49 protein-coding genes, 1 rRNA gene and 2 riboswitches (1 of these 52 cut by a window edge) are annotated in these 57,553 nt (G+C 65.8%); of the genes, 20 read left to right on the top strand and 30 right to left on the bottom strand.

The window, feature by feature from the left end:
* The 8 genes from KIH77_RS00250 to KIH77_RS00215 form a co-directional block, all read right to left on the bottom strand.
* On the bottom strand, window positions 1-983 hold the 5' portion of the coding sequence (locus tag KIH77_RS00250) for an MFS transporter (RefSeq protein WP_219099019.1). Its footprint begins 229 nt before the window's first position; 983 of the gene's 1,212 nt are visible here — the first part of the coding sequence; it begins with the start codon at window positions 981-983; the stop codon falls past the left edge of the window.
* Window positions 984-1,060: 77 nt separating this feature from the next.
* Complete coding sequence (gene tpiA / locus KIH77_RS00245) at window positions 1,061-2,512, bottom strand: triose-phosphate isomerase (RefSeq protein WP_219099017.1); 1,452 nt, start codon at window positions 2,510-2,512, stop codon at window positions 1,061-1,063.
* Window positions 2,513-2,550: 38 nt separating this feature from the next.
* Complete coding sequence (locus KIH77_RS00240) at window positions 2,551-3,207, bottom strand: histidine phosphatase family protein (protein ID WP_219099015.1); 657 nt, start codon at window positions 3,205-3,207, stop codon at window positions 2,551-2,553.
* A gap of 185 nt (window positions 3,208-3,392) precedes the next feature.
* Window positions 3,393-4,433: a class II fructose-bisphosphate aldolase gene (locus KIH77_RS00235; RefSeq protein WP_219099013.1), complete on the bottom strand. Its 1,041-nt coding sequence runs from the start codon at window positions 4,431-4,433 to the stop codon at window positions 3,393-3,395.
* 335 nt (window positions 4,434-4,768) lie between these two features.
* Entirely contained in the window at window positions 4,769-6,256 is a 1,488-nt protein-coding gene (locus KIH77_RS00230; protein WP_236024346.1) for an MDR family MFS transporter, read from the bottom strand.
* Window positions 6,257-6,382: 126 nt separating this feature from the next.
* Window positions 6,383-6,829, bottom strand: coding sequence for a MarR family winged helix-turn-helix transcriptional regulator (locus KIH77_RS00225; protein ID WP_219099011.1), 447 nt, complete (start codon window positions 6,827-6,829; stop codon window positions 6,383-6,385).
* Window positions 6,830-6,931: 102 nt separating this feature from the next.
* A complete protein-coding gene (locus KIH77_RS00220; protein WP_219099009.1) occupies window positions 6,932-8,122 on the bottom strand; it encodes a pyridoxal phosphate-dependent aminotransferase in 1,191 nt (396 codons plus the stop codon).
* 19 nt (window positions 8,123-8,141) lie between these two features.
* Entirely contained in the window at window positions 8,142-9,155 is a 1,014-nt protein-coding gene (locus tag KIH77_RS00215) for a glycosyltransferase family 2 protein (protein ID WP_219099007.1), read from the bottom strand.
* 167 nt (window positions 9,156-9,322) lie between these two features.
* Window positions 9,323-9,467, top strand: a riboswitch (FMN riboswitch).
* Window positions 9,468-9,473: 6 nt separating this feature from the next.
* On the opposite strand from KIH77_RS00215, the gene KIH77_RS00210 reads away from it, so the two are divergent.
* Window positions 9,474-10,049, top strand: a complete 576-nt coding sequence (locus KIH77_RS00210; RefSeq protein ID WP_219099005.1) for an ECF transporter S component — start codon at window positions 9,474-9,476, stop codon at window positions 10,047-10,049.
* A gap of 135 nt (window positions 10,050-10,184) precedes the next feature.
* Window positions 10,185-12,566, top strand: a complete 2,382-nt coding sequence (locus tag KIH77_RS10585) for an energy-coupling factor transporter ATPase (RefSeq protein WP_219099003.1) — start codon at window positions 10,185-10,187, stop codon at window positions 12,564-12,566.
* Window positions 12,567-12,711: 145 nt separating this feature from the next.
* Here the strand turns inward: KIH77_RS10585 and KIH77_RS00200 are convergent, their stop codons facing one another.
* Window positions 12,712-15,300, bottom strand: a complete 2,589-nt coding sequence (locus tag KIH77_RS00200; RefSeq protein ID WP_219099001.1) for an ATP-dependent Clp protease ATP-binding subunit — start codon at window positions 15,298-15,300, stop codon at window positions 12,712-12,714.
* Window positions 15,301-15,472: 172 nt separating this feature from the next.
* On the opposite strand from KIH77_RS00200, the gene KIH77_RS00195 reads away from it, so the two are divergent.
* On the top strand, window positions 15,473-16,468 hold the full coding sequence (locus KIH77_RS00195) for a universal stress protein (RefSeq protein WP_219098999.1): 996 nt from the start codon (window positions 15,473-15,475) through the stop codon (window positions 16,466-16,468).
* Window positions 16,469-16,550: 82 nt separating this feature from the next.
* On the opposite strand, the gene KIH77_RS00190 is transcribed toward KIH77_RS00195, so the two are convergent.
* The 5 genes from KIH77_RS00190 to KIH77_RS00170 all read right to left on the bottom strand — a co-directional run bounded on the left by KIH77_RS00190 (window position 16,551) and on the right by KIH77_RS00170 (window position 21,652).
* Window positions 16,551-17,597 carry a DUF3027 domain-containing protein gene (locus tag KIH77_RS00190; protein ID WP_219098997.1) on the bottom strand — a complete coding sequence of 349 codons (1,047 nt, stop codon included), beginning with the start codon at window positions 17,595-17,597 and terminating at the stop codon, window positions 16,551-16,553.
* A 40-nt stretch (window positions 17,598-17,637) separates the two neighbouring features.
* Window positions 17,638-18,027, bottom strand: coding sequence for a cold-shock protein (locus tag KIH77_RS00185; RefSeq protein WP_219098995.1), 390 nt, complete (start codon window positions 18,025-18,027; stop codon window positions 17,638-17,640).
* A gap of 114 nt (window positions 18,028-18,141) precedes the next feature.
* Complete coding sequence (locus KIH77_RS10580) at window positions 18,142-19,953, bottom strand: HAMP domain-containing sensor histidine kinase (protein ID WP_219098994.1); 1,812 nt, start codon at window positions 19,951-19,953, stop codon at window positions 18,142-18,144.
* A gap of 3 nt (window positions 19,954-19,956) precedes the next feature.
* Window positions 19,957-20,700 carry a response regulator transcription factor gene (locus tag KIH77_RS00175; RefSeq protein ID WP_219098992.1) on the bottom strand — a complete coding sequence of 248 codons (744 nt, stop codon included), beginning with the start codon at window positions 20,698-20,700 and terminating at the stop codon, window positions 19,957-19,959.
* Window positions 20,701-20,704: 4 nt separating this feature from the next.
* Window positions 20,705-21,652, bottom strand: coding sequence for a TPM domain-containing protein (locus KIH77_RS00170; protein ID WP_219098991.1), 948 nt, complete (start codon window positions 21,650-21,652; stop codon window positions 20,705-20,707).
* Window positions 21,653-21,730: 78 nt separating this feature from the next.
* Between KIH77_RS00170 and KIH77_RS00165 the strand changes: the two genes are divergently transcribed.
* The gene (locus KIH77_RS00165) at window positions 21,731-22,021 is read left to right on the top strand and encodes a WXG100 family type VII secretion target (protein ID WP_219098989.1); all 291 of its coding nucleotides are present in this window, start codon (window positions 21,731-21,733) and stop codon (window positions 22,019-22,021) included.
* 211 nt (window positions 22,022-22,232) lie between these two features.
* Here the strand turns inward: KIH77_RS00165 and groL are convergent, their stop codons facing one another.
* The 3 genes from groL to KIH77_RS00150 all read right to left on the bottom strand — a co-directional run bounded on the left by groL (window position 22,233) and on the right by KIH77_RS00150 (window position 25,199).
* Window positions 22,233-23,849, bottom strand: a complete 1,617-nt coding sequence (gene groL, locus KIH77_RS00160; protein ID WP_219098987.1) for a chaperonin GroEL — start codon at window positions 23,847-23,849, stop codon at window positions 22,233-22,235.
* Window positions 23,850-24,110: 261 nt separating this feature from the next.
* Entirely contained in the window at window positions 24,111-24,314 is a 204-nt protein-coding gene (locus KIH77_RS00155; RefSeq protein WP_219098985.1) for a cold-shock protein, read from the bottom strand.
* Between the two features lie 222 nt (window positions 24,315-24,536).
* Window positions 24,537-25,199, bottom strand: a complete 663-nt coding sequence (locus KIH77_RS00150; protein WP_219098983.1) for a LytR C-terminal domain-containing protein — start codon at window positions 25,197-25,199, stop codon at window positions 24,537-24,539.
* Between the two features lie 109 nt (window positions 25,200-25,308).
* On the opposite strand from KIH77_RS00150, the gene KIH77_RS00145 reads away from it, so the two are divergent.
* The 12 genes from KIH77_RS00145 (at window position 25,309) to KIH77_RS00090 (ending at window position 37,698) form a co-directional block, all read left to right on the top strand.
* Window positions 25,309-26,010, top strand: coding sequence for a uracil-DNA glycosylase (locus KIH77_RS00145; RefSeq protein ID WP_219098981.1), 702 nt, complete (start codon window positions 25,309-25,311; stop codon window positions 26,008-26,010).
* A gap of 65 nt (window positions 26,011-26,075) precedes the next feature.
* Window positions 26,076-27,140, top strand: coding sequence for an AAA family ATPase (locus tag KIH77_RS00140; RefSeq protein ID WP_219098979.1), 1,065 nt, complete (start codon window positions 26,076-26,078; stop codon window positions 27,138-27,140).
* A complete protein-coding gene (locus tag KIH77_RS00135) occupies window positions 27,137-28,084 on the top strand; it encodes a DUF58 domain-containing protein (RefSeq protein ID WP_219098978.1) in 948 nt (315 codons plus the stop codon). The genes KIH77_RS00140 and KIH77_RS00135 overlap by 4 nt, the downstream gene beginning before the upstream one ends.
* Before the next feature lie 8 nt (window positions 28,085-28,092).
* Complete coding sequence (locus KIH77_RS00130) at window positions 28,093-28,602, top strand: hypothetical protein (protein ID WP_219098976.1); 510 nt, start codon at window positions 28,093-28,095, stop codon at window positions 28,600-28,602.
* Entirely contained in the window at window positions 28,599-29,702 is a 1,104-nt protein-coding gene (locus KIH77_RS00125; protein ID WP_219098974.1) for a vWA domain-containing protein, read from the top strand. Before KIH77_RS00130 ends, KIH77_RS00125 begins: the two co-directional genes overlap by 4 nt.
* Window positions 29,699-30,715, top strand: coding sequence for a vWA domain-containing protein (locus KIH77_RS00120; RefSeq protein ID WP_219098972.1), 1,017 nt, complete (start codon window positions 29,699-29,701; stop codon window positions 30,713-30,715). Before KIH77_RS00125 ends, KIH77_RS00120 begins: the two co-directional genes overlap by 4 nt.
* Window positions 30,712-31,278: a DUF6466 family protein gene (locus tag KIH77_RS00115; RefSeq protein ID WP_219098970.1), complete on the top strand. Its 567-nt coding sequence runs from the start codon at window positions 30,712-30,714 to the stop codon at window positions 31,276-31,278. The genes KIH77_RS00120 and KIH77_RS00115 overlap by 4 nt, the downstream gene beginning before the upstream one ends.
* A gap of 121 nt (window positions 31,279-31,399) precedes the next feature.
* The gene (locus tag KIH77_RS00110) at window positions 31,400-31,765 is read left to right on the top strand and encodes a hypothetical protein (protein WP_219098967.1); all 366 of its coding nucleotides are present in this window, start codon (window positions 31,400-31,402) and stop codon (window positions 31,763-31,765) included.
* Window positions 31,762-33,261 (top strand): esterase/lipase family protein, encoded by a 1,500-nt coding sequence (locus KIH77_RS00105; protein WP_219098965.1) that lies wholly within the window; start codon window positions 31,762-31,764, stop codon window positions 33,259-33,261. The genes KIH77_RS00110 and KIH77_RS00105 overlap by 4 nt, the downstream gene beginning before the upstream one ends.
* Before the next feature lie 35 nt (window positions 33,262-33,296).
* Window positions 33,297-34,727, top strand: coding sequence for an adenylosuccinate lyase (gene purB, locus KIH77_RS00100; RefSeq protein ID WP_219098963.1), 1,431 nt, complete (start codon window positions 33,297-33,299; stop codon window positions 34,725-34,727).
* A complete protein-coding gene (locus tag KIH77_RS00095; RefSeq protein ID WP_219098961.1) occupies window positions 34,727-37,234 on the top strand; it encodes a lysylphosphatidylglycerol synthase transmembrane domain-containing protein in 2,508 nt (835 codons plus the stop codon). The genes purB and KIH77_RS00095 overlap by 1 nt, the downstream gene beginning before the upstream one ends.
* 182 nt (window positions 37,235-37,416) lie before the next feature.
* A complete protein-coding gene (locus KIH77_RS00090) occupies window positions 37,417-37,698 on the top strand; it encodes an HU family DNA-binding protein (protein ID WP_093959424.1) in 282 nt (93 codons plus the stop codon).
* 102 nt (window positions 37,699-37,800) lie between these two features.
* On the opposite strand, the gene pafA is transcribed toward KIH77_RS00090, so the two are convergent.
* The 6 genes from pafA to KIH77_RS00060 all read right to left on the bottom strand — a co-directional run bounded on the left by pafA (window position 37,801) and on the right by KIH77_RS00060 (window position 44,306).
* Complete coding sequence (pafA, locus tag KIH77_RS00085; RefSeq protein ID WP_372445332.1) at window positions 37,801-39,264, bottom strand: Pup--protein ligase; 1,464 nt, start codon at window positions 39,262-39,264, stop codon at window positions 37,801-37,803.
* The gene (locus KIH77_RS00080; protein ID WP_219098960.1) at window positions 39,265-39,456 is read right to left on the bottom strand and encodes a ubiquitin-like protein Pup; all 192 of its coding nucleotides are present in this window, start codon (window positions 39,454-39,456) and stop codon (window positions 39,265-39,267) included.
* 90 nt (window positions 39,457-39,546) lie between these two features.
* A complete protein-coding gene (locus tag KIH77_RS00075) occupies window positions 39,547-40,377 on the bottom strand; it encodes an inositol monophosphatase family protein (RefSeq protein WP_219098959.1) in 831 nt (276 codons plus the stop codon).
* Window positions 40,378-40,412: 35 nt separating this feature from the next.
* The gene (dop, locus tag KIH77_RS00070) at window positions 40,413-42,017 is read right to left on the bottom strand and encodes a depupylase/deamidase Dop (RefSeq protein ID WP_219098958.1); all 1,605 of its coding nucleotides are present in this window, start codon (window positions 42,015-42,017) and stop codon (window positions 40,413-40,415) included.
* Entirely contained in the window at window positions 42,014-43,615 is a 1,602-nt protein-coding gene (arc, locus tag KIH77_RS00065; RefSeq protein ID WP_219098956.1) for a proteasome ATPase, read from the bottom strand. Before arc ends, dop begins: the two co-directional genes overlap by 4 nt.
* Window positions 43,608-44,306: a DedA family protein gene (locus KIH77_RS00060; RefSeq protein ID WP_219098954.1), complete on the bottom strand. Its 699-nt coding sequence runs from the start codon at window positions 44,304-44,306 to the stop codon at window positions 43,608-43,610. Before KIH77_RS00060 ends, arc begins: the two co-directional genes overlap by 8 nt.
* A gap of 202 nt (window positions 44,307-44,508) precedes the next feature.
* Between KIH77_RS00060 and serB the strand changes: the two genes are divergently transcribed.
* From serB to KIH77_RS00045, 3 genes are all read left to right on the top strand, one after another.
* A complete protein-coding gene (serB, locus tag KIH77_RS00055; protein WP_236024368.1) occupies window positions 44,509-45,132 on the top strand; it encodes a phosphoserine phosphatase SerB in 624 nt (207 codons plus the stop codon).
* Between the two features lie 89 nt (window positions 45,133-45,221).
* Window positions 45,222-46,604 (top strand): potassium transporter TrkG, encoded by a 1,383-nt coding sequence (locus KIH77_RS00050; RefSeq protein ID WP_443623249.1) that lies wholly within the window; start codon window positions 45,222-45,224, stop codon window positions 46,602-46,604.
* 78 nt (window positions 46,605-46,682) lie between these two features.
* Entirely contained in the window at window positions 46,683-47,369 is a 687-nt protein-coding gene (locus KIH77_RS00045; RefSeq protein WP_372445339.1) for a potassium channel family protein, read from the top strand.
* A gap of 162 nt (window positions 47,370-47,531) precedes the next feature.
* On the opposite strand, the gene KIH77_RS00040 is transcribed toward KIH77_RS00045, so the two are convergent.
* The 6 genes from KIH77_RS00040 to rpoZ form a co-directional block, all read right to left on the bottom strand.
* Window positions 47,532-49,061 (bottom strand): RsmB/NOP family class I SAM-dependent RNA methyltransferase, encoded by a 1,530-nt coding sequence (locus KIH77_RS00040; protein WP_219098948.1) that lies wholly within the window; start codon window positions 49,059-49,061, stop codon window positions 47,532-47,534.
* Complete coding sequence (gene fmt / locus KIH77_RS00035; protein ID WP_219098946.1) at window positions 49,054-50,013, bottom strand: methionyl-tRNA formyltransferase; 960 nt, start codon at window positions 50,011-50,013, stop codon at window positions 49,054-49,056. Before fmt ends, KIH77_RS00040 begins: the two co-directional genes overlap by 8 nt.
* A 79-nt stretch (window positions 50,014-50,092) precedes the next feature.
* On the bottom strand, window positions 50,093-50,797 hold the full coding sequence (locus tag KIH77_RS00030) for an HAD family hydrolase (protein ID WP_219098944.1): 705 nt from the start codon (window positions 50,795-50,797) through the stop codon (window positions 50,093-50,095).
* Between the two features lie 73 nt (window positions 50,798-50,870).
* Window positions 50,871-53,081 (bottom strand): primosomal protein N', encoded by a 2,211-nt coding sequence (locus KIH77_RS00025; RefSeq protein ID WP_219098942.1) that lies wholly within the window; start codon window positions 53,079-53,081, stop codon window positions 50,871-50,873.
* Window positions 53,082-53,373: 292 nt separating this feature from the next.
* Window positions 53,374-54,597 carry a methionine adenosyltransferase gene (metK, locus tag KIH77_RS00020; protein ID WP_219098940.1) on the bottom strand — a complete coding sequence of 408 codons (1,224 nt, stop codon included), beginning with the start codon at window positions 54,595-54,597 and terminating at the stop codon, window positions 53,374-53,376.
* Window positions 54,593-54,652, bottom strand: a riboswitch (SAM riboswitch). (Overlaps the previous gene by 5 nt.)
* A gap of 254 nt (window positions 54,653-54,906) precedes the next feature.
* Complete coding sequence (gene rpoZ / locus KIH77_RS00015; protein ID WP_219098939.1) at window positions 54,907-55,191, bottom strand: DNA-directed RNA polymerase subunit omega; 285 nt, start codon at window positions 55,189-55,191, stop codon at window positions 54,907-54,909.
* Window positions 55,192-55,343: 152 nt separating this feature from the next.
* Between rpoZ and ilvD the strand changes: the two genes are divergently transcribed.
* Window positions 55,344-57,209, top strand: a complete 1,866-nt coding sequence (gene ilvD / locus KIH77_RS00010) for a dihydroxy-acid dehydratase (protein ID WP_219098937.1) — start codon at window positions 55,344-55,346, stop codon at window positions 57,207-57,209.
* A 217-nt stretch (window positions 57,210-57,426) separates the two neighbouring features.
* Here ilvD and rrf read toward each other — a convergent pair.
* Window positions 57,427-57,543: ribosomal RNA gene (gene rrf, locus KIH77_RS00005) — 5S ribosomal RNA — on the bottom strand.
* Window positions 57,544-57,553: the final 10 nt, after the last annotated feature.

Here is a 57,553-nt window from a genome sequence, read left to right as displayed (position 1 = left end):
ATCATGCACGGATAGGTGGGCGCGCAGCCAAGACCGATGACGATGAGACCGATGAGCGGCGTCATGGTGCCGCCGACCGGAAGCGCCGACACGACGATGCCGGCGGCGATGAGCGCCTGCCCGATGCGGATCATGGTCGGGTCGTCGAACCGCATGGTCAGGAAGCCGCTGACGGCACGGCCGGCGGTGATGCCCAGATAGAACAGGCTCGCCCAGGCCGCGGCCCGGTCGGCGTCCACGCCGCGGTCGAGCACCATGTAGCTCGCCGCCCACAGCCCCGCGGTCAGTTCGAGGCCGCAGTAGCAGAAGAACATGATGAGGATGGATTTGGCACCGGGGATGGCGAGCACGCCGAGGATTCCGAGAGGCTTGCGGTCCGGGGTCCGCCCGGCCTCGGATTCGACGTCCCCGCCCTCGTCGTCGGACCTCCCGCCGACACGGCTCCTCCACAGGGGGAGGCTGAGCACGATCAGCGCGGTCAGCGCGATCTGCAGGACGGCGATCCACCGGTAGCCATTGTTCCAGCCGAAGCCGCCGGTCAGCGCGAATCCCATGATGTACGGGCCGGCGGTGGCGCCGACGCCCCACATGCAGTGCAGCCAGCTCATGTGGCGGCTGGCGTAGTGCAGGGCCACGTAGTTGTTGAGCGCCGCGTCCACGCCTCCGGCGCCGAGGCCGTAGGGAATCGCCCACAGGCACAGCATCCAGAACTGCGACGAGAACGAGAAGCCTCCGAGCGAGACGGCCGTCATGGCCACGCTGATCGCGGTGATCCTGCCGGCGCCCAGCTTCAGGGTGAGCCGGTCGCTCATCAACGACGACACGATGGTGCCGGCGCTGATGATCATGGAGACGATGCCCGCATACGAGACCGGCACGTCGAACTGGCGGTACATGACCGGCCATGCCGATCCGAGCACGGCGTCGGGCAGGCCAAGACTGACGAACGCCACGTAGATGACGGCAAGCAGCAGATTACCCATGAAAAAACGTTCCTTCCTCCGTCGAATCATCATATGTACGTCTGTACATATGATGATGACACGAGGATTAGACCGTTCTACAACCCTCCCCGTCCGTTCTTCCACGGACTGTGGAGCTTGCGGTCGATGCCGCGCGCACGCCACAGACGGTTCTTGGTGTCGACGTCGCTGAGCAGGTATCCGGCCACGAACGGCTTGCGGAACTGGTCGAACTCCAGCCCCGTGTCCATCTCGTAATAGGCACGCATGCAGGCCACGTTGGCGAACTCCTCCGCGAGCAGCTCGCCGCGTCTGTCGGCGCTGAGCGAATCGTCGCATTCGATGAGCCATTGCCGAATGGAGAACATGCCGCGAATACGCCGCTCGTCGATGAGCTTCATCATCGATTCGATGATGCGCAGGCGATTCGCCCAGATCATGTCACGCAGCACGTCGGCGTCGAATCCGACGACGCCGCTGCCGGACGCGTCCGCCGCGTCCTCAAGCTCGATGGCGGCCTGCTCCTCCAACCACTGGAATCCCACCGTGCGGTAGGCGGCCAGCGCCAGCGCGGCGCGCCATCCGATGGTGTCGGCGTGGCCCTGCGCCACCTTGGTGGCCGTCATCCGGTGCGGCGCCTCCAGCGTGGAGTCGGCGAACTCCTCCACGGTACGTCTGCCCGGACGGTAGATGGTGTGCGCGCTGCGGCGCAGCCGTACCACGCTCGCCTCCGCGGCACGATGGCAGATATCGGCGAACTTGGCCGGATCAAGGCTCGCGCCACCCACCAGGAAACCATCGACGCCGTAGCGACGGATGATTTCGGCCGCGTTGCCGGGATTGACCGACCCGCCGTAGAGGATGCGCACCCTGGACGCGACGTCGGAGCCGAACGTGGCGTTGATGAAGTCACGGATGTCGGCGAGCGCGGATTCGATGACGGTCGGGTCCGGCGCCTTGCCGGTGCCGATGCTCCATACGGGTTCGTAGGCCACGATGACGCGGCTTACGTCGTCGCAGGAAAGCAGGCGCAGGGCGGAGACGAGCTGGTTGAGGGCGTAGTCGATGCCGATGCCGTCCTCGCGTCCGAGCTTGGTCTCGCCGATGCAGACGATGGGGGTCATGCCGCTGTCGAGGACGACGCGCATCTTCTGGTCGATCTTCTCGTCGTCTTCTGGGTGGTAGCGCCGCTGCTCGGAATGGCCGAGCAGCACATACCGGCAGTCTAGCGCTGCGAGCATCTGGGCGCTGATGTCGCCGGTGTAGGCGCCGGCGTCGAGCTCGCTCACGTTCTGAGCGCCGAAGAACAGCTGCGGTTCGAGAGTGGTGGCACGGGCCATGTCCCGGATGGCCAGCAGGCTGGTGAACGAGGGCAGCACCCCGATCTCGACGCGGTTGACCATGACGTCGGAATCCTCCATGCGGTGCTGCCATTCGGTGTTGGATGCGGCGTACTCGAGCAGCCACTGCCGCGCCTGCACATGGTCGAGGTTCATCTTCCAGTTGCCGATGACGAGGGGACGGCGTGGTACGGTTTCGTTGTACTTCATGACGGTTCCTTACTTGCGTCGCACCGCTGCCCGGCGGCTCACGCGCCCCAGTGTTCGATGACGGGCTGCCCCTTGTGGTCGCCGAGCACGACGTAGCGGGCCGTGCCGAGTTCGAACTTGCGGCCTTCGGCCGGGGGCAGGCCCACCCAGGCCATGGCCACGAGCCGCAGGATGTGGGAGTGGGCCACGAGCAGCACATCCTCGCCGGCGTAGACGTCGTCGCGAATGCCCTCGACCACGCGGGTGGCGCGGGCGAAGGCCTCGTCCAGGGTCTCGCCGTCGGTCAGGTGCACCTTCACCTTCTCGCCGTCGGGCAGCGTCTCCACGCGTTCCTCGCCGAGTGACGCCGGCACGACCTGAGGGCCGTCGAGCCAGAGGTTCCAGGCATGGCCGAGCGCTTCGCCGATCTGGCCGCGGGTGCGTCCCTCGGCGCGGCCGTAGTCCCATTCCATGAGGTCGTCGCAGGGCGTGGCGTCGAAGCCGGCGAGGCGCGCGGTCTCGCTGGCGCGCTTGAGCGGCGAGCATAGGATTCTGGAGAAGGCCCCGGGGTGGGCGGCGCGCACACGCGCGCCGGCTTCCTTGGCCTGCTGTTCGCCGATTTCGGTCAAGGGCACGTCCGTTCGTCCGGTGTGCTGGCCGGATACGGCCCAGTAGGTCTGGCCGTGACGAAGAAGATAGACGTTTCCTGGTTTCATGCTGTTTTGCGCTTTCTGTACCACTGTGTACTGGTTGTTGCTTCATTGCCGTTGCGTGCCGGGCGCGGTCCGGCGACGTGCGTCGCGTCGCGTCCGGCACCGCCGTCCATCCACGGAATCCTCTCCGGGGAAGACGGAGGAATATGGGGACCGCCATCATTCGGCGGCGATGAGTCGTCGTCGGGTCAGGCGACCACGGGATCGAGCACCGACTTGTAGCCGACGGCGTCGGCATGTCCGGCGCTGCCGAGCAGTTCGGCCACCTGGGCGACCTTCGCGGCCATGGTCTTGCGGCCCGCCGCGTTCCACTTGCGCGGGTCGAAGAACTTCTTGCCTTCGCGGTGCGAACGCTGCTTGCCGTCGGCGGCCACGAGGAACGCGTCGATGCCGTTGGTGAACTCGTACTGGGTGTCGGTGTCGACGTTCATCTTGACGACGCCGTCCTTGACGGCCGCGCGCACGTCCTCGTCGGAGGAGCCGGAGCCGCCGTGGAACACGTACATGTTGCGCACGCCGGTCTTCTCGGCGATCTCGGCGAGCAGCTCGGGTTTGAGGTCGGGGATGACGGCGGTGCCGTGCGCGTTGCCGAAGGCGACGGCGAGCAGGTAGTCGTCCTCGTCGAGGCCGGCGTCGGCGAACGTCTTCTGGATCACGGCCACGTCCTCGGGCGTGGAGTAGACGGCCTGGTCGGCGACGCCGTCCTCCATGCCGCCCCACTTGCCGCCGGCCTCGACCTCGAGCACGCCGTCGACGGCCTGCACGAGCGGCAGCAGTTCCTTGATGGTGGCGGCGTTGTCGTGAATCTCGTCATGGGAGCCGTCGAACATGAACGAGTCGAAGATCTTCTCCTCGCCGGCGTCCTTGAGCTTCTTGAGCTCGACGAGCAGCGGCTTGAGCCAGGTGTCCACATAGTCGGCGTGGCAGTGGTCGGTGTGCAGCATGATCGGCACGTGATGGAGCTTGCGCAAATCGCGCATGAGGCGGCCGATGATGATGGAGCCGTCGACCGGGTCTCCGGAGGGGCTGGCCTGCTTGGCCGCGCCGATGCTCACCTGCACGAATCCGGCGCTGTTCGCCTGTTCGAGCCCCTGCATGGCGGCGATGGCCGTGTCGAGGTTGCTGATGTTGATGGCCGGATAGGCGTATCCCCCGTCATGCGCCACGTCAAGCAGCCGCTTGACTTCCGTGGAGGTCATCACAAAGGCGTTCGAATTCGTCTTGCTCATATCGTCCCCTTTTGGAACATTCAGTGTGCGGCGGGGCGTCCGTTTGCCCCGTCCACAATCCATGGTCGCACTTCCCGTGTTCAATTTTCAAGCACCGCGCCATGCAATCAGTGGCAACGTGCGGGAGGCGCGCAAAGGTCACATAATCAGCACGCGAGAACACACAAAAACGTTCACCACGGTCGGTTTGAACGGTGCAAAGCGACACCAGACATCACAAAAGCGCACGACACGCGAACAGGAATGAATTTCCATGTTCGGTGTCGTGCGCCATGGCAAGAAAACGCACATCAAAACGCAACATTCGTCAGTTGCGTTCCACCGGCGACCGACGATCAGACGCGACGTTCACGGGCGACGGCCGGCTTGGCGGCCGGCTTGATGTCGCGCACCTCGACGTCCGGCACCTTCTCGGCACGGGTCAGACCGCTGAGCGACGTGATGCGCAATGCCGCCACGAAGCCCACGACGGCCAATGCCACGGCGAACGCGAAGCCGAAGCGGGAACCGGTGACGAACGCCTGCGCATGACCGGCACCCGCACGCACGGCGGAGGACTGGCCGGCGCCGAGCAGCACGGTGGCCACGGCGGTGGCGATGGCGCCCCACACCTGCTGCATCGTGTTGAGGATGGTGCTTCCGTCGGTCGCGAGCTGCGGCGGCAGGGCGGCAAGGGCCGTGGACTGGGCGGGGCTCATGGTGAGCGGCACGCCGATCATGAGCACCACGTGCGCGGCGATGATGTAGGGCACGGAACTGGTGGTGCCGGCGGCCATGAGCAGACCCAGGCCGATGACGGAGACGACGAGGCCGGAACGCACGAGGACCTTCGGTCCGATGACGTCGTACAGCCGGCCGGACAGCAGCGACACCAGGGCGTTGACGATGCCGCCGGGCAGCATGACGAGACCGGCCATGGCGGCGGGGATGCCCATGCCGTCCTGAATCTCCTGCGGCATGAGGTACATGGCGCACAGGGTGATGCCGAAGTTCATCATGACCACGATGGCGCCGGTGGTGAACTGCGGGATGGCGAAGGCGCGCAGATTGATGACCGGCACATCCATCCTCAGCTGGCGGCGGCCGTAGAGCGCCACGGCAACGACACCGACCACGAGGATGGCCACAACCACCGGGGAGAGGCCGAACTCGCTGATGAGGCTCACGCCGAACACGAGGCCGCCGAAGCCGACGACGGAGGTCACGCAGCTGAACGCGTCGATGCGCGGGCGCGTGATCTCATACGGGTTCACCATGAACGCGAACGTGCACAGCAGGGCCACGGCGGCCACGATGGCGAAGAAATGGAAGATCCAACGCCAGCTGAGCATGCCGATGAAGAAGCCTGAGAGGGTGGGGCCGACGGCGGGCGCGAACATGATGATCAGCGTGGTCAGGCCCATGGCGGCGCCGATCCTGTTCTTGGGGAACACCTCAAGCAGCACGGAGAACATCATCGGCAGCACCAGACCGGTGGAGATGCCCTGAATCATACGGCCGGCAAGCAGCAGCGCGAACGTGGGCGCGAAGCCCGACATCAGCGAGCCTACGAGGAACGCGCCCAACGCCACGACCAGCAGCGTCCTGGCGCGGAACCACTTCAGCAGGAGGCCCACGAACGGCAGCACCACGCCGATCACGAGCATGTAGCCGACGACCAGCCACTGCGCGGTGCCGGCGGATACGCCGAACGCCTCCATGAGGCTGGGCAGTGCGATGTTCATCGACGTCTCGCTGAGCATCCCCAGGAACGCGCCCAGGTACAGTCCGAGCATCACCAGCGTGGGATGCTTCACGTCCACACGGGCTTTCATGCGACTCATATCATCATGCCGTGTTTCGGCCATAATCCGTTCTTTCCTTCCGATTTCGCCGCGTTCCCGGGCATGGCTGCGCCCACGCATGGAGACATGTCCACGCGCGGCGACCATCCGGGGGAATCTAAGCGGCTAGCGTCCGCAGGCCTTGACGACCGCGGCCTTCACAGCGTCGATGGTGGCGATCATGGCGTTGATGTCCTCCACGCTCACGGTTGCCATGAGCTCGGTCTCGATGCGCTGGCGCACGCCGACGATGTACCGGCGCACGCATTCCTCCCCCGCCGGCGTGGCCCGAACAAGCACCACGCGTCGGTCGACGGGGTCGGACGTCTTTTCGAGCAGGCCGAGACCGGTCATCTCACGCACGGCCCGGGTGACGTTCGGCATGCGCATGTCGAGCGCGTCGGCGATGTCAGATACACGAACGCATCCGTCGTCACCGCGCGAACGGCTGAGCGCGTCGAGCACGCGCAGATGCACCGGCCGGACGCCCTTGGGCAGTTCGGGGACCAGCGTGCGTACGGAGCCGGCCTCATCCATGGCGTGAAGAATCCTGTCAAGCAGGTTGATATCCATGCCATCCACCATATACGACGTATTTATTTATATAAGATATTTATATAAGATAACTATCTGCGATATATAGTTTACGACGGCATTGGACCATACGACACGCCGTTATTCGCCGAGCATCTCACCAACGGCGGCGAGCACGGCACGCATCCCCGACTCGAACACGGCCGGTTCCGGCAGCAGCGATACGGCCAGATATCCGTTGGAGGTCATGTCGAAGAAGAACCCCGGCTGGGCGGTGGCCCGATGACGTCGAATCAGCGACAGCACCAGTTCGGTCTCGTCGATGCTGGACGGGAACCGCAGCAGCACGTTCCAGCCGCCTTCGGCGCGCAGCACGCTCGTCACGCCCGACGGGTCGGCGGCAAGCAGCTCATGCAGACGGGCCAAGTTGCCACGCGTGCGCTCACGTACGCGGGCGGTCTGTCCGGCCGCCGCGTCGAGCAGCGCGGGGATGCGCTCGGCGATGATATCGCTCATCGGCAGGAAGTCGTCGGCGATCACGTCAAGTCGGGCCTGGGCCTCGGCCACGTCGTTCTCCGGACCGGAAACCTCTATCCATCCGACCTTGGCGTGCGGCGCGGCAAGCATCTTCGAGAACCCGTCGAGCGCGAACGTGAGCGCGCCCGCCTCCCCCGCGATCCGCGCGTTGCCGTCAAACGGCTCCAGATCGTAACCGAAGAACACCTCGTCGGCGATGATGGCCACGTCGTGCTCGCGGCACAGCTCCACCAACCGACGCCGTTCCCCGGGCTTCACATACGAGCCGGTCGGATTGTTCGGGTTGATAAGCACCATGGCACGGATGCGCGTGCCCTCATCGGAGTCGAGGATCTCCTCGATGCGCGGCAGGTCGAAGAACCATGAGCCATCGAACAGCAGCGAGTATTCGATGGCCTCCACGTTCTCCAGACGGGCGATGGATTCGATGAGCGGATAACCGGGTTTCGGCGCGAGCACGGCGTCGCCGGCATCGCACAGCAGCTTCATCAGCCACGAATACGCCTCCGACGTGGAGCTGAGCAGATACAGCCGCTCCGGGTCGACGGCACGAGTAACGCCGCCCTCGGCCCCACCAGCCGCAAGGAACCCGGCGAGCGCCCGACGCGCGGCGAGCGGCCCCCGTGGGTTCGCCTCGTACACATCCGGCACCAACGCCGGGGCCAGACCATGCCGGGTGGGGTTGGAGTCGTTGAGTTTCGCCAATGCGATGCCGTCGCGCCGGCATCGCGCCTCCGCAGCCGAGATCGCGTTCGGCCGGGACACATCCACGCGTGAGGAAAAATGCACAGCCATACATCTGCACCGTACCGTCTTATTTCAGCGGAGGCATGGGCTGCCAGTCGGGGTCGTGGAGAAGCTTGTGGGAATCCCACCATCCGCGGAAAATCTGCCTGATACCACTGCCGAGGTTCTTTCTGTCCACGGCCACGAGACGGATAATCTCCTTGGCGATGGTCGCGATGGTGCCGACGCCGAACCAGAAACCCCGGTAGTCACCGTGCGCCATGAAGTAGCGGGCCATATATCCACGGTTGCGCAAGATATGGTAGCGATTCATGTCGGATGTGGAGTTGAGCTGTCGCAGTCCGGCGATGTCCCAGTTGCCGATTTCGCGCGTACGGCGCATAACACGGTCGGGGATGACGATGGGGTTGGTGACCTTGCTGGCCAGATAGCCGTACATGGTGTCGTCCCAGTAGATGAAGAACCGTGGATCGGGGAAGCCGATCTTCTCCACGATGTTGCGTCGGATCAGCCCGCCTTCGAAGCACATGGTGTTCATCACACGGTAGCCGGCGGGACCGAAGGCCGCCGGGGCGATGGGATTGGGGATGCCCAGCGGCACGATGAAATGGTACTGCCAGTAGAACGGCCCGCCATCGTAGTCATATCGACTGCCTTGAATCACGTCATGGTCAGGCATCCACTTGGCAAGCTTTTCCAGCCCGTCGGGTTCGATGGCCACATCGTCGTCCATCACCCAGAACCATTCCGCACCGAGCTCATACGCCTTTTTCACGCCGGCAGAGAACCCGCCGGCACCGCCGAGATTGCCGGTCTGCGGCGCATAGACCACACGGTCGAGGTTGCCGTCGGTGTCGGCGATGGTCTTACCCCACTGGGCGGTCACCTTGTCGGAGAACTCCCCCACCATCGTCTTCGTCTTGTCGGAATGCTCGTTGTCCACGATCACGATACGCCATGGTGCGACGGTCGATGCGAGAAAGGACGCGAACAGCGTCTTCAACAGTTCCTGACGTTTGTACGTCACCACGACGATGGCGAGCTTGCTTGTTACGGTTTTCACGTTGTTCTCCGCAGTCATGCGTCCTATTGTGGCACCTGCCGCCGAAAAACCGCGAAAAGGTCACATGGAACATGTGTGGAAGGGGGCGCGACAATAACCGGCCATACAATCCACATATAGCGATATGACGTTGTCTACGGCGAAAACCCGCGGTTCGCGGGCATCCGCCGTGGTACAGTCAAAAACGCAAGTTTCAGGGCAGGGTGCAATTCCCTACTGGCGGTGATGGCATACGGCGATTCGCGCCGGCCACAGCCCGCGACCCGCGAAGGCGGCTGATCCGGTGGGATTCCGGAGCCAACGGTATAGTCCGGATGAAAGAAACGAGGGGCTCTCATGAGCATTTCTTCATCTTCCGCATCGTCCTCCCATGCCACCGGCGTCGCCGATTCCGGCCGCTGGTCCACCAGACGCATCGCCGTCTACGCGCTGTTCGTCGCGTTGACCATGGTGACGAGCTTCATCGAACTGCCGATCTTCCCGGCGGCCCCGTGGCTCAAGTACGATCCGTCCGGCATCGTCTGCCTGATCGCCGGCTTCGCCTTCGGCCCGTCCGCCGCCGCTATCGTCAGCGTGCTGGGCTTCGCGCCGCATCTGTTCGGCGATCCGTGGGGCACGCTGATGGCCATCGGCGTGGCGTTGGCGCTGAGCGTGCCGGCCTCGCTGGTGTACAAGCGCTGGCGTTCGCGCACGGGCGCCGTGGCCGGCATCCTGCTGGGCGCCGTGATCGCGCTGGCCGTGGCCATCGGCGGGAACCTGGTGATCACGCCGATCTACGCGCATATGACGGTCGCGCAGGTGGCGGCCATGATCGTGCCGATTCTGCTGCCGTTCAACCTGCTGAAGTTCGCCATTCATGGCGTGGTGACGTTCGCCGTCTACAAGCCCATCACCAATCTGCTGCGCAGATAGCATACATTCCAGCGATTCGTCTGGACGTGCATTCGTCGGAACATTCCGGTTATCCGGATGTTCCGACGATTTTGTATATGAGATATTGAAATATGAAATACATGAGATCGATATGAGAAAGGTCCCGGTCCTCCCGTGAATCCCGTGAATGACCGCTCCCCCGTCGTCGTGCTCGACGACGTCCGCTTCAGTTATGACGATGGCGTCTCATGGGCGGTGGATGGCGTGAATCTCACAATCCATGACGGCGAACGCATCGCCATCGTCGGGGCCAACGGCTCGGGCAAGTCGACGCTGGGACGCGTCATCGCCGCGTTGGCGGCACCGGATTCGGGAATCGTGTCCCTGTTCGGCGACATCGTATTCGACGGAACGCCCCACACCGACCGGTATCGCAAGGCCCGTCATGACATCGGCGCGGTTTTCCAGAATCCGGAGGATCAGATCGTCACGACGGTCGTCGACGATGACGTGGCGTTCGGTCCGGAGAACCTTGGCGTGGCGCATGCCCGCATCGGCGAACGCGTCGGCTCGGCACTGCGGCAGGTCGGCATGGATGACCATGCCGCTGCCGATCCGACGCGCATGTCCGGCGGCCAGCAGCAGCGAGTGGCCATCGCCGGCATGCTGGCCATGCGACCGCGCATGCTGGTGTTGGACGAGCCCACGGCGATGCTTGACGAGTCGGGGCGCGCGGAGGTCATGCGCGTATTGGATGACTTGCATGTGCAGGGTACGACCATCGTGCATATCACGCATTCAGCCGTCGAGGCCGTCGCCGCGGACAGGGTGATCGTGATGCGCGACGGACGAATCGTGGAGGATGCCCGCTCGTCCTCCGTCGCTCCTCCTTCCCCTGGCTCCCCCTGGGCGAGGGAGCTGTCCGACGGACGACGGACTGAAGGGGTCGAACCGCCCAACAGCGCAGCCGCCGACCTGGAATCTTCTCCGGGGACGAGACCGCGCAGCCGAGGCGGCTCCCCCATCATCACGATGTCGCATGTCTCGTTCGCGTATGATCGCAGCCATCCGGTATTGCGAGACGTGGACCTCACGGTGGACGCCGGCGAGACCATCGCCATCATGGGACGCAACGGCGGTGGAAAATCCACGCTCACGCGACTGCTCTGCGCGTTGGAGACGCCGTCCGGGGGAAGCATCACCGTGGACGGCATCGATGTGGCCCGGAACGCACATGGGAAATCCAAGCCGCTGCGCAAACGCGACCGACGCCGGCTGCGCGGCACCGTCGGTTATGTGATGCAGCATCCCGAACGGCAGCTGTTCGCACAGACCGTGGCCGAGGATGTGGCGTACGGGCCAAGGAACCTCGGTCTTTCCGGCGACAAGCTTGATGAACGTGTACAGCAGACGCTCGATGACCTGCATATCGGGCATCTTGCCGAACGTTCGCCGTTCGGCCTCTCTGGCGGGCAGCAGCGTATGGTGGCGATCGCCGGCATTCTGGCCTGCCGGCCGAAGATTCTCATCATGGATGAGCCAACCAGCAGTCTTGATGTGGATGCGGCGGCCCGCATCCATCGTCTGCTCGCCGATCTGAAGACGCAAGGCGTGACGGTGCTGATCGTCACGCATGACGAGGCAGAGGCAGGATTGGCCGACCGTGTGGTCGAACTGCGGGACGGCAGAATTATGGGGCATGATGACCCCGGCTTCCCCCGGCCGGGACAATCATCTGATGAACGTCGAACCGAGAAAGCCGAATCACATTACGACGGCAACCGAAAGCACCACAGATCTTTCGTCGCACGACTCGATCCGAGGGTGAAGATGGTGCTGACACTGGTGCTGATGTTCACGGCGTTCGCCATCGGCACGCCGGCGCAACTGGGGGTCGCCGCGGCCACGGTGGCCGTCATCATGGCCGCCGCCCGGATGAACCCTGTCGCCGTACTGCATTCGGTGCGGCTGTTCCTGGCGTTGTTCGTCATCATGAGCGCATTGAACGTCTTCTTCGTGCGTACGGGCACGCCACTGGCGCATCTCGGGCCGGTCCCCATCACCGATGACGGCGTGTGGACGGCGGTCGTCTATGCCGGCCGGCTGGCGCTGGTGGTGATGCTGGGAGCCATCCTGCTGCTGACGACCACGCCGACGAGACTGACCGACGCATTCGAGGCGTTGCTTCGGCCGTTGCATCGGTTTGGTGTGCACACTGGCGAAATCGCGTTGGTCATGAGTCTGGCGCTACGGTTCATTCCCACACTCACCGGCGAGACTCAGGCCATCATCGAAGCGCAGTCGGCGCGTGGCGGCAGCATCGAATCAGGTTCACCGTTGCAGCGTTTCCGGGCGCTGGTGGCCATCATCGTACCGGTGTTCGCCGGGGCGTTGCGCCATGCCGACAATCTTGGACTGGCACTTGACGCCCGCTGCTATGAGGGCGGTGCGGACCGCACACACTACCGGATGCTGCGGCTTTCGTGGCGGGACGGCGTCTTCGCCGTGTTCTGCGCCCTGTATCTTGCGGCGTTGTTCATGGTGCCGCTGATATGACTTTGCCCCGCTGGCGGGGGCTGTCTGCCGTAAGGCAGACTGGGGGTGGCTGGAACGCTATTACCGGTATCCAGCCACCCCCAGTCATGCATACGCATGACAGCCCCCGCGGGCGGGGGCGGATTTCATCTCGTCTGCGGAGACCCTACTCCTGGGCCGGGGCGGAATCATCGCCGTCGGCGGTGGTAGCGGCCACCGGTTCCGGCTTGGCCGTCTCATCGGCCTTGTCGGCGGCGGCATCGTCCTTGGCCGGCTCGGCGTCGAGAATCGGCTTGCCGGTGAACGTGAACTCGCCCAGCAGGCCTTCGCCCTGGGAATCCACTTCCACGGCCTCGTTGTCGCCGAGTTCGCCGAGCAGGATCTTCTCGGAGATGGCATCCTCGATGTCGCGCTGGATGACGCGGCGAAGCGGACGTGCGCCGAGCAGCGGGTCGAAGCCCTTCTCGGCGAGCAGGTCCTTGGCCTTGTCGGTCAGCTCGATGGACATGTGGCGCTCGAACAGACGGTCGTTGAGGCGCTTGATGTCGAGGTCGACGATCTGGCGCACCTGCGGCTCGGTGAGCTGGCGGAACACGATGATGTCGTCCAGTCGATTGAGGAACTCGGGACGGAACTGCTGCTTGAGCTCGGAGCTCACCTGGTCCTTCATGCGCTGGTAGCTGGTCTCGGTGTTGCCGCCCACATTGAAGCCGGTGTTGGCGGCCTTGGCGATGTCACGGGTGCCGAGGTTGGTGGTCAGGATGATGATGGTGTTCTTGAAGTCCACCTTGCGTCCCTGGCCGTCGGTCAGATGGCCGTCATCCAGCACCTGCAGCAGCGTGTTGAAGATGTCGGGGTGGGCCTTCTCGATCTCATCGAACAGCACCACGGAGAACGGCTTGCGACGCACCTTCTCGGTGAGTTCGCCGCCCTCCTCGTAGCCGACGTACCCCGGGGGCGCTCCGAAGAGTCGCGAGGCGGCGTACTTCTCGGAGAACTCGGACATGTCGACGCGGATGAGCGCGTCCTCGTCGTCGAACAGGAACTCGGCGAGCGTCTTGGCCAGCTCGGTCTTACCCACGCCGGTGGGGCCGGCGAAGATGAACGAGCCCGCGGGACGCTTCGGGTCCTTGAGGCCCACACGGGCGCGGCGGATCGAGCGGGACAGCGCGGTGACCGCGTCGTCCTGGCCGATGATGCGCTTGTGCAGCTCCTTCTCCATGTTGAGCAGCTTCTTGGACTCGGCCTGCGTGAGCTTGAACACGGGGATGCCGGTGGTGGAGGAGATCACCTGGGCGATCACGTCCTCGTCCACGGTCATCGACACGTCGGACTCGCCTTCGCGCCAGGCCTTCTCCTTGTCCTTGCGCTCGGACTCCAGCTTCTCCTGACGGTCGCGCAGCTCGGCGGCCTTCTCGAAGTCCTGGTCCTTGATGGCCTTGTCCTTCTCGGCGCTGACCTTCGCCACCTTGGCGTCGATCTCCTTGAGCTCGGGCGGCGCGGTCAGGCGCTTGATGCGCAGGCGGGCGCCGGCCTCGTCGATCAGGTCGATGGCCTTGTCGGGCAGGTGGCGGTCCTGGATGTAGCGTGCGGACAGCTCGGCGGCCGCCTGCAGCGCGCCGTCGGTGATGGTCACGTGGTGGTGGTTCTCGTACCGCTCGCGCAGGCCCTTGAGGATCTCGATGGTCTCGGCGATCGTCGGCTCATGCACCTGGATGGGCTGGAAGCGGCGTTCGAGCGCCGCGTCCTTCTCGATGTACTTGCGGTACTCCTCGGTGGTGGTGGCGCCGATGGTCTGGAGCTCGCCACGGGCCAGCATCGGCTTGAGCATGTCGGAGGCGCCGAGCGCGCCGTCCGCCGAGCCCGCGCCGACGATGGTGTGGATCTCGTCGATGAACAGCACGATGTCGCCGCGGGTCTTGATCTCCTTGAGCACCTTCTTGAGACGTTCCTCGAAATCGCCGCGGTAGCGGGACCCGGCCACCATGGAGCCCAGATCCAGGGAGTAGATCTGCTTGCCCTTGAGCGTCTCGGGCACGTCGCCGACGTTGATCTTCTGCGCGAGGCCCTCGACGACGGCGGTCTTGCCGACGCCGGGTTCGCCGATGAGCACCGGGTTGTTCTTGGTGCGGCGGGAGAGCACGACCATGACGCGCTCGATCTCGCCGGAACGGCCGATGACCGGGTCGAGCTTGCCTTCGGCCGCCTCGGCGGTCAGGTTGCGTCCGAACTGGTCGAGGATGGCGGAGCCGGTCTGGCTGTTCTTGTTCTGCACGCCGCCGGCGTTGGCGAGGTCGCCCTTGCCGTCGGATGCGTCATGGTTGCCGCGGATGAGGTCGATGGTGGCGGTGCGCAGCTCGCCCAGGTCGACGTCCATCTTGATGAGCACCTGCGTGCCGACGCCCTCGCCCTCGCGGATCAGGCCGAGCAGGATGTGCTCGGTGCCGATGTAGCTGTGGCCCAGCTGCAACGCCTCGCGCAGGCTGAGCTCCAACACCTGCTTGGCGTGAGGAGTGAACGGTATGTGTCCGTTCGGAGCGGCGTTGCCTTTGCCGATCATCTCTTCGACCTGCTTGCGGGTGGCATCGAGCTCGACTCCCTTGGAGGCGAGCGCCTTGGCGGCGTTGCCCTCGCCCTCTCGAATCAGACCGAGCAGCAGGTGTTCCGTACCGATGTAGTTATGCTGAAGCGCCCTTGCCTCTTCCTGAGCAAGTACGATGACGCGTCGCGCACGGTCGGTGAACCGTTCGAACATGCTTGTCCTCCCTAATAAAACTCTGTATCACTCTACCGATTCGCTGTGACGAACATTCCTCCCCGCCCGCATATTGCGCTGTGAACGGAAATTGAGATGCGCCACATTCCTCATCCGTTTTCCGTCCTCGGTCGGCTATGCTGTAACCAGAACGACCATCAGGAGGTGTGTCATGACGGCTGAACATGTTCAGACCGGTGGGAATGCGAATCCGACGGACGTCGATGGCGACCGTCCGCTCCGCGATATCGTCGTCGGCGTCGATGGTTCCACGGAATCGTTCGCCGCGTTGAAGTGGGCGTTGAACGAGGCGGGAAGGACCGGCCAGAACGTCAACGCCGTGTTCGGATGGACGCATTCGTGGGACATCGACGCCGAGCCGGATTCCGACGAGGCGTGGCGGCAGGTGCGCAACGAGATTCGTGAGACGCTGCGCTCCTGGGTGGACGAGGCGTCCGAGGGCATCGACTTCAATCCGGAGAATCTGAAGCTGACGTCGGTCAAGGCGTCCGGTTCGGCCGCGCTGCTGCAGATCGGCTCGCACGCCCAGCAGATTGTGGTCGGACGCAGGTCGCTCGGACGTGTGGCCCGCTGGTTCCTCGGCTCGCTGTCGTCCTCGCTGGCCGAGGAGGCGAAGGTGCCGGTCACCGCGGTCCGTGCGGGCGAGGCGGATTCGGCGGAGTCGGTGCAGAGCGACATCGCGCGCGTGCTCGATCCAGACACATCCGACGACGGGCGCAACGGGCATCGCCGTCCCATCGTCGTCGGCATCGACGGGTCGAAGGGGGCGCAACGCGCCCTGCGGTTCGCGGTGCATGAGGCAATTGTCAATCGTCGTCCGCTGCATGTGCTGTTCTGCTGGCAGATGCGGGATCTGGGCAAGCTGCCCGGATTCGAGACGACGGTGCCGTCGGTAGCGGAGGGGCAGCGCCATGCGGAGGGGGTTCTCCGCGATACCGTCGCCGAAGCGTGCATTCCCGACGACGTCGAGGTGCATGCGAACGCATTCCATATCTCAGCCGGCAAGGGTCTGGTCAGCGCCTCCCGGTACGCGTATCAGATTGTCGTAGGTACGCGCGGCCTTTCCGGCCTTGACGCGCATTTCCTCGGTTCGGTCTCCTCGCAGGTGCTCAACGACGCCGAATGCACGGTGACCGTGGTGCACTGAGACGGCATGCCCAGCCGGAATATGAAGGCCGGTTTCCATGGATGGCCATGGAAACCGGCCTTGTTCATGCGAACGTATCCGCTCACCTGCCCTGTTCGGGCATCTGGGAACGGAAGAGGACGACATTGCCGACCTGGACGCCGAGGTAATGGCCGGCGCCGTCGAATCGCGGCTCCTCGGCCGACTCCATGGCCTCGACCTCGCCGCGCTCCTCGCGCGGGGCCTGCCTCACGATGTCGATGTGCAGGTCGTCGAAGGCCGGCTTGGACTGAATCCACAGGCTGCTGGGCTCCGGCGGCTCGATCTCCGAATGCTCGCCGCAACCGTGGTCCCGAGAGACCACACGCCCGTCGTCCGGGCTCCACTTGTTGGCACAGACGCCGAACAGCAGATTCAGTTCCCCCTTCAACGGCACGAAGAACCCGCACGTCTCGCATGGCATGCCGTCGGCCGTCTTGGTGGAGAGCGATTTGGGCCCGTGCGGGCCGGAATACCAGCGCTGCGCCGCCTGGGCACGACCCAAGGGGGTGAGCACGCGACGCCGCGAGAGCTCGAACTCCCTGGCGATGCCGGCGGTCTGCTCCAGTTCGTCGCGAACGACGTCCTTGCGGGCGGCCGCATCCGCGGCGGCGTCCCCGGCGGGCTTCTCCTCCCCGTCGGCATCCTCCACGGATGCGGCATCCTCCGCCACCGGCTCCGACGCATCGGCATCCACCGGCGAGGCGTCGCCGGCCTCGGCCTCGGCGATGTCGGCCTCGAGTCGGTGTTCGTCCAGACCGTCCTCCAGACGCGGATCGTCCTTCTCCGTGCCGAGGGTGTCGGTCACGGCGAGATCGGTGGGCAGCAGACGGTCCTTCCAGGGAATCCATTTGGGAGGCATCAGCGAGTTCTCGCCGGGGACCAGCGACGACTCGTTCACCGTCCACAGGCCGCGGTCCTCGTCATGGTAAAGCGTTATCGACCACTGCCAGTCCTCGTATCCGGGGATGTTCGCGGCGAAGCGGAAGTCGCTGACATTGTCCTCGAGCTCATGGCGGCCGAGGAACTCGCCTACCTGCGATTCCTCGTCCGCCACCTCATAGGCCACCGCCTGCGCGATGGATTGGGGGTCCGGAGTGGTTGCGGTCATCGCTGCACCTTCAATCGTGTGTTCGGTCACGGTATTCGTATCAGTCCTGGACGTCGAAGTTGTCGGCGACGGCGCGCAGCAGGGTGGCGAGCTTCTTGGACTCGGACGCCGAGGGGTAGCGGTGGCGGCGCAACGTGCCGCCGGCCGAGTCGAGCAGCTTGATGAGGTCCTCCACGATGGCGGCCATGTCGTCCGGCTTCGGACGGGAGGCCTTGACCATGGACGGCAGCGCGGCCGCCACGGTCACGCCCATGGCCTGCGGACCCTTGCGGCCGTCGATCACCGAGAACTCGACCTTGGCGCCCTTACGCAGGGTAGTGACGCCGGACGGCAGCGCGGCGGACGGCAGGAACACATCCCTGCCGTCGTCGCTCGTGATGAAGCCGTAGCCTTTTTTCGCGTCAAACCAACGAATCTTTCCGCTGGGCATTCTTTCCACACCTCACTGATCCAACTAATCCAAGTCGCATACTTGCTCTATCCATCCGTGGCGCCCATGCTTGCCTGCGCATGACGGCCACCGAAGCCAAATGATTATTATAGCTTACGCCTTCGTCGGGGTTACGCTCTCGGATGGCGCGGCATTCGGGTCGTCGTGTTCGGGCATGGGGATGATCACGGTGAAGGTCAGACCCCCGCCGAAGGTTTCCGAGGCGCAGATCAGGCCATGATGGGCCTTGATGGCGGACTGGGCGATGGACATGCCGAGGCCGGTGCCTCCCTTTTCTCGGGCGCGCGAGGGGTCGGCGGTGTAGAAGCGTTCGAAGACCTTCTGCCGGGCCTTCGCGGGCATGCCCGGACCGTGGTCGATGACCTGGGCGACGGCGAAGCGTCGTCCGGCGCCGGTGGAGGCGGCCACCTGGGCGGCCTGGATGAACTGGTCGAGCGAGTTGTCGGTGGACGGCATCTTGCCGAGGTCGATGGCGGGCAGCGACGCGGGGATGACGGAGATGCCCATCTCCACGGGGGATTCGGCGGGCGTGTACCGGTGGATGTTGCCCACGATATTCGTCACGACCTGACGCAGGCGGGCGGGGTCCCCCTGCAGGGTGACATCGGAGAGCTTGCCCGGCACGAACGACAGGTGCGCGGGGATGGCCGGCTGCCCCGGGGCCGGGGCGAGCGGGACGTCCCCGCCGGCGAGCGCGATGCCGCCGAGCCGAATCGTGCGCTCGGGGTCGAGGGCGTGAAGGTCCTCGGCGGATTCCGAGAGGATGTTGTGCAGTTTGGCCTTCTGGTTGATGTTGACGCCGCGGCCTTCGTCCATGCGGGCCAGCGACAGCAGGTCCTCGACGAGCGCGGCCATGCGGGTGCTGGATTTCTCGATGTGGTCGATGGATTCGTCCGCCCTTTCGAGGGCGCCGGGATAGTCGCGCTGCATCTTGTAGAGTTCGGCGTAGCCGTGGATGGCGGCCAGCGGCGTACGCAGCTCATGGCTGGCGTCGGAGACGAACTGCTTCATCTTCTCGGTGGTCTCCTGCTGCTCGCGGAAGCTCTGCTCTATTCGTGACAGCATCTGGTTGAGGGATGCCGAAAGGGAGCCGACCTCGGTGTTCTCCGGGGATTGCGGCACGCGCTGCGACAGGTCGCCGTTGGCTATTTTGGCCGCCGTCTTCTCGATGCGTTTGAGCGGCATGAGCGTCCGGTCGATGGCCAGGGTGGCCATGACGGTGGCGAACACGATGATGGCTATGCCGACGACGAGGAAGTATTTGGTGATGATGGCGAGCGTGTCCTCCATGTCGTGCAGGGAGAGCGCGATGAAGGCCATGCCATGGGCCGCAGGTGTGGTGGAGGTGGCGCGCATGGTCCATTCGACGGCGATGACGCGCCATGGGGCCATGGCCATCTGCAGCGAGGACCGGCTGGCGGAGCCGCCGGCCAGCTGGACGCGCGCGTCGGTGGTGAACGGCTTGCCGAACTGAATGCCATCGAGGCTGCCGGATAAGGGGAGCTTGGGCTCGGAGATCACGTTGTCGGCGAGTTTGGGGACCAGCGGCGTCGACGTGACGTTGTAGTTCGAGTCGCGGATCTGCACGTAGTAGTCGATGAGTCCCAGAGTGCCGGTGTTGTCGGTTTTCTGCAGGTCGCCGATATTGTTGAGGACCAGCTCCGACTGGCGCTGCAGCTGGGTGTCGGTCTTGTCGATGATGTAGGCGCTGACGAGCTGGCGGACGGCGAACGCGATGATGCCGCCGCTGACGAGCAGCAGCACGAGGATGATGGACACCAGCTTGGTGGACAGCGACACCGCGTCGATGCGCCGCAGCAGCGGGTTCTCGTTGCGTGGCTTCGCCGGCTTCGGTTTGATCCTCACCTCGCCCTTCGCCCTGCCGACCTTGAATGCGACGCCCACGGATCAGGCTCCCGGGGCGGACTTGGGCGCGCGGATCATGTAGCCGATGCCACGCTTGGTCTGGATGAGCGGGTCGACCTTGCGGGTCTCGCCATCCTCGTCCGTGTAGGTGACGCCGTCCACCTTCTTGCGCAGATACGAGATGTAGGATTCCACGATGGCGGCGTCGCCGCCCCAGTCGTACTGCCACACGTGGTCGAGGATCTGCGCCTTGGAGAGCACGCGCCCCTCGTTGTCCATGAGATAACGCAGCAGCTTGTATTCGGTGGGGCTGAGCTCCACGACCTGGCCATGTCGGGTCACGTCGTGGGAGTCCTCGTTGATCTCGAGGTCGGCGACCCGGATGATGGGATCGTCCTCGGCCTGTTCGCGCGTGCGGCGGAGGATGGCGCGGATCCTCGCGACGACCTCCTCGAGGCTGAACGGCTTGGTGACGTAGTCGTCGCCGCCGACGGTGAGCCCCATGACCTTGTCCTGGGTGTCGTCGCGCGCGGTAAGGAACAGCACCGGCGCGTCGATGCCCTCCTGGCGGATGCGCCTGGTGACGGTGAACCCATCGATGTCGGGGAGCATGACATCAAGCACGATGAGGTCGGGGTCGGTTTTCTCGATGACCTCGATGGCCTCGGACCCCGAGGCGGCGGTGTTCACCTCGAATCCGGAGAAATGCAGCGAGGCGACCAGCAGCTCACGGATGGACGGCTCGTCGTCGACGACGACAATCGATGCTTCTATGGATTTGCTCATGGTTCTAAGCATGACCCTCCGCACTGGATGTTTCCTGAATATCCGCTGAATCATTGGAGGACGTCTGCGACGCCGCCACCGTCGGCGTGGCATGTCGGCCGCCGGATGCAGGCGCGGGGGCGGCCGTCGTGGCGGCTGCGTCCGGATCGTCGTCCCCGGCGCGGGGGCGGCGCCCGGAACGACGGCGCTCGCGGCGGGCGAGCTGCCGGTCGGCGTGGGATTTGCCGCGCCGGTGCAGGATGACGAACACGACGGCGGCGACGACGAGGATGGCCAGGGCCACGATGAAGACGATGATGCCGACGCCGCTGAACTTCGACGTGGACGACGCCTCGTGCAGCGTCTTGATCTGGTCCGTCAGCGCTATCGCCGAGCCGGACCAATCCGGGGTGTCCCCCTTGGTCAGCGGGTTCAACGCCGCCTGCGAGAGCGCGTCGACGGTGTCCTGCTTCTTGAGCCATTCATCGGAGTTGGACGACACGACCACCACCAGGTTGCCGTCTTCCGAAGCCACCGCGAGCATGACGGTGTTGGGCGCCGGATTGGAGTCCTTCAGCAGGCCGGCCGCCCACTGGTCGGGGTCCTGGCCCTCGGAGAACTTCGGCAGGTACAGCAGTCTGACGGTGACGCCGGTCTCCTTCTTGGTGGCGCTCAACGCGTCGGACACCTTGCCGAGGTTGTCCCCCAGAAGGTTCTCCGTGTCGGTGATGTTGTTGGTCACCGTTACGCCGACGTCCGATGACCCGGTGCCCTGCTGGCTCGGCGTGGCGCTTTCGCCCGCGGCCAGTGCGGCGGGCGCCGCCACCGTCAGCACCAGCATGACGGCGACGACCGCCGCCATGGCCATCCACATCGCCGCACGGACGCCGAAGGTTATCCCCATTCCCCCTCCGCGGGTGGTCCGTTCGTCCACATTCCCTGTACGGATTGCTGTCATCTGCTTGATTTTCATACTGTCAACTGTAACGGCTCTGCTTCGCAAATCGAATGCATGGGCCGTGAAACACCCTGATAGCGAAAGGAAACCCTCATGCCCCAATACCAGGTCGATTCGGAACAGATCCAGTCCTCAAGCGCGGCGGTGTCCGCGTCGGTGAGCCAGATTCGCGAGGCCGTGAACGGCATGTACGCGAATCTCAATCAACTGCAGAGCGTATGGAAGGGAGGCGCCTCGACGCAGTTCTCGTCGGTGGCCGCGCAATGGCGCGCCGCCCAGCAGCAGATGGAGGCGTCGTTGGAGTCCATCCAGAACGCGCTGGCACAGGCGTCGGTCGTCTACTCCGACGCCGAGGCCCAGGCGTCGCGTCTCTTCGCTTCCTAACGCGGGACGGTCCGGGTTCGGGGACTCACCGTCACTACGAAGATTCAGGACCAGCACGAACGCGAAAAGGGCTCCGACCTCAACGGGTCGGAGCCCTTTCGCCGATTACAGACGAGTAATCACAACCACATGGGTGTTGCATCGCATGGGCGACATGTCATACCGGCACATCGCGGCCAGGCGAAGGCACTACCCTATCGGCGTGCGCCGATCAGTAGCCCATGTCGGCACCCTGCGGGGCGGCCGGGGCCGGCGGCTCCGGCTTGTTGGCCACAACAGCCTCGGTGGTCAGGAACAGCCCGGCGATGGAGGCGGCGTTCTGCAGTGCGGAACGGGTCACCTTGACCGGGTCGGCGACGCCGGCGGCCAGCAGGTCCTCGTAGGTGTTGGTGGCGGCGTTCAGACCCTCGCCGTCAGGCAGCGAACGGACCTTGTCGATCACCACGTCACCGGACAGGCCGGAGTTCTCGGCGATCTGCTTGATCGGGGCCTCGACGGCGCGGAAGACGATGGCGGCACCGGTGGCCTCGTCGCCTTCGAGCTTGACGTCGCCCTGGGCCTTGGCAGCGGCCTGGATGAGGGCCACGCCACCGCCGGGCAGCAGGCCTTCCTCGATGGCGGCCTTGGCGTTGCGCACGGCATCCTCGATGCGGTGCTTGCGCTCCTTGGCCTCGACCTCGGTGGCGGCGCCGACCTTGATGACGGCCACGCCGCCGGCCAGCTTGGCGAGACGCTCCTGCAGCTTCTCGCGGTCGTAGTCGGAGTCGGTGGCCTCGATCTCGGCACGGATCTGGGCGACGCGGGCGGCCACGTCCTCCTTGGAACCGGCACCGGACACGATGGTGGTCTCGTCCTTGGAGACGATGACCTTGGCGGCCGAGCCGAGCACGGTGGCGTCGATGGAGTCGAGCTTGAGGCCCAGCTCCTCGGAGACGACCTGGGCGCCGGTCAGAATGGCCATATCCTGCAGCATGGCCTTGCGGCGATCGCCGAAGCCGGGGGCCTTGACGGCGCAGGAGTTGAAGGTGCCACGAATCTTGTTGAGAATCAGGGTCGGCAGGGCCTCGCCGTCAACGTCCTCGGCGATGATCAGCAGCGGCTTGCCGGACTTCATGACGAGGTCGGCGATGTGGATGACGTCCTGCTGGCTGGACACCTTGCCGGAGGTAAGCAGGATGTACGGGTTCTCCAGGACGGCGGTCTGGTCGTCGGCATTGGTGACGAAGTACGGGGCGATGTAGCCCTTGTCGAAACGCATGCCCTCGGTGAACTCGAGGTCGAGGCCGAAGCGGTTGTTGTCCTCGACGGTCACGACGCCGTCCTGGCCGACCTTGTCCAGAGCCTCGGCGATCTTCTCGCCGACTTCGGGGTCGGCGGCGGAAATCGTGGCGGTGGCGGCGATCTGGTCCTTGGTCTCGACGTCCTTGGCGGCGGCGACCAGTTCCTTGACGATGGCGTCGGTGGCCTTCTCGATGCCGCGGCGCAGGGCGATCGGGTTGGAGCCCGCGACGACGTTCTTCAGACCCTCGTGGACGACGGACTGGGCAAGCACCGTAGCGGTGGTGGTGCCGTCACCGGCGACGTCGTCGGTCTTCTTGGCGACTTCCTTGACCAGTTCGGCGCCGATGCGCTCGAACGGGTCGTCAAGCTCGATCTCCTTGGCGATGGAGACGCCGTCGTTGGTGATGGTCGGGGCGCCGTAGGTCTTGTCGAGCACGACGTTACGGCCCTTCGGTCCCAGCGTGACCTTCACGGTGTTGGCCAGCTTGTCGAGGCCGGCGAGCATTCCCTGGCGAGCTTCCTCGTCGTAAGCAATGATCTTTGCCATGGTTGTCATTTCCTCCAAATGGCTTGTATTACGTAATCACCGTCCACGGATCGCCCACGCACGGCCGTCAGCTGCCGGCGTTATCACTCTCACGCTTCGAGTGCTAACAGTGAGATTAGCACTCTCGGGCCGAGAGTGCCAAATGTTCGTCGTGGGCATACGCCGGAACATCCATGGGAGCGCCGGGGACCCGGGCATGAAAAAGGGCTCCGACGCGCCTCACACCACACCGCGCGTCGGAGCCCGACAGGAGAAAATCCCTCAGAGCTTGGTCACCTTGGTGGCCTGCATCCCCTTCGGTCCCTTCTCGGCCTCATATTCGACCTTGTCCCCCTCATCCAGGGTTCGATACCCTTGAGCGTTGATTGCCGAATAATGAACGAAAACATCTTCGCCGCCATCCTCGGGAGTGATGAAACCATACCCCTTGGTCGCGTTGAAGAACTTTACCGTACCCGTTGCCATAACAACTTCCCTTTAGTAGCTGTACAAACACCGCCCCACGCATGACAAAAACCGCACATCATGGAGTTCGACGGTCGCGCACTTCGCCGCGCGCTAGCTACCCATTCTAAGGCCTCTTCGCCGTTATTCAACAATCGGGACGGTGATGACGGGACGAATCATGCCGCCGGGACGGGTGTCAATCGTTTTGGCCCCTCCCGGCGGAACGTCCGTCGTGAACCGCTACTGCATGAGGACCACGGCGACGTCCGTGCCAAGACCGCTGACCTGCACCACCTGGGAGATGCCGAGCTGGGCGGCGACGTCCTTCGCGGTCCCGGCGTCGGCCGAGGAACGATACCAGACGGTGCTCACCGACGGCAGCGTGGTGCGGCTCCCCGGATTCCTCGCGCTCACGGCGGAATAACCGGCGTTGCGCAGCGTCGTGGCGTTCGTGGAGGCCAGACCCGTGCGGCGCGTGCCGTTGTAGACGGTGATGGACGCGGACTTGTTCACCGGGGCGGTCGTCTCGGTGGCCGACCGGCTCGGGGTGGCCGACTGCGTGGCGGTCCGGCTGGGGGTGGCGGAAGCCGTCCGCGCCGGCGTGGACGAGGCCGTGGCGGATTTCGTCGCCGTAGCCGAGGCCGGGGCGGACGAGGCCGTCTTGTCGGTCGATGCCGCGGCCGAGGAGGAGGACGTCGCCGAGGCCTCGGACGCCGACGAACCGGAGCCGGCGGAGGCCCAGAGGTACACGCCGACGGCGATCAGCGCGGCGACGGCCAACACGACGATATACGGCAGGGCGCGGGCGCCGAAGCCGCGGGGCCCGCGATGCAGTCCGACCGGCCCCTGCGGCGGGTTGTCGAATTCATCTGCCGGATAGGCGGCGTGCTGCTTTTCGGACATGACGGCTCCTCACTTGCTGTACTCAACCACGAATCATGGTAGCCCATGGGCTCCCTACGGACGCCTCGGAGCCCCGCGGTCGTACATCTGCCCGCCTACAGTGGTGCGCATGACCATCAAAAATCTTGACGAACTGGTCGAGGCCGGCTGGGCCACGGCGCTGAAGGACGTGGAGCCGCAGGTCCACGCCATGGGGGACTTCCTGCGCGGCGAGCTCGCCCAGGGGCGACGGTATCTTCCGGCGAGCCGCAACATCCTGAGGGCCTTCACCATACCGTTCGATTCCATCAAGGTGCTCATCGTGGGGCAGGACCCCTACCCCACCCCGGGCCATCCCGTGGGACTGAGCTTCTCGGTGGCGCCGCAGGTCAGCCCCCTGCCCGGAAGCCTTCGCAACATCTACACCGAGCTGATGGACGACATGCATGTGCCGCAGCCGGCGAACGGCGACCTGACGCCGTGGACGGAGCGCGGTGTGATGCTGCTCAACAGGTGCCTGACCGTCCAGGTGGGCAGGCCGGCCAGCCATCGCGGCAAGGGATGGGAGCAGGTGACGGACGCGGCCATCGCCGCCCTCGACGCGCGCACGGACGCCAAAGGCGATCCCAAGCCGCTGGTCGCCATCCTGTGGGGCCGTCAGGCGCAGACGCTCGAGCCGCTGCTGCACCATGCGACGATCATCAAGTCCCCGCATCCGAGCCCGATGTCGGCCCGGTACGGGTTCTTCGGCTCGAAGCCGTTCTCCCGTGCGAACGCGGCGCTGGCCGCCATGGGGGCCGAGCCGGTGGATTGGTCGCTGCCCGCGGCCTGAGCGCACCCTGCCGCGCCGAGGGCGAACATCCAGGAAAAGTCAACCGGCACGTTACAGTGGTTGGCATGGCTTTATTCCCATCCCGACCCTCGCAGCAGCCGGCAGCAGCACCGGCCCCTGCGGTTTCCCCGTCCTCCAGCGCGGTCTCCCGCGACGAGCTCGAACGCGTGCGCGACCTGACCAACCGCATCCGGCAGCACTTCGCCCAGGGGCTGGTCGCCCAGGAGCAACTGCGTGAATCCCTGATAGTGACGCTGGTGGCCGGCGGCCACATCCTCATCGAATCCGTGCCCGGTCTGGCGAAGACCACCGCCGCGCAGATTCTCGCCACCTCGGTATCCGGATCGTTCAAACGCATCCAGTGCACGCCCGACCTCATGCCGTCCGATCTGGTGGGCACGCAGATCTTCGATTTCGCCACGCAGAAGATGACCACGCAGATCGGCCCGATCCACGCGAACTTCGTCCTGCTCGACGAGATCAACCGCTCCTCGGCGAAGACCCAGTCCGCCATGCTCGAGGCCATGGCCGAAGGCGCCACCACCATCGGCGGCGAGCGCATCCGCCTGCCGCGCCCGTTCATGGTGATCGCCACCCAGAACCCCATCGAGGAGGAGGGCACGTACAACCTTCCCGAGGCGCAGATGGACCGCTTCTACATGAAGACGGTGATGACCTATCCGAACGAGGCCGACGAGATCTCCATGCTCGACCTGCTGACCCGCCGCGGCACCGACCAGCAGGACGCCATGATCAGCCCGACGGCGGTCAGCATCGCCGACGTGGAATTCCTGCGCTCCTGCGCCCGCAGGGTGCATGTCTCCCAGCCGATCATGAAGTACGCGGTGGAGCTTGCGCAGACGAGCCGCGGCGGAGGCCCGCGCCCGATCAAGGGGCTTTCGAACCTGGTGCGTCTGGGCGCCAGCCCGCGCGCCTCGATCGCCCTGGTGCGCATCGGCCAGGCACAGGCGCTGATGTCCGGCCGCGACTATGTGATTCCGGAGGACGTCAAGACGTTCGCGCATGAGGTGTTCCGCCACCGCATCCTGCTGACCTTCGAGGCCCTGGCGGAGGGCGTGAACGCCGATCAGGTGATCGATTCCATGATCGAGGCGGTTCCCGTACCATGATCGCGACGGACACGCCCGTCGATCCGATCCGCCGCCGCATAGAGTCCCTGGGGGCCCGCCTCAGCCTGCCCACGATCATCAAGGCGTTGGGGATGCTGGAGGGCGAGCATCCCTCCTCGCGGCGCGGCACCGGATACGACTATCTGGACATCCGGCCGTACGAGCCCGGCGAGGAGGCGCGGCTCATCGACTGGAAGGCCAGCGCCAGGGCCGGACGGCCCATGATCGTCGACAAGGAGCGTGAGAGCAACGGCAACGTGTGGCTGCTGCTCGACGTGGGCCGCGAGATGACGGGCGCATGCCCGAGCGGCGAGCGAGCGCTCGACGTGGCGGCCAATGCGCTGCGCATGTTCGCCATGCTGTCGCTGCGACGCAGCGACGACCTGTCCATCGTGCTGGGGGACCATGCCAGCATCACCCGCGTGCCGTTCAACGGCGGCTTCGCGAAGTTCGAGCATGTGCTCGACGGCCTGCTGCGCCGTGAATGCTCCCAGCCCCGCGACTTCGACGCCCTGATCGACTATGCGGGCAAGATTCGCAACCGGCGCTCCCTCATCGTGCTGGCCACGGACGAGACCGCCTGGACCCGCGACCGGGCGCGCATGCTGCGCACGTTGGCGCAGACGCATCCCGTGGTCACCATCAACGTCGCGGTGGTCAACCCGTTCTCCGTGGCCGACCGGTTCGACCGCATCGTCGACGCCTCCAGCGGACGGCGGGTCCCCGCGTTCCTGCGCACGAGAAAGGTGGAGTCGAGCGTGGAGGTGCATCGCCGGTTCGAGGCGATGGCCGCGGAGCATGAGCTGGCGGGCGCCGGCACGACGATGATCCACGCCGGATCGAGCGATGCGATGTTCAACGAATTCGTCAGACTGGTGTCCTCCATTCTGGCCCGCGGGGGATTCCGCCAGCCGTCGACGCGATCCATGGGAGGGATGCCATGATACGGACAATGGCCGCCGAACCGTTCACGGCCGTGTCCCCGTCCGACACCGGGCCGTATGCGTTCGCGACGTTCGCACTCGTATGCCTGGCCGCGGCCCTGTGCCTGGCCGCGGCGCTGCTGGGGCGTTCCCGTCGCAGGCCCCGGCCCCGCCAGGGGGCACATCGCCCTCAGACCGGCAAAGGCGAGTGGCTGGAGGCCGTCGACGATATCCGGACGCGGTTCCATGAAGGGCGGCTCGGCGAGGACGACGCCTTCGCCGAACTGGCCGCGCTGGCGCGCCGGTTCGCTTCCGCACGGCTCGGGCGTGACGTGACGAGCCACACGCTGGCGGAGCTCGACCGGTTGCCGCGTTCCCGCGGCGACGGCAGGGGCGTCGACCTGCTGCGCCAGACCATCCGAGCACTGTATCCGCCGGAATTCGCCGAGCCGGTCGTCCATGCCGGCACGGCGGGACCCACCGTGGACGAGGCCGCGGGCTGGGTGACGAATCTTGTGGAAAGGTGGCGTGAGCGATGACGGTATGGAACACGTTCCGCTGGCCGTGGGTCCTCGTGGCCGGAGCGGTCATCGTCGTGCTGGTGCTGCTGTTGCTGGCCCGGTATGCTTCGCGCCCCCGGGACGGGAAGGCCGTCGCCGAAAGCGTGCGGGACGAGGGCAGCGCCCCGGTGTGGAACCTCGACCACGATCTGGGGACCGAATACGTCAGCGACCAGTGGCGCCGCTGGAAACGGCTCAACCGGACCGCGGCCGCGCTGCTGGCGTGTCTGGCGCTGGTGGCGTTCACCCTGGTCGCCCGGCCTTCGCGCATCGACTCCGAATCGAGCGAGGCGTCGACCCGGGACATCATCCTGTGTCTGGACGTCTCCGGTTCGACCCTGCCGTACGACCGCGAGGTCATCGCCACGTATCTCGACCTGGTCAGCCATTTCCAAGGCGAGCGCATCGGGCTGAGCATCTTCAATTCGACATCCCGTACGGTATTTCCCCTGACCGACGATTATGACCTCGTCAAGGAGCAGCTCACCTACGCGAACGACATTCTCAAGGACGTGGTGAACCAGGACAGCATCGACAAGATGAGCGACAAGCAGTACCAGCAGGTCTCCGACTGGCTGGAGGGCACGCAGAACCGCAAGAACGTCACGTCGCTCATCGGCGACGGCCTGATCAGCTGCGCGGCCATGCTGCCGGAATTCTCCGCCGACGACGACGCGTCGTCCGGTTCGTCGAATTCGACGAACCGTGACGCGTCAATCGTATTGGCCACGGACAACGTCCTGTCGGGCACGCCGACGTATACCCTCTCCAAGGCGCTGGACCTGACATCGAAATCCTCGATCGTCGTGGACGGGCTGTTCTCCGGACCGGTCGAATCGGACGGGGACGACACCACGACCGACATGAAGCGGCAGATCGAATCGCATGGCGGCATATTCCTCACGCAGGGCGGTGGCTCATCGGTCGACGCGCTGGTGAGGACCATCGAGGAGCAGCGGGACAAGGACAGCGAACGCAAGACGCAGTCGAACCTCGTCGATGCGCCGCAATTCTGGGTGCCGGCGGCCGTGGTGCTGTTCCTCGGCTTCACGGTCGTGGCAGAAAGGCTGAGACGATGAACGGACTGACCTTCTCCCCCATCCTCGGATGGGCCGGTTCCTCGGCGGTCGCCGTCGCCGTGGTGGCCGTGACCGTCGGCCTGGCGGTGCGTTCGCGCCGCCTGCCGTATTCCGACGCGACGACGACGGACCACGCGCGCAGGATTATGATCGCCGTCGTCCTGGCGATCATAATGATGACCCCGAGCACCGTGCATGTGACGAGGACGCAGGCGGTGAACGCCACCGACGTGTTCATCGCGGTGGATGTCACCGGATCGATGGCCGTCTCCGACGCCCACTACGGCTCCAAGGACGCGATCATGCGCCTGGACGCCGCGAAGAAGGCGGTGTCCGACATCACGAAAATCTATCCGGACGCGAGCTTCGCGGCCATCAGGTTCGGCGCCTCCGGCACGCTTGACGTGCCGTTGACGCCGGACTCCCGCGCCATCGGCAACTGGGCCGGGACCCTGAAGCCGGAACCGACCGGGTCGTCGTCCGGATCGAATCTCGACAAGGCCATCGACCCGCTGCTGCCGGCCATGAAAGCGACGCGCGCACAGCATCCCGACGACCGGATCATCGTCGTCTACATCTCCGACGGCGAGCAGACCAGCCGCAAGGTGCGCCGCACCTTCTCCTCGCTGCGCGCCTACGCGAACGGCGGTCTCGTCGTGGGCGTGGGGTCGTCGGCCGGCGGCCGGATACCGCAGGTGGACAACACCGGCAAGGTGGATTCCAAGCGGTTCATCACCGACCCGACGACCAAACAGCCCGGCATCTCCATGATGGACGAGAAGAACCTCAAGGCCATAGCCGACGAGATGAGCGGTGGCTACGTGCATGCCGACGCCGGCCGCGTCATCGGCGAACAGGACGCGCGGGAGGCCTCCTCGCAGTATCGTCTGGCAAGCACCTACAAGCAGCGCGAGCACAGCGTGCCGGTCGTCTGGCCGTTCGCCATCGTGCTGACGGTTCTGCTTGCATGGGAGGCAATTGCCTGGGCACGAACGTCAAGGAGGCTGATATGAGCCGGTCATCGCACGCCCCGCGGACCGAACGCACCGCGCGCGCATCATGGAAGGTGCGCGGACCCATATTGGCGGCGGCCGTGATACTGGCTCTCGCCGCCATCGTGGCGGGGGTCAACTGGAACGCGCTGGCGACCAACAACGAGGCGGTGGATGGCCTCAACGCGTCCATCGCCGCATACGCCAAGGAATCCCCCGACCTCAACGCGCTGAGGACCGCCCAGCGGCAGACCGACGCGCAGTTCCGTGACGCGCAGAGCCTCGAGGCGCTGCAGCTGCCGTCCGTCCGTTCGACCATCGCGGCCAATGCGGCCGAGTCGGCGCGCCTCAGCCGTCAGATCGACGCCGACCTCGCCAAAAACGCATCGTCCGGCGGATCGTCGGCATCCGGCGCGACCGCGGAGAAGAACGGCTCGCAGGGCAAGGGAACGTCGGACTCCTCCGAGGCCGAGAAAATCAACAAGATGCTCGAGCAGAACAAGAAGGTCGAGATGAAGAACGTGCCCGACACGTCGAAGACCACCACCGAGGGCGACGAGAGCACCAACCCCAAGCCATGGTGACGGCGGCGGATGATTGTGGACTTCCCCCCGCACGTCCACAATCATCCGCCGAGGGTGGCCCATCCGTCCACATCATCCCGAAACCCCTCCCCGCCGCGCCGCACCGTGGTTGAATCACGGCATGACGCAATTCAACACCACGCCGCAGTCCCCATTCGGGCAGACGCCATCCTCCCCGTTCCGCCAGCGGACGACCGACAGTCCGCTGGCGCAGGCCATCGCGCGGGCCGACGGCTCCGCATGCTGCCCGTGCGCCAATGTGTGCCGGGACTCCCAGGACCATGTGCGTGCATTGGCGGCTTCCACGGTCAGCATCGCGCAGGACGCCGCCGACGCCTTGGGGCAGGCGGCCGCGGTCACCTGGGAGGGCAAGGCCGGCGAACGGTTCCACCGAACGGTCAGGGAGACGATGAGACTCGCCGATGCCTTGGACCAGGGTGCCCATGCCACGGCCCGGTTCATCGACAGCGCGGAGGCGCTGATATGAACGCGCATGTGAAATCCCGCATATACGGAGGGCAGGGCACGAGCACCAAGGCCGATCTGGAATGTTTCCGCGCCGTATCCAGCGCATTGAACAACGCATCCATAGCGGTCTGGCATCTGCACGCGGACTGGTCGGCGACGCCCATCCAGCTGGCGCAGAAGAAGCGTCAGGCGCCGTTCTGCCCGAAGCTCAACGGCTCGGCCACGGCCGGGGACGTCATGGACGACGGCTCATGCGTCGCCGGAGGCCCCGACGGCGACACCGCCGTGCACATGTCGCTGAACTACCCCGCGGTGAACCGGCACGCCAACGAGCGCGGGGACCAGGCGAACGCACTCCGGGAGAAACTCTCCCTGCTCGCGGATCACATCATCCGCGCGTACTCGCTGTATTCCAATGCGGAATGGGCCGCGGAACGCCTGATGAACGAGGCCCTGCAGGCCGGTGCCCTGGGGCTCCCCGGCTATGCGGGAGCCCTGTTCGGCGCCTATACGGTGGTCGAGGTCGTGGACGGGTCCTTGACGGAGGGCCGGTTCAACCCGATGTATGCGCTCACCGACACCTGGTGGGCGCAGGAGGGTCTTCTGGCCGCACTGGGCACCGCCATGACCAAGGGCACCGACCGCCGGGCCATCCTCCAGGGCGCGGTCGACGTGGACGAGGTCAACGAGGCCGCCGAGGAGATAGCGAAGTTCAGCGCCCCGCTCAACGACGCCATCTTCGGCGACAAGCTCACCGTCACGCGGGCCCGTCCGCTGCACGGCATCGGCGAGACGCGAACGATCGCGGATTCGCTGCGCAACGTGCATGACATGCGTCTCAACAAGGTCGACTACGGTACCATCGCCATCCAGAAGTACCTGCGCGACGACGGCTCCACCGCATGGATGGTCACCATCCCGGGCACCGACGGCAACCCCGACTCCCCGTTCAGCTGGCCGACAAACGTGGAGCTCATGAGCTCCGACGCGGAACGCCGCAAAGCCGCGGACAGCGCACGCATGGTGGACGAGGCCATGCGCCGTGCCGGCATCGCCCCGGAGGACCCCGTCGCGATCGTCGGCCATTCGCAGGGCGGCATCGTGGCGGCGACCATGGCGGCGGACTACGGCGACCGGTACAACATCCAACACATCGTCACCGCCGGATCGCCCATCGCCAACCACCCGATCGACCGGAAAAGGACGTGGGTGACGAGCATCGAGATGAACGACGAGCTGGTCTCGAACCTCGACGGGTCGAGGAATCCCGTCTCACCCACCTGGCTGACGGTGCGCGGCATCAGCCAGCCCATGGGATCCGACGACGGCACGGCCGTGGAGAACACCGACGACCATAAGTTCCTCACCCACGACATGAACTATATGAAAGCGGCGTGGAAGGATGCCGAGGAGCTCGGGTCGACCGCGCAGCAGGGTCACGAACGGCACTTCCAGGAGGTCATCGACGGCAGGCACACGGAGACGACCTACTGGCGGGGGCGCATCTCGCGATAGCGGGGTAGGGTACGGCTTCACGTATTGTGTTGTGCATGAAGTTGACTGACATCTCCCCCGCAATCGCACTGAGCCCGCTGGATGGGCGCTACCACAGGCAGACCGCCGAACTGACCGAGTACATGAGCGAGCCGGCGCTCAACCGCGAGCGCCTGCACGTGGAGGTCGAGTGGATGATCCTGCTGGCCAACGGCATGGGCGACGGCCCGATCGTCGGTGGCGTGAAGCCGTTCTCCGACGCCGAGATCGCGTACCTGCGCGCCATCCCCGAGGACTTCGGCGCCGAGGGCATCGCGCAGATGGCCGCGCACGAGGCAATCACCCACCATGACGTGAAGGCCGTGGAATACTACATCGACGACCAGCTCGACAAGGCCCCGGAGTCGCTCGGCGCCGACACGCAGCTGCCGCACATCAAGCAGCTGGTGCATTTCGCCTGCACCTCCGAGGACATCAACAACCTCTCCTACGCGCTGTGCATCAAGCAGGCCGTCGAGAACGTGTGGACGCCCGCCGCCGAGAAGATCATCGACCACCTCGCTGAGAAGGCCGAGACGTTCAAGGACAAGGCCATGCTGAGCCTGACTCACGGCCAGCCCGCCACGCCCACCACGCTGGGCAAGGAGCTGGCGGTGTACGTGTACCGCCTGCGCCGCCAGATGCGGAAGATCGCCGCCCAGGAGTATCTGGGCAAGATCAATGGCGCGACCGGCACGTTCGGCGCGCATCTGGCCGCCTACCCGGATGTGGACTGGATCGCCGTCTCCCGCGAGTTCGTCACCAACCGCATGGGCCTGACGTGGAACCCGCTGACCACGCAGATCGAAAGCCATGACTGGCAGGCCGAGCTCTACTCCACGATCAGCCATGTGAACCGCATCCTGCACAACCTGTGCGTGGACGTGTGGATGTACATCTCCCGCGGCGTGTTCGCCCAGGTGCCGGTCAAGGGCGCCACCGGCTCCTCCACCATGCCGCACAAGGTGAACCCGATCCGCTTCGAGAACGCCGAGGCGAACTTCGAGATCTCCTGCTCGCTGCTGGAGACCCTCGCCGCCACGCTGGTCGAGAGCCGCTGGCAGCGCGACCTGACCGACTCCACCACGCAGCGCAACGTGGGCGTGGCCCTCGGCTACTCGCTGCTCGCCCTGAACAACCTGCTGGGCGGCCTGAACTCCATCCATCCGAACGACATCGTCATCCAACGCGAGCTCGACGAGAACTGGGAGGTGCTCGGCGAGCCGATCCAGACCGCCATGCGCGCCGCCGCCCTCGAAGGCCGCGAAGGCATGGACAAGCCGTACGAGAAGGTCAAGGAGCTCATGCGCGGCCACTCCATCTCCAAGCAGGACGTGGAGGACTTCATCGCCACGCTCGACTTCGACGAAGCGACCGCGAAGCGTCTGAGCTCGCTGACCCCGGCCACCTACACCGGCATCGCCGGCAGGCTCGTCGATTTCGACTGATGCCGCTCCACGACAACGGCGCGCGCCCGGACGACCCCGTCGTCCGTTCCGAGAACGTCGCCCCTTCCGCAGATGCATCCGATGCGGCCGCGGGGGGCGACGTCTCCGTTTCCGACGTACCTCCGACGCGCGTCCATGATTTCTCCGATCTGGTGGGCGCGGCCTGCGCCCTGGCCATCGTCGTGCTGGTCATGCTCGGCTCCGTCTATCTGACCGGCATCTCCAGCGGCGTGGCGTCCGACGTCCACCATGCGGGAACGGCCGTGGGATGGCTGGTCGAGCTGCCGCTCTCCCTGCTGCAGCAGATCGTCACCGTGCTGGTGGTGGTCTCGGTGCTCATCCAGCTGCTGGTGTCCCGCGAATGGGTGCAGGCCATCGTGTCCATCGTGTCCATGTTCCTCGGCTACGGTCTGGCGGGGGCGCTCAGCATCGGCGTCGGCGCGTTCGGCCCGCACCAGCTGGTCGCCGCGCTGGATTCCACCAGAGTGCTGGGCCATGGCCCGCTCCTGCCCGACATGTTCGCGGGCCTCGCCGCGTTCCTCACCTCGGCGGGGCCGCATCGTCTGCGGGGCACCGTCAAATGGGGGTGGAACACCATCGTCTCGCTGGCCGTCCTGCTGGCGGCCATCTCCGTCGACCCGATCGCCGGCATCGTGGTGGCCCTGGCCTCCGGCCGTCTCATCGGTCTGCTGGTCAGGTTCGTCATGGGCACGCAGAACAAGGGCGCCTGGGGCATGCAGATCGTGCAGGCGCTGTCGTCGATCGGCCTGGAGACGTCGAGCCTGATCCGTCGTGAGGGCATCCATGGTCCGGCCGGCGCGAAGCAGCCGTCGCTGGTCGACGACCTGGCCCCGTTGTCGCGCATCTACAAGGCCACGGCACGTGACGGCAGCGTATACGTCGTATCGGTGCGTGACGAGCAGACGCGCACCGTCGGCTATCTTTCCCAGCTGTGGCAGTGGCTGCGCATGGCCAGCGGCGTGGACCTGCGCACCGACCGTTCGATGAGCGCGACCACGCACCATCATGTCGACCTGCTTCTGACGCTGCGCAACATCGGCTTGGAGACTCCTGAGGTCTATGGCCGCGCCGAGGTGGGGGAATCGTCGATCGTCGTGTTCGCCGGCGAACGCGCATACACGCCCGTCGACTGGGACGATGTCGACGACGATGACCTCATCGACGTGATGGGGTATCTCGGCGCGGCGCATGCCCGCGGCATCACGCATCGCGCAATCACACCGCAGTCGTTCGCCCGGTCCGCTTCCGGACGTCTGGTGCTCGCCGGCTGGCAGAACGGCGACGACGCGAGTTCCTCCGTCAACATCGCCATCGACCGGATCCAGCTGCTCACGGCGCTGAGCTGCCGCACCAGCATCGCCCGCGTCATCGCATGCGCGGAACGCTGCTGGGGCGTCCAGAATCTTGTGGCCCTGGTGCCGTTCGTGCAGAACGTGGCGGTTCCCCCGGAGACGAAGTCCGACGACTTCTGGTCCCGTCAGACGATGCGCGAGTTGCGCGACGGACTGGGGGCGCTGGCGCCGGCCGAGGAGACCGAGGCCCTTCCCCAGGTGACGCTCTCCCGGTTCAACGCGCGGTCGGTCATCATGCTGGCCCTCGTCATCGTGGCGGCGGTCGTGGTGTTCACCCAGCTCAACATGCATGAGGTCATCAGCGCCGTCTCCCGCGCGAATCCGTGGATGGCCGCGGTCGGCTATCTGTTCGGCCTGCTGTCGTGGGTCGGTTCCGCGGTGGCGCTGTACGTGTATGTGGACCGTGACCACTGCCGACCATCCGGCATCCTGGCCGTGCAGGCGGCGTCCGGCTTCACCACCATCTCGATGCCCGCCGGCGTCGGCCCGGCGTTCGTCATGCTGCAGTACCTGCGCAAGAGCGGCTACCGCAATTCGGCGGCCACGGCCATCACCAGCGCGATCATCGTGATCCAGGCGTTGGCCATCACGTCGCTGCTGCTGGTGATCGGCGTGTTCACGGGACGGGATTCACTGTCCGGCATGATTCCCACCAACACGTTGGTCACGGTCATCGGCCTGGTCGCCGCGGTGATCTCCCTGGTCATGATCGTCCCCTATACCAGACGGCTCATCCTCGACAAGGCGATGCCGGTGGTGCTTTCCTATGCCCGCCAGCTCGTCGATCTGCTGTCGCAGCCGCGACGACTGCTCATCGCCACGGCGGGGTGGGTGTTCCAGACGTCCATGCTGGGCATGGCGTTCTGGGCGTCGCTCATGGCGTTCGGCCAGTACACGAATCCGTTGGAGACCGTGTTCATCTACGTGCTGACCAATACGCTGGCGGCGGCGGTGCCAACGCCGGGCGGCCTCGGCGCCATAGAGGCGGCGCTGACCCTGGGCTTCACGTCGGTGGGCATCCCCTCCGCGGTGGCGTTGTCGTCGACGATGCTGTTCCGTCTGCTGACATACTGGCTCCGTATTCCGATCGGCGCATTGTCGATGAAGTGGATGAATTCGCGGGAATTGCTGTGATTCCCTTAGGATTCCAACATTCTTCCACGTGTCCCACACATAATCTTCACCGAAACGAAAAAGCGTCGTCTTTTTGGCCGGAGAATGTCTCAAATGCCCGTCGAATACGTTACAATCGTTTGTGTTCCAAGGGTTTTCCCGATTCAAGAGGGATAATCCACTGATAGAAGGAAATGTGCATTATGGCATACAACAAGTCTGACCTGGTGTCCAAGATTGCTCAGAAGTCCAACCTGACCAAGGCCCAGTCCGAGGCCGCTGTGAACGCCTTCCAGGAAGTGCTCGTCGAATCCCTGAAGTCCGGCGAAGGCCTGAAGCTCACCGGTGTCTTCTCCGCTGAGCGTGTCAAGCGCGCCGCCCGCACCGGCCGCAACCCGCGCACCGGCGAGACCATCAAGATTCCGGCCGGCTATGGTGTGAAGCTGTCCGCCGGTTCCCTGCTGAAGAAGGCCGTCGCCGAGTAAGCAGCCAGTCGCCAGCAGGCGAAAAGACTTGTAGAAAGGGTCTGCGCATCCGATATGATGCGCAGACCCTTTTTCATATTCGTTCCCGATTCGCGGGACGTGTCACCGCAGGGCGCCCAGCACCGCCGCATACGCGTCGGTCGGCGTCGGATCGAACGGGTCGAGCAGTTCGGCCTCGACACGCACGGGGTCGGTCAGCGTCACATGGGTCCAGTCGCAGGTCCAGCGCGCGTCGGTGGCGAGCGCCGCCCGGACGAACCGTCCCCGCAAGGCGGCGCGGGTGTCGGCCGGTGGCGTGTTCACGGCCTCGGCGATTCGGGCGTCGGCGAGCATGGTCCGCATGAGCCCGCCTGTCTGGAGACGATCGAAGACCGTGCCGTTGACGATGTCGTGATAGTCGAGGTCGATCTGCCGGATGCGGTCGTCGGCCATCGTGGGCTCGCGTCGGCGCATCGCCTCGATGAGCCGGAGCTTGGCCGCCCAATCCACCCAGGGGGCGAGGTCCGTCCATCGTCCGGCCTCCACGGCGTCGAGCGCCTCGATCCATAGCGTCATCACCCGGTCGTGGTCGGGCAGGATGCCGTCCATATCGTCCGCATGACGGTCGATGAAGGCGGCGACGATGTCGTAGTATCGACGTTGGATGCCGAGCGCGTCCACCGTCGTGCCATCGGCCAGCGCGATGCGCGCAGTGCCGGTGCGGTCGCGGCTGACGTCGCGGATGGCCTGGCCGGGGTCGGCGAGCGTCATCGCGGCGAAGTCGCTGACGCCGCCGTTGAGCCACGCCTCCTCGATGACGCACAGCACCAGATGCGTGGTCGCCATCTTCATCCATGTGGCGGTCTGGGAGCGGTTGGAATCGCCGACGATCACATGCAGACGCCGGAACAGGTCGGAATCGGCATGCGGCTCGTCGCGCGTGTTGACCATGGGGCGCGACCGTGTGGTGGAGCTGGAGACCGCGTCGTCGAGGAATTCGGCGCGCTGGGAGATTTCGAACCCGTCGGGAATCGCCGGGTCGGCGGTGAACCGGCCGGCTCCGGTGAACAGCTGGCGGGTCACGAGGAACGGCACGAGCTCGTGCTCGATGGCGCTGAGCGGCACCTGCCTGCGCAACAGGTAGTTCTCGTGGCATCCAAAGGAATGGCCGGCGGAGTCCACATTGTTCTTGAACAGATGGATGCGGGCGTTGCCGTCGCGTCCTTCACGCAGCCGCTGCTGCGCCTCGAGGGCGAGTCGGCGCATCACGTGCTCGCCGGCGAGGTCCTGCGCCAGCGCGTCCATGGGTCGTACGGCCTCGGCGGTGGCGTATTCGGGATGGCTGCCCACGTCGAGGTAGAGCCGCGAGCCGTTCACCAGATACGTGTTCGTGGACCGTGACCGTGAGACCACGGGACGGAACATCGTCATGGCCACCTGCCCGGGGTCCACCGGCTTCGCCGTCCCGGTCACCGCGACGCCGTATTCGGTCTCGATGCCGAAGATGCGGGCGAAGTCGCGGGCGTGCTCCATGCCGGCGTGCTCGCGCCGTGCCCCCGTGTCACGGCTGTCGCGTAGCTGTGGCACTCACTCGCCGCCCTTCTGCACGAAGCTGGAGACGTATTCCTCGGCGTTGGTCTCCAGCGTGGATTCGATGTCGTCGAGCAGGGAGTCGAGGCTGGACGCCTGCTGCGAGAAATCGCCCTCCTTGCGCGTGCTGTCCTGGTCGGCGGCCTGTTCCCGGCCGGAGTCCTGTGATGAGATCTGCTCCTGTGGCATGTGTTCGCTCCTTGGATTCGTATCGTGTTCGTATGCCCGCGGCGTGCGTGCCGTATCGTAGGCCCACTGTTCCGCTTGCAAGATAACGCATTATCTCAGGTATGGGCGCAGTTCGTCCATGATGGGACCATTGGAGGCCACGACATCGTTGCTGTCGCCCCACATGATGTCGCTGCCGTCCCATCGTTCGAGGCGTCCCTGGGCCTCGCGCAGCACGACCGCCCCGGCGGATACGCCCGGCACGTCCCAGGAATGCAATGACGGTTCGAAGTAGGCGTCGTAGGTGCCGTCCGCCACCTTGCACAGGTCCATGGAGACCGGCCCCACGCGTTTGATGTCGGTGGGCAGGCCGGCGATGGCCGACGCCGTCTCGAGCGCGCGCCTCGACTCCTTGGGGAAGTACGACATTCCGAAGCTCACCACGGCGTCGGCGAGCGTGGACGTGGTGGAGGGCATGATCTTTTCCCGCTTCTCCCCCAGTTCGGTGGTGCGGACGCGGATGGCGCCCTTGCCGCGTGCGCCCATGTAGGTCACGCCGAGGGCGGGCGCGTGGACGATGCCGAGGATGGGGACGTCGCGGCCGTCCCCGTCCACTTCGAACAGGGAGACGGTGACGGTCCATTCCGGCATGTTGCGCCGGTAGTTGATGGCGCCGTCGATGTGGCCGATGCACCAATAGAGGCCGCCCGGCTTCCGGTCACTGCCCACCTCCTCCCAGCAGGGATGCGGTTCGATGGCGTTGATGCGCTCATGGCAGTAGCGCACCAGACGTTCGTCCACCTCCGACGAGTAGCGGGTCTTCGCACGCCGGTCGTCATGGGGGACGTTCAGGTCATGGGGCTTCATCTGGTCCTGATAGGCGAGTCGTCCCGCCTCCTCGACCACTTTCGCGACCTCGACGGCGAGTTCACGCAGTTCCATACGGCGATCTCCTTGCAGATGTCCTTCGTTCATGGTTATTCGTTGTCGTCGCTTTCGCCGGACTCGTCGGCCGGCGTCCGGTCCAGCATGGCCAGCAGCTCGTCCACATTCGTGGTCCGGTCGAGCCTGCGGCGCAGATCGGCGGCCGTGTGCGCCCGCGGGTCGTCGATGGCGATGTCGTGCAGGGTGCCGTCCGAGGCCCGCACGGTCATGCTCTTCCACGACGCGGCCACGACGTCGGCGGGGAACCGGCCGATCAGCCATGCGCGGAACCATGCGCGGGTCGAGGCCGGCGCCTCGGTGCGTGCCGACAGCAGTGCGTCCCGCGGCACCAGCGTGGCGGCGTGGGGCTCGACCGCCGTGAACACCGAGCGTCTTTCGTCGAGGGCCGCCCACGCGATGTCCATGGCACGGATGCGCGCGTCGTCCCAGCCTGTGCCGCGCCGGCGGCGCAGACGCTCCATCAGCTGCCATTTGAGCAGCCATTCCAGCCGGCCGGCGGCACCGGACATGCCGAGCCGCTCCTCGCCGTCGGCGTGGGCGACCTGCATGACGTCGCGCAGGGCCTCGCCCCACATGGCCATGATGCGCTTCGTCGGCTCGTCCGGCCACAACGGCTCCCCGTCGATGTCGGTGCCGTGGATGGCGGCCGCCACCTCGTAGACCGCGGACCGCAGCAGCACCTGGATCTGCCATGCGGTGATGCTTCCCCCCGCGGCCGCGGCCAGCGGCGTGCGCAGACCGAGGTCGTGGGACACCGTGTGGATGGCGTCCACCGGGTCGTCGAGGCCGATCCTTCCCAGCAGGGCGCGCAGGTCGTATCCGGCGTCGTCCGCGTTCTCGGCCAGCCATGCGACCATGCTGGTGGTGCCGAGACGCAGCGCCTCCGGCACGTCCATGCGGTTCGCGTCGCCGACGATCACATGCAGACGTCGGTATGCGTCGGTGCTGTGCGATTCGTCCCTCGTGTTGACGATGGGACGTTCGAACGTGGTCTGCAGCCCGATGCGCGCATGCATGTAGTCGGCGCGCTGGCTGAGCTGGAATCCAGGCTCCTCGCTGCGTTCTCCGATGCCCACGCGTCCGCTGCCGCAGTAGAGCTGCCGGGTGACGAAGTGCGCGGTCATGAGCGCGGCGAGGGTGTCGAACGGCACGGCGCGTGATATCTGGTAGCTTTCATGCGATCCCCAGCTGGCGCCCTTGCCGTCCACGTTGTTGCGGAACAGGGCGATGCGCCGGCCCGTGCGCCCGTTCGCCCGGCGTGCGGCCTCGGCCATGAGCAGGTCGCCGGCGCGGTCGTAGCGCAGGGCCTCGAACGGGTCGAGCGTCTCGGGCGCGGAGTACTCGGGATGGGCGTGGTCCACGTAGATGCGTCCCCCGTTGGGGGCGATGGTGTTGGTCACGCGCAGCTGCGGGGCGTCGGTGAGCATCTCCGGCCGGGCGGCGGCCCTTTCGAGACGGTAGCCGCGCGCGTCGTTGACCGGGTCCTCGGGCCGGTAGTCCCATCGGATGTGGCGCGTCGTCTCGTCGGCCGCGCCGTCGACGACGTCGAACGACAGCTGCACGGGGTTGGCGCGTGCGCTCCCCTCGTCCGTGACGGCGTATTCGGTTTCGGTGCCCATCGGCCTCAGAACGCTCATATTCTCCTCGCTTGGTCGGTTGCCGGCACCACGGCGGTGGCGCGGTTGACGTCGATGCCGTTGAGCGTGACCCACTGCCGCGGGTTGACCCCGCTGATGGAGTCCACGCATTCACGGTACTCCTCGCCGATGGCCGCACCCAGCGACGCGGCGTCGAGGCGGGCCTCGCGCCCCTGGGTGATGGACGCCTTGACCGCGGCGGTCTTGGCCCGGTCCACGATGTTCTTCAGCATCGCGCCGGAGATGAGGTCGGCGAAGTACACGCTGGTCCATTGGCCGGATTCGTCGGCGATGTCGCAGACGTGGCGGCTGGCGTCGCGTCGGAAGATGTCGCCGGCCGTCACGGCGACGAGGTCGTCGGCGGTCGCGCCGTCGGCGAGCGGCAGGTCGTCGGTCAGGTAATGCCGCAGGATGGATGCGGCCTGGCTCCTGCCCGGCCGGTCGATGCGAATCTTCACGTCGAGCCGTCCGGGCCGCAGCACGGCGGGGTCGATCATGTCGATGCGGTTCGAGGCCCCGATGACCATGACGTTGCGCAGCGTCTCGATGCCGTCGAGTTCGGAGAGGAACTGCGGCACGATCGTGGTCTCCACGTCGGAGGAGACCCCCGAACCGCGGGTGCGCAGCAGGGAGTCCATCTCGTCGATGAACACGATGACGGGGCTGCCGTCCGCGGCGCGGCGGCGCGCCCGGTCGAAGATGGAGCGGATGATGCGCTCGGACTCGCCGACGAACTTGCTGAGAATCTCCGGCCCCTTGACCGAAAGGAAAACGCCGGATTCGTCGCCGCTGCCCTTGGCCAGGGAATTCGCCACGGCCTTGGCGATCAGCGTCTTGCCGTTGCCCGGAGGGCCGTAGAGCAGCACGCCGCGGGGCGGGGTCAGGTCGTAGCGTTCGAACAGGTCGCGGTGCAGGAACGGCAGTTCGACGGCGTCGCGGATCTGATCGATCTGCGCGTCGAGGCCGCCGATGTCGTCGAAGGAGACGTCCGGCACCTCCTCCAGCACCAGGTCGCCCTCGTCCTGCCGAGGCAGCGTCTCCAGCGCTATGGTGCCGGAGGCGTCGAGCAGCACGCGGTCGCCATGGTCGAATTCCGTGTTCGCCAGCGCGCCCGAACGAATCGCCACGTCGATGCGCCCGCTCTGGTCCACTACCATCAGGCGTCCCCCGGGCAGCGTCTCCTCCACCTGGCGCACGGTGCCGCCGAGCGGAAGGTCCCGCGTGGCCACGATCACCATGTTCTCGTTGAGCAGGACCGTCTGCCCGCATGAGAGGCGGTCCACGTTCACCAGGTCCGAGACCGGCACCACCATGCGGCGCGACCCCATGACCACCTCGGCCGCGGCATGGCGCACGCCGTCGTCGTCCACATGGCTGGAGTCCACGCGGACGAACACGGCGAAGTTCTCCGGAGGCTGCGCGAGGTTCACCAGTTGCGACTTCGCCTGCCGCAGCTCCCTGCCGGCGCGGTTGAGCGCCTGTGCGAGCGCGTGGTTCTTCGCCTGCAGCACGTCGGCGTGTTCGCTCAGCTGTTCGCAGCGACGCCTCCACTGCCCCTCCGGCGGTTCGCCGCCGGCCTTCGATGCTTCATCAGTCATTATCGCCGCCTTTTCGGGTTCCTATCAGATTATGCACCCAACGGGCCAGCAACGCCACGATCACGAGGACCACGACGGCGATGACCGCGTCCTCGAACGCGCCGAGCACGCCGAGCATCGAGCACCAGTTCTCCCCCAGCGCGTAGCCGGCCCCGATCAGTATGGTGTTCCACACCGCCGAACCGAGCAGCGTCCAGCCGGTGAACCGGCCGAAGTTCATGGCGTTGAATCCCGCGGGAATGGAGATGAGCGAACGCACCACGGGAATCACTCGGCCGATGAGCACGGACCAGGCGCCGAATCGCGCGAACCACCGGTCGGCCTTGGCGAGGTCCTCGCGGCTCACCCCGGGGATGCGGTCCGCGATGGCCATCAGCCGGTCGAGGCCGATGCACCGTGATGCCCCGTAAAGCGTCCATGCGCCGACGAGCGACCCTATCGTCGCCCAGATGATCGCCTCGACCAGGGAGAGCCTGCCCGTGGATGCGGTGAATCCGGCCAGGGGGAGGATGATCTCGCTGGGAATCGGGGGAAACACGGATTCCAGCGCTATGGCCGTTCCCACGCCGATGCCCCCCAATGCGCCCATGAGTCCCACCAGCCAATCGGTCATGGCACCGATGAGGCCGGGCTGCGTGGATGGGCAGACGGCGGCCGACGCGGCCGACATGATGGTGTTCGTAAACGTCATGGTTGACGATTGAACCATCGTCGACGACGTCGGACGTCGATTCCGGGGGAATCTTTCCCAGCCTTGCACGGGATCTCCCCATCCATCCGTGGTTTTGTCCCCATACGGACCGAGAATAAGAAGAATGCGCGCATTTACTTCCCTTACCACTTCTCCGGCGGCGGACCGTTCCGACGCCGATAACGCAGTCCGTCTTATCGTCATGGACGTGGATTCCACGCTCATCGACGAGGAGGTCATCGACATGCTCGGCGAGGAGGCCGGCATCGGCGAACGCGTGGCTGCCATCACCGAACGCGCCATGCGCGGCGAACTGGACTTCAAGGCGGCGCTGCGTGAACGCGTGGCCCTGCTCAAGGGCATGCCCGCCACGGTGCTGGACACGGTCTACCATCGCTGTCATCTCACCAACGGCGCCGCCGAACTGGTGCGCACCGCGCACGGACGCGGCTGGAAGGTGGGCGTGGTCTCCGGCGGATTCCACGAGATCGCCGACCGTCTGGCGGACGACGCCGGCATCGACTTCTGCACGGCGAACGGTCTGGAGATCGTCGACGGCATGTTGACCGGCGGCCTGCGCGGCGACATCGTCACCAAGGAGACCAAACTGGCATCGCTGCGGCGCTGGGCCGCGCAGATGGGCATTCCGATGACGGCGACCGTGGCCATCGGTGACGGCGCCAATGACATTCCCATGATCCAGGCGGCCGGCATCGGCATCGCGTTCTGTGCGAAGCCGAAGACGCGTGACGCCGCCCCCTACGCCATCGATGACCGTGACCTGATGAAGGCGTTCGACATCATCGACGCCGCCCCGGCCGCCTGACCCCTATGTATGGATGGCATTGCCCCGTTGTCGGGATTCCGAGTTAGCGTTTCGTAGTGGTGCATCGCAGATTTCGGCCGTTCCATGGCATCGGAAAGGCTCTCCGCAATCGTCCGGCAGGCGTCCGCGGGACGTGGCTGGAACGGCTGGTCGCCCATCCGGGACGTCTTTCCATCGCCTATTTCCTGGTGCTCATCGGTCTGTCGACCATGCTCCTGATGCTGCCGGTGTCGTCGCGCACCCATACGGTCACGGATTTCAACACGGCGTTCTTCACCGCGGTGTCGGCCCTGTCCACATGCGGCATCGCCATCGTCAACACGGCCGGATTCTGGACGTATTTCGGCCAGGCCGTGATTCTGGTCTCCATACAGATGGGCGGTCTGGGCGTGATGACGTTCGCGTCGCTGATCACCATGACCATCAGCCGCCGCATCCGCGTCTCGCAGAAGCTGCTCGCCGCGGACGAGCTGGGCGCTTCCAAGCTCAGCGAGGTGCAGTCGGTGATCACCGTGGTGCTCGTATGCACGTTCAGCGTGGAGGCCATCGCGTTCTTCATGCTGCTGCCGGCGCTGCTCAGGCTGAACGAGGGGCATGCCGTCCATTCCCTGTGGGAGGCGGTGTTCTTCGCGGTCGCGTCGTACAACAACGCCGGGTTCACACCGGATTCCGCCGGACTGTACGTGAACAGCTGGGGTGTCGGCCTGCCGATACTGCTCAGCGCCTTCGTCGGCACGCTCGGCTTCCCCGTGATTCTCAACATCGTGAAGACCGCACGCCGCCATGACGGCCCGCGCCACTGGAACCTGCATACGAAGCTCACCGTGACGACGACGCTCGGTCTGGTCACCGCCTCGCTGGTCTGGTTCCTGCTGGTCGAGTGGAACAACCGCACGCTTTTCTGGAACGCCGACATCTCATCGAAGCTCTGGCATGCGCTGGTCGCGGCGGTCATGCCCCGGTCGGCGGGATTCGACATCTCGTGGATGCCGCATGTCACCGAGCAGACGAAGCTGTTCATGTCGATGATCATGTTCATCGGCGGCGGCTCGGCGTCGACGGCCGGTGGCATCCGCGTCACCACGTTCGCCACGCTGATCCTGGTCTGCAGGGCGTCGTTCATGCGTCGCAAGGACGACGCCGTGTTCGGCAAGCGCCTGCACACGCAGACCGTGATCATGGCGATCGCCATCACCGCCACCTGCGGTGCACTCATCTACGTGGCCTCGCTGATCCTGCTGACGATCACGCAGCGTTCGCTCACCGACATCCTGTTCGAATGCTGCTCGGCGTTCGGATTGGGCGGATACACGCTGGGCGTCGCCGACACGTCGAACCCGGGGACGCTGTACGTGCTTGCCATACTCATGTTCGTGGGCCGTCTCGGACCGATGACCGTGGCCTACGCCATCTCCAAGCCGCAGCCGCCGCAGGCGGTGCGCTATCCGGCCGAAAGCATCATCGTGGGATGACGCCGAAGGGACGGGCGAACGGATGATTTCGAGGAACAACCGACGGGGAACACAGCTATGATTTCGTTGTTGCAGGACATGCTTGGCAGGAGGAACAGCCAGATGGGCTCCACGCATATCGAGAACCGGTCGATCCTGGTCGTCGGACTGGGACGTTTCGGCACGGCGGCCGCGCGCACGCTCGGCGAACTGGGCGAGGACGTGCTCGGCGTCGACCGCGATCCGGCGATCATCGCACGATGGTCGGGCAAGGTGCCGGTGATGGAGGCCGACCTCACCGACCCGTTGGCCGTGGAGCAGATCAACGCCTCGAACTTCGACGCTGCGCTGGTCGCCATCGGCGACAGCGTCGAGGCGTCGATCCTCACGACCGGCAACCTGCTCGACGCCGGCATCCCCGACGTGTGGGCGAAGTCCATCTCGCGCCAGCATACGCGCATCCTGCAACGCATCGGCGCCAGTCACGTGTTCCGTCCGGAGACCGACGGCGGCAAGCGCGTCGGCCACCTGCTCGCCAGCCGTTATCTCGACTACATCGAGATCGAAGGACCGTATTCCGTGGTGAAGGTGCTCACCCCGTACGCCGTATGCGGCCAGACCATCGCCGAGGCGGATGTGCACGGCCGGTACGGGGTCAGCGTCATCGGCGTGAAGAACCCCGGTGAGGAGTTCCAGTACGGATCCAACGACATCGTGATGAAGCACAACGGCGAGATCATCATCCTCGGCAGCCAGAAGCAGATCGACAGGTTCATCGAAAGCTGAGTGCACCATCCCATTGGCTCCCCTCTGGAGGGGAGCTGTCGTCGTAAGACGACTGAGGGGAGGACGTCACCCGTCCAAGCGGCTCGGCCTTCCCCGCTCCCGCTGGCGGGAGCTGTCACGCGGAACGCATGACTGAGGGTGGCTCCCCTTCACGGACTCCCGCTATTTCGTCCGCCTGATCAGGCTGATGAACATCTGATCCGTGCCGTGCAGATGCTCGAACAGCTGCACGTCGCCGCCATGTTCCGGCAACGGCATGTCCGGGCTGACGCCGCGCAGCACCGCCGCGGCGTCCAATCGTTCGGCGTCGTCGCGTCCGTCGAGAACGGCATCGACGATGTCGCGCGTTTCGGCGAGCGCTGGCGAGCAGGTCACGTAGGCGATGACGCCGCCCACGCGCACCGCCTGCATCGCGGATTCCAGCAGTCCCCGCTGGATGCCGGCGAGCTCGGTCAGGTCCTCCGGCTTTTTCCTCCATCGGGCTTCGGGACGGCGTCGCAGCGAGCCGAGGCCCGAACAGGGCGCGTCCACGAGGATGCGGTCGAAACGGCCGGGATGCGCCGGGCCGATGGCGCGGCCGTCCTCCTCCAGCACGTCGAGCATGACGTCATCCGGCAGGGCCTTGGTGTTGTCCCGCACGAGTTCGGCGCGATGGTGGCTGGGTTCGTTGGCGGTGAGCGTGGCGCCACGGACGGCGGCCAGGGCGGCGAGCAGCGCGGTCTTGCCGCCGGGCCCCGCGCACATGTCGAGCCATGCCTCCCCGTTCGCCGAATCGTCGCCGATCGCCATCGGGGCGTCGGCCAAAGCGAGGGCGGCGAGCTGGCTGCCTTCGTCCTCGACGCCGGCCTTGGCCTGGCGTACGGCGTCCACGCGTTCGGGGTTCACGCCGTGCACACGAATCGCATAGGGGCTCCAGCGGCCGTTCTCATATCGTGCCGATTTCGGCAGCTGGGCGATGAGTTCATCCCTGTCGACGAGTCCGGGGCGTGCCACCAGCGTGACATCGGGTTCGTCGTTGTCGGCGGCGAGCATGGCCTCGACGGCGGCGTCGCCGGGTTCCCCGGCGCCGGCGTATCCGGCGGCCCGCCACGCGTGGGTCAGCTCCTCGACTATCCACTGCGGGTGCGAATAGCGTACGGCGAGACGCCGCGCCGGCTGGTCCTTGCCGATGCGGGAGACCACCACGGACTGCCATTCCTTGAGGCCGCGGGCCACGATGCGGCGCATGACCGCGTTGACGAATCCGGCGGACCTCGAGCCCGCGCGTCTTCTGGCCAGGTCCACGGTCTGCGAAACAGCGGCATGGTCGGCGACGTTCATGAACAGCGCCTGGTAGGCGCCGACGCGCAGCACATCGAGGCTGCGGGCGTCGATGGCGGTCACGGGACGTTTGGCCGCGGCCTCGATGACGGCATCGAGCAGTCCGCGCCACCGCTGCGTGCCGTAGACGATCTGCGTGGCGAACGCGTTGCCGCGCGAATCCATGCCGGCGGCGGCAAGCGCCTTGGGCAGCAGCAGGTTGCTGAAGCTGTCGGTGGCGCTGACGCGCGCGGTCACGTCGTAGGCGACCAGTCTGGGATCGCCGGTCGGCTTGTTGCCCGGCCGGCGGGACGCGCCTCCGCGGTGGCCGCCCGGACGTCGGGAATCATGATCGCCCCGCGGCTGCGAGACGGTTCGACCGCCATCAGTCACAGCGCGCCCCCGCTTCCAGTCGTGCCCCGCGGGCCCAATCGGCCGCCTTCATGGCCTTCTTGCCCTGCGCCTTGACCTCCAGCAGTTCCAGGGGGCCGTCGGCGGCGCCGACCCACACGTTGCGTTTGCCGGCCCGGACCGCTCCGGCGGCAAGATCCGTGGGCACGTTGGGGCGGGCGGTGTCCGCGGGGATGGCGGACAGGATGTGCAGGGTGATGGGTTCAGCGTCGGCTCCCGGACGGAACGCGCACCATGCCCCGGGCTCGGGGGTGCATGCGCGGATCTGGCGGTCGATGTCGGCGACCGGTGCGTCGAATGACACGTGGGCGTCCTCGCTGCGGATCTTGTCCGCCAGGGTCACGCCCTGCGACGGCTGTTCGGTCTCGGTCGCGGTGCCGTCGGCCACCGCCTGCATGGCGCGGACCAGCAGCGGGGCGCCGCTGACCGCCATGGCGTCCAGAAGCTCGCCGGAGGTTTCGCGCCCACCGATCTCGATATGGTTCTGCATGAGTATGGGGCCTTCGTCCATGCCGAGGGTGATGCGGAACACGGTGGATCCGGTGGCCGGCTGCCCGGACCAGACCGCGCGCTGAGCCGGCGCGGCGCCGCGCCATTGGGGAAGCAGCGAGAAGTGCAGGTTGTACCAGCCCCTGGGCAGGGCGTCGAGCGCCGACTGCGGCAGGATGCGCCCGTAGGCCACGACGGCCGCGGCCTCGACGTCCCATCGGGCCAGTTCGTCGACGAAGCCCGGGTCACGGGGGTTGCCGTCGATGACGGGGATGCCGAGCTCGTTCGCCGCCTGCTTGACGGGGCTGGGCATCAGCCGACGTCCACGGCCCTTCGGCGCGTCGGGGCGGGTCAGCACACAGGCCACGTCAATGCCTTCGGCTTCGGCGAGCGCCTTGAGCGACGGCACGGCCACGTCAGGCGTGCCACAGAACAGAATTCTCAATCACGGTTCCTTTCCGTTTGATGACATGTGGTGATGACATGCAGCGGGATTCCGGTGGCCTTGCGAAAGGCTCCGGCGGTTACTGCACGCCGGGGATGCCGACGCCTTCGGCGATGAGCAGCGCGCGCAGCTTCTGCGGGTCGGAGAACCGTACGCCACGGATGCCGGCCTCGTTGGCCCCGACGATGTTCATGGCCTTGTCGTCGACGAACACGCTGCCCTGCGCATCGATGCCGAACTCCTGCAGCGCACGCTCGTAGATGTCCTTGTGGGGCTTGCGCAGGTGGACGAATCCGGAGACCAGCCTGCCGTCGAGCATCGGCAGGATGTCGCATTGCTCCTCGGCGACGTGGAACAGTTCCGCGGCCCAGTTCGACAGTCCCCATACGCCGATGCCGGCGGCCTTCAGGTCGTTGAGCAGCACGCGCGCCCCCGGCACGATGCCGGTGAGGGAGTCGCGGAAGTTGGCGAGATAGTACGTCAGCATGTCGGCCCATTTGTCGCCATGGGTGCGACGCATCCATGCGATGCCCTCCTCCATGGTGGCGCCGCCGTCCATCATGTCGTTGGCGTCGTAGAATCCGGAGATGTCGTTGTCGAGGAACTCGTCGATGGTGTGCTGGCTGTACCGAGGCAGCATCGCCGCTTCGGGGTTCCAATAGATCAGCACGTTGCCGAAGTCGAAGATCACGTTCTCGATCGGTTTGCCCATGGCCGCGGCCGCGGCCCCCTCGCCGACGAGCACGTCGTATTCCATGTTCGGCTCTCCTGGCCAGCCCTTCATCATGAGTCCTTTCTGATGAGCCTGCGATTCACAATCCATCGAAACACGGCACAAGGACGATGTCCGGACACGCCTAGATGACGTCCTTGGGATCGACGGCGAACCGCAGCTCGCCGTGGGACCGCGAGGCCACATGTCGGGCCACGGCGGTGCGCAGCCGGTCGGCGAGCCCGTCCGCACGGTCCCTCGGCACGCGCACGAGCGCACGCACCCGGTCCGAGGTCTCCTCCAGTTGACGGCCCATGCGCCGTTCCGGGGCGATGGGCACGGGGCCGAGCACGGAGGGCCAATCGACGCCTCCGGCCCGCACGACGCTCAGGTCGCCGTCCAATGCGCCGATGCGGTCGAGCAGGGTCATGACGGCGGCGCGTTCGCCCCAGACCGCGGCGGCGGCGACGCTGGGCGGGAACACGGTCGCGGCGCGTTCCTCGACCTCCTTGGCGGCGAGGATGCGCGGGTCCCACATGACGAGCGACTGTGCCAGTGAGGGGTCGGACTCCCCTATGAGCAGCACCTGGCCTCCTTGGGTGCGGGGCACGCAGAGCGCCGCCGCCCGCATCCATGCGGTGAGCGCGTCGACGCGGGCGTCGAGTCCGGGCGCATACAGGCTGGTCCATGCGTCGAGGATGACCACGGCCCGGTATCCGGCCGTGCCGGCCGTCCCGGATGCGGGTGCCACGCGCGGTTCGGCGCCGGGTGTGGCGATCACCAGCTGGGGCTTGTCCACGACGTCCTCGATGATGCCCCGGGGCTGGTTCGGCGTGGAAATCATGATGGGCACGCCACGCACCAGCCCCTGAAGCTCGCGCATGGTGCCTTCGGCGCTCACGCGCACGCCACGCATGCGGGGGCAGGAACAGGACCTGCAATGCCAGTCCACGGCCGCGGCCCCGCACCAGGCGCATTGCGGCGCCGCGGCGGGCATCTGCCGTAGCGGCCCGGTGCATTTGAGGCATCGTGCGCGTGCATGGCAGTGCGCGCACGCCAGCACGGTCCCCGCGCCCCGATGCGGCACGGACAGCAGCACAGGGCCCTTGTTGAGCGCCCGCTGCATGGCGGTGACGGCGGTGTGCGGCACCCGCGCCCCTATGGCCGGGTCCGCCAGCCGCGCCAGCTCCTCATGGTTGAGCCATCGGCCCCACGGGGTCAGGTCCCTGGCCGCGGCCGGCAGCGCATGCACGTCCACCACGTGCGAATCATGGGTCGTCTCCCATTGGCTTATGGGACTTCTGGCGTGCCCGGCGGCGAGGAACACTCCCCCGTGGGCCTTGGCGCGCAGCCGCAGCACGTCGCGGGCCTGCGCGTAGGGCATGAGCCCGTCGGCGTTCTGGTATGCCACGTCGTCGACGATGGCGAACAGGGCGGGGCCCTCGACCGGCGCATACATGGCCGCACGCACGCCGATGACGCATCGCACGGCGCCTTCGGCCACGGCCATATAGGAGCGGTAGCGCAGTTCCGGCGCCATGGATGCGCCCAGGGTGGCCACGTCGCCGCCCCATACGCCGTTGCCGGTCGGCGATGGCGCGAACGGACGCAGGCCGTATGCGGCGAGTGAGCGGGCCATGTCGGCCACGTGCCGCATGTCCGGCAGCACTACGACGGCGGAGCGTCCGTGCATGAGCATGGTGGCCACGGCCCATGCGAGGTCCTTGGCCCATAGCCGCGGGCCGGGCAGGTTGTCCCAGATGATATGGCCGTAGGAGCGGGCGTCCAGCGTCTGCTTCAGCCGCGAGGCCGAGGCATAGCTTGATTCGATGCGCGAGAACGCCTTGACGGTGGGTTCGTCCAGGGTGACGGCGAGTTCGTCGGCCCTTGCGGCCACGGCCTTGCCGCCCGGTTTCCATTCCTTGTCCACCTTGGCGCTGCGCGGCGGCACCGCCACGCGCAGGATGTTGGCCCGCGTACCGCCGAACGCGTCGGCGATGCGGGTGATGTCGTCGCGCATCCGCGGGGAGAGGATGATTCGCGGCGAGGCCACGCGTTCGATGAACCGCAGGGATGACGACGGGGTGTCGCTGGAGTCGGCACGCTCCCAGATGAACCCGTCAAGCAGCTTGTGTCCGAATCGCACGCGCACGCGCACGCCGGGTTGGGCGACGTCAGACTGTTTCTCATCGACGAGATAATCGAAGGTACGTCCCAGATGCGTGGCCTGCACGTCGATGACCACGCGCGCTATGGGATGCCGGGCCGCAGGGGTCTTCTCGGCGGGCGCGCGCTTGCGTCGACGCCGCGGCGCCAGGCCGTCAAGCGTCAGCTGCTCCGCATGCATCCCGCTCATCCCATCACCCTACCATCCACGCTCCCACCGAACCAAGGTCGACGCAGCCGCTCCCCGAAGACGCAGAAAATCGGCACACCATTCTCGACCGTAAGCAGCGCCATCTCATACGCCGAAAGCCGGCATATCGTTCTCGACCGTAAGCTAGCGGAAGTGTCTGCTAGGCTGTGCCGAGCAGACACTGGAGCGGCGGCCGAACGGCCTTGAGTGTGTCGAGAACGATATGCCGGCTTTCCCACCAGTAACTGGCTTCCTACTAGAAACCAGCCACTGATTTAACGAATCAAACAAATCACTCCGCGATCGCGGCCTTCAATTCGTCGACCTTGTCGGTCCTCTCCCACGGGAACTCCACGTCCACGCGGCCGAAGTGGCCATAGGCGGCGGTCTTCGCGTAGATGGGGCGCTTGAGGTCGAGTTCGTCGATGATGGCGGCAGGGCGCAGGTCGAACACCTTGCGCACGGCCTGCTGGAGTTGCTCGCGGGTCACGCCGCCGATCTCTGTGCCGAACGTCTCCACGTTGACGGACACGGGGTCGGCCACGCCGATGGCGTACGCCACCTGCACCTCGACACGGTGCGCGAGACCGGCCGCCACGATGTTCTTGGCCACCCAGCGGGTCGCGTACGCGGCGGAACGGTCCACCTTCGACGGGTCCTTGCCGCTGAACGCGCCGCCGCCGTGGTGGGCCGCGCCGCCGTAGGTGTCGACGATGATCTTGCGACCGGTCAGGCCGGCGTCCGCGGCCGGTCCGCCGAGGATGAAGGAGCCGGTCGGGTTGACGAGCTGACGGTAGTCGTCATGCTTCACCGTGTCGCCGAGCACCTCGTCGAGCACGGGGTCGATGACGTGGGCCTTGAGTTCGTCGCGCAGCCATGCCTGCGTGGCCTCGGGATCGTGCTGCGTGGAGATGAGCACGGTATCCACGCGCAGCGGATGGTTGTTCTCGTCGTATTCGATGGTCACCTGGGTCTTGCCGTCCGGACGCAGATGCGCCACCTCGCCGCTCTTGCGGACCTCGGTCAGACGGTAGGCGAGACGGTGCGCCAAGTAGACGGGCAGCGGCATGAGCACGTCGGTCTCGTCGGTGGCGTAGCCGAACATGACGCCCTGGTCGCCGGCGCCCTGGGCCTCGTAACGCTCCTCGCGGCTGGCCTCGGACTCCTTCTCGCCGGTCAGGCGGGCGACGCCCTGGTTGATTTCGGCGCTCTGGCCGGTGATGGCCACGATCACGCCGCAGGAGTCGGCGTCGAGGCCGACCTCGGAGGACGTGTAGCCGATGCGGCGCAGCGTCTCGCGCACCTTGGACTGCACGTCGACGTAGCCCTCGCTCGTCACCTCGCCGAAGACAAGGAACACGCCGGTCGCGGCGGACGTTTCGACGGCCACGTGGGACTGCGGGTCCTGCCTGAGCAGTTCGTCGAGGATTTCGTCGGAGATCTGGTCGCAGACCTTGTCGGGGTGGCCTTCGGTCACGGATTCGGCGGAGATGAGCTTGCGCTCCTGATTGGTCATATCATCCCTCTTTCGGACTTATCGCCCCGCATACGCTGCGAGGCACAATGATACGGTTGGTTGTTCTATTGTGGGAGCCGAGCGGGGCCGTCGGAATATCGATCTGCTGGGGGCTACGAATATACGTAGGCTATGAAAAAGGCTCGTGCCAGGCCATGGTCATGGCCGGCGCGAGCCTCAGTGCGTTCGCTCCTGACGTTCAGTTGTACTCGACATCCGCATGGTCGGCAAGCGTGTCGCCGATATTATGCACACGGCCGAGCAATGTGTCGAACGTCAATCGTTTGTCGCGGTTGTCGTGATGTCGAATCAGTTGCCCTCGTTGACGTCGTCCTCGCCGAGCGTCTCCTCGAGCAGGCCGTCGTTGATCTCGCGGAACGCGATGGACAGCGGCTTCTCCTGGTTCTGGTATTCGACCAGCGGTCCGACGTTCTGCAGCAGACCCTCGTTGAGCTGGGTGAAGTAGGAATTGATCTGACGGGCGCGCTTCGCGGCGAAGATGGCGAGCGCGTACTTGGAATCCGCGTGCTGCATCAGATCGTCGATAGGGGGATCAGCAAGTCCCTGAGGCTCCGGATTGGTGCCAAGTGTCATTGGTGCTCCAAACTTGTACTGGATGAAAGTACTTTGATAATCGAATGGATTTTACCCCATAACGGCCATTTTGTGAAGACCTAATGTGAAAATCCTTCCATATATCGACACTAGCACGAACGTACGCCTTGGCCCGATGGTTGAATGGAGCCATGACAGAAATGCGATCTGCAAAACTAATGACTGGACGTGTATTCGCGGGCGCTCGCGCCCTTTACCGCGCCGCTGGTGTCGACGGTAACGACATGGGCAAGAAGCCCATCATCGCCATCGCCAATTCCTTCGACGAGTTCCTCCCGGGCCATGTGCACCTGAACAAGGTGGGGCGCATCGTCTCCGAGGCCATCAAGGAGGCCGGCGGCATCCCGCGCGAGTTCAACACCATGGCCGTCGACGACGGCATCGCCATGGGCCACACGGGCATGCTGTACTCGCTGCCCTCCCGCGACATCATCGCCGACACCGTGGAATACCAGTGCAACGCGCACTGCGCCGACGCGCTGATCTGCATCCCGAACTGCGACAAGGTCGTGCCGGGCATGCTCATGGCCGCGCTGCGTCTCAACATCCCGACCGTGTTCGTCTCCGGCGGCCCGATGGAGGCCGGCACCACGGTGCTCGCCGACGGCACCGTGAAGAAGAACACCGACCTCATCTCCGTGATGTATGCCTCCGCCGACGACAACGTCTCCGAGGAGGACCTGCTCAACTACGAGAAGACCGTGTGCCCGACCTGCGGTTCCTGCGCCGGCATGTTCACCGCCAATTCGATGAACTGCCTGACCGAGGCCATCGGTCTGGCACTGCCCGGCAACGGCACGATCCTCGCCTCCCACAAGTACCGCAAGGACCTGTTCAAGCGCGCCGCGCAGCAGGTCGTGAAGATCGCGAACCGGTACTACAAGGATTCCGACGATTCCGTGCTGCCGCGCTCCATCGCCACCAAGCACGCGTTCGAGAACGCCATGACCATGGACGTGGCCATGGGCGGTTCGACGAACACGGTGCTGCACATCCTCGCGATGGCCCAGTCCGCCGATGTGGACTTCACGCTCGACGACATCGAACGCATCTCGCACACCGTGCCCTGCATCTGCAAGGCCAGCCCGTCCGGCAAGTGGGAGATCTCCGACGTGCATCGTGCCGGCGGCATCACCGGCATCCTCGGCGAACTCGACCGTGCCGGCAAGCTGCACAAGGACGTTCATTCCATCGACTACCCGTCGCTGGAGGCCAAGCTCGACGACTGGGACATCATGCGCCCCACCTGCACCGAGGAAGCCAAGAAGATGTACAAGGCCGCGCCGGGCCACATCATCTCCCCCGAACCGTGGACGCATGAGACCACGTTCGACACGCTTGACACCGACCGCGAGCATGGCGCCATCCACGATATCGACCATCCGGAAATCCACGAGGGCGGCCTCGCCGTGCTGCGCGGCAACCTCGCCCCCGACGGCTGCGTGGTGAAGACCGCCGGCGTGCCGCAGGAGATCTGGAAGTTCCGCGGACCGGCCCTGGTGGTCGAATCGCAGGAGCAGGCCATCGAGGTCATCCTCAACGACACGCTGAAGCCGGGCATGGCGCTGGTGATCCGCTACGAGGGCCCGAAGGGCGGCCCGGGCATGCAGGAGATGCTGTACCCGACCTCCTTCGTCAAGGGCAAGGGCATCGGCAAGCAGGTCGCCATGCTCACCGACGGCCGCTACTCCGGCGGCTCCTCGGGCCTCGCCATCGGCCACATGGCTCCCGAGGCCGCGAACAAGGGCCCGGTGGCGCTCATCAAGAACGGCGACATCATCAACATCGACATCGAGGCCCGCACGGTGAACGTGGAGCTGACCGACGAGCAGCTCGCCGAGCGTCGTCGTGAGCTCGAGGCCGGCGACGGCTACGTGGCCCACCGCGACCGCAAGGTCTCGCAGGCCCTCAAGGCCTACGCCGCCTTCGCCCGCTCCGCCGACAAGGGTGCTACGCGAGATCCGGAGCTCATCAATAAGCTCTCCGGCCTCGCCTGATAGGCACGCCTGAAGTACGAAAAAGGGACTTGCACACGTCATTGTCGTGTGCAAGCCCCTTTTTCGTATTACATGTCTTCCACTTCCCCATGGCTGGTTGTGCAAGTATGAAAAAAGGGGAGTCCCGGTGGCGATGTGGCCTGTCGGGGGTCCCCGCGTCTGGATATAAGAGGAGGCCCGGTGGCGTGTGCCATCGGGCCTCCTCGTAACGTGTGTATTGCGGCGGTGTGCTACTCTCCCACACCCTGTCGGGTGCAGTACCATCGCCGTGCCGGGTCTTAGCTTCCGGGTTCGGAATGGGACCGGGCGTCTCCCCCGGGCCATGACCGCCGCAAAATCTGTTT

This window comes from Bifidobacterium pluvialisilvae, assembly GCF_019331695.1.
Taxonomy (GTDB): Bacteria; Actinomycetota; Actinomycetes; order Actinomycetales; family Bifidobacteriaceae; genus Galliscardovia; species Galliscardovia pluvialisilvae.
This window is presented reverse-complemented; position numbering and strand designations above follow the sequence as displayed.

What these genes read in the sequence shown, in the direction of transcription:
- dop (WP_219098958.1), bottom strand. Translation starts at nt 42,017, where the DNA reads ATGAGCGTTCTGAGGCCGATGGGCACCGAAACCGAATACGCCGTCACG.
- KIH77_RS00185 (WP_219098995.1), bottom strand. Translation starts at nt 18,027, where the DNA reads ATGCCCAGCGGAAAGATTCGTTGGTTTGACGCGAAAAAAGGCTACGGC.
- tpiA (WP_219099017.1), bottom strand. Translation starts at nt 2,512, where the DNA reads ATGAAGTACAACGAAACCGTACCACGCCGTCCCCTCGTCATCGGCAAC.
- KIH77_RS00030 (WP_219098944.1), bottom strand. Translation starts at nt 50,797, where the DNA reads ATGAAGGGCTGGCCAGGAGAGCCGAACATGGAATACGACGTGCTCGTC.
- KIH77_RS00225 (WP_219099011.1), bottom strand. Translation starts at nt 6,829, where the DNA reads ATGGATATCAACCTGCTTGACAGGATTCTTCACGCCATGGATGAGGCC.
- KIH77_RS00175 (WP_219098992.1), bottom strand. Translation starts at nt 20,700, where the DNA reads ATGAGCAAATCCATAGAAGCATCGATTGTCGTCGTCGACGACGAGCCG.
- KIH77_RS00025 (WP_219098942.1), bottom strand. Translation starts at nt 53,081, where the DNA reads ATGAGCGGGATGCATGCGGAGCAGCTGACGCTTGACGGCCTGGCGCCG.
- KIH77_RS00120 (WP_219098972.1), top strand. Translation starts at nt 29,699, where the DNA reads ATGAACGGACTGACCTTCTCCCCCATCCTCGGATGGGCCGGTTCCTCG.
- KIH77_RS00105 (WP_219098965.1), top strand. Translation starts at nt 31,762, where the DNA reads ATGAACGCGCATGTGAAATCCCGCATATACGGAGGGCAGGGCACGAGC.
- KIH77_RS00135 (WP_219098978.1), top strand. Translation starts at nt 27,137, where the DNA reads ATGATCGCGACGGACACGCCCGTCGATCCGATCCGCCGCCGCATAGAG.
- KIH77_RS00130 (WP_219098976.1), top strand. Translation starts at nt 28,093, where the DNA reads ATGGCCGCCGAACCGTTCACGGCCGTGTCCCCGTCCGACACCGGGCCG.
- arc (WP_219098956.1), bottom strand. Translation starts at nt 43,615, where the DNA reads ATGACTGATGAAGCATCGAAGGCCGGCGGCGAACCGCCGGAGGGGCAG.
- rpoZ (WP_219098939.1), bottom strand. Translation starts at nt 55,191, where the DNA reads ATGACACTTGGCACCAATCCGGAGCCTCAGGGACTTGCTGATCCCCCT.
- KIH77_RS00145 (WP_219098981.1), top strand. Translation starts at nt 25,309, where the DNA reads ATGACCATCAAAAATCTTGACGAACTGGTCGAGGCCGGCTGGGCCACG.
- KIH77_RS00060 (WP_219098954.1), bottom strand. Translation starts at nt 44,306, where the DNA reads ATGACGTTTACGAACACCATCATGTCGGCCGCGTCGGCCGCCGTCTGC.
- KIH77_RS00110 (WP_219098967.1), top strand. Translation starts at nt 31,400, where the DNA reads ATGACGCAATTCAACACCACGCCGCAGTCCCCATTCGGGCAGACGCCA.
- KIH77_RS00155 (WP_219098985.1), bottom strand. Translation starts at nt 24,314, where the DNA reads ATGGCAACGGGTACGGTAAAGTTCTTCAACGCGACCAAGGGGTATGGT.
- KIH77_RS00125 (WP_219098974.1), top strand. Translation starts at nt 28,599, where the DNA reads ATGACGGTATGGAACACGTTCCGCTGGCCGTGGGTCCTCGTGGCCGGA.
- ilvD (WP_219098937.1), top strand. Translation starts at nt 55,344, where the DNA reads ATGACAGAAATGCGATCTGCAAAACTAATGACTGGACGTGTATTCGCG.
- KIH77_RS00240 (WP_219099015.1), bottom strand. Translation starts at nt 3,207, where the DNA reads ATGAAACCAGGAAACGTCTATCTTCTTCGTCACGGCCAGACCTACTGG.
- purB (WP_219098963.1), top strand. Translation starts at nt 33,297, where the DNA reads ATGAAGTTGACTGACATCTCCCCCGCAATCGCACTGAGCCCGCTGGAT.
- KIH77_RS00165 (WP_219098989.1), top strand. Translation starts at nt 21,731, where the DNA reads ATGCCCCAATACCAGGTCGATTCGGAACAGATCCAGTCCTCAAGCGCG.
- KIH77_RS00230 (WP_236024346.1), bottom strand. Translation starts at nt 6,256, where the DNA reads ATGAGTCGCATGAAAGCCCGTGTGGACGTGAAGCATCCCACGCTGGTG.
- KIH77_RS00170 (WP_219098991.1), bottom strand. Translation starts at nt 21,652, where the DNA reads ATGAAAATCAAGCAGATGACAGCAATCCGTACAGGGAATGTGGACGAA.
- groL (WP_219098987.1), bottom strand. Translation starts at nt 23,849, where the DNA reads ATGGCAAAGATCATTGCTTACGACGAGGAAGCTCGCCAGGGAATGCTC.
- KIH77_RS00195 (WP_219098999.1), top strand. Translation starts at nt 15,473, where the DNA reads ATGACGGCTGAACATGTTCAGACCGGTGGGAATGCGAATCCGACGGAC.
- KIH77_RS00140 (WP_219098979.1), top strand. Translation starts at nt 26,076, where the DNA reads ATGGCTTTATTCCCATCCCGACCCTCGCAGCAGCCGGCAGCAGCACCG.
- KIH77_RS00045 (WP_372445339.1), top strand. Translation starts at nt 46,683, where the DNA reads ATGCTTGGCAGGAGGAACAGCCAGATGGGCTCCACGCATATCGAGAAC.
- KIH77_RS00235 (WP_219099013.1), bottom strand. Translation starts at nt 4,433, where the DNA reads ATGAGCAAGACGAATTCGAACGCCTTTGTGATGACCTCCACGGAAGTC.
- KIH77_RS00115 (WP_219098970.1), top strand. Translation starts at nt 30,712, where the DNA reads ATGAGCCGGTCATCGCACGCCCCGCGGACCGAACGCACCGCGCGCGCA.
- KIH77_RS00075 (WP_219098959.1), bottom strand. Translation starts at nt 40,377, where the DNA reads ATGGAACTGCGTGAACTCGCCGTCGAGGTCGCGAAAGTGGTCGAGGAG.
- KIH77_RS00210 (WP_219099005.1), top strand. Translation starts at nt 9,474, where the DNA reads ATGAGCATTTCTTCATCTTCCGCATCGTCCTCCCATGCCACCGGCGTC.
- KIH77_RS00095 (WP_219098961.1), top strand. Translation starts at nt 34,727, where the DNA reads ATGCCGCTCCACGACAACGGCGCGCGCCCGGACGACCCCGTCGTCCGT.
- KIH77_RS00090 (WP_093959424.1), top strand. Translation starts at nt 37,417, where the DNA reads ATGGCATACAACAAGTCTGACCTGGTGTCCAAGATTGCTCAGAAGTCC.
- KIH77_RS00200 (WP_219099001.1), bottom strand. Translation starts at nt 15,300, where the DNA reads ATGTTCGAACGGTTCACCGACCGTGCGCGACGCGTCATCGTACTTGCT.
- KIH77_RS00220 (WP_219099009.1), bottom strand. Translation starts at nt 8,122, where the DNA reads ATGGCTGTGCATTTTTCCTCACGCGTGGATGTGTCCCGGCCGAACGCG.
- serB (WP_236024368.1), top strand. Translation starts at nt 44,509, where the DNA reads ATGGACGTGGATTCCACGCTCATCGACGAGGAGGTCATCGACATGCTC.
- KIH77_RS00190 (WP_219098997.1), bottom strand. Translation starts at nt 17,597, where the DNA reads ATGACCGCAACCACTCCGGACCCCCAATCCATCGCGCAGGCGGTGGCC.
- KIH77_RS00215 (WP_219099007.1), bottom strand. Translation starts at nt 9,155, where the DNA reads ATGACTGCGGAGAACAACGTGAAAACCGTAACAAGCAAGCTCGCCATC.
- metK (WP_219098940.1), bottom strand. Translation starts at nt 54,597, where the DNA reads ATGACCAATCAGGAGCGCAAGCTCATCTCCGCCGAATCCGTGACCGAA.
- KIH77_RS00150 (WP_219098983.1), bottom strand. Translation starts at nt 25,199, where the DNA reads ATGTCCGAAAAGCAGCACGCCGCCTATCCGGCAGATGAATTCGACAAC.
- KIH77_RS00080 (WP_219098960.1), bottom strand. Translation starts at nt 39,456, where the DNA reads ATGCCACAGGAGCAGATCTCATCACAGGACTCCGGCCGGGAACAGGCC.